We start from the raw sequence: 54,649 nt of genomic DNA, 5'->3' as shown, positions 1-54,649 counted from the left end.
TGCGCCCGACGACATGGTCGGCAGCGTCACGCTTCGGACGGAAGAGCCGATCGCGAAGGCCGATCTCCTGCAGGTCGTGCGCGACGTCCTGGCGCGCAACGGCTACGCCATGAAGTTGTCCGGCAATCTCTACCACATCGACAGACCCGAGGTCCTGGCGCGCGTGGCGTCCGAGGGGGAGACGGGATCGCGTTTCGTGCGCCTGCGCGGCGGGCGCGCGGCGGGCATCGTTCCCTTCGCGCGCCAGGCGTTGCCCGTCGAGGTGCAGGTTTCGACGACGGGGTCGCCGGACACCGTGCTCCTGCGCGGCCCCGTTTCACTGCTCGGCGCAGCTGAGGAATTCCTGAACGCGATCCCGGAAGCCGCTGTGCGGGACGACCGGGTCGCCATCGTCCCGGTGCGGACCGCCTCGCCCGAAAAGGCCGCCGCGCAAATCAACCTCATCTATCGCAACCGCACCGGGGCCGCGGGCGAGGAGGCGGTCACGGCAAGCCCGCTGCCCGAGCGGCAGGCGGTCCTCATCGTCGCCCGCGACGCGAGCTATATGGAAGGCGCGCGCCGTCTCCTCACGCAGGTGGATGCCGGCGGAGGCGACGATGTGACCATGCGGGTCATCGCGCTGCGCTACCTGCAGCCCCAGGACATCGCGCCCCAGCTTCAGGCTTTGTTCGCGGCCGGGCCGCAAGCCTCCAGTCCGCCCCGCGAGGCTGCGCCCGCGCAGGCGGGCGGCCGCGCCGCCGCGCGCTCCGGGGGGGCGGCGGCCGCCACCGTGGCGCGCTTCTCCCCTTCCGCGGCGCCCCTCGGCGACACCGAGGAGCCGACGGCGGCCAACGCGTCGGCCGTGACCTTCACCCCGCCTGCCCGCTCCCGCGACGCGGCCGGCTCCGCCACCGCGCTCGAGCCGGCCAGCCCACTGGGCGCCGCCGTCCCGTCCGTCCTGGACCAGCCCGTCCGGGTGGTCGCCGACCCGCGCAACAACACGCTGCTCGTGTCCTCGAGCTACGCCACCTTCAACCGGATGCGCGACATCGTTCGCAGGCTGGACGTGCCGCAGTCGCAGGTCGTGATCGAAGCCTCGATCATCGAGGTCCAGATCAACGACCAGTTGAGCCAGGGCGTCCAGTTTTTTCTGCAGGGCAACGGCATCCTGGTCAGGTCATCGAACGGCAACCTCAAGCCGGACGTGACCGGCGCTGGCGGCGTGATCGGCGTGACCGGCGAGCTGGGCGGGTATCAGATCGACGCGGTGATCAAGGCCCTGCGGGAAATCACGCGGGTTCGCGTGGTCTCCTCGCCCTATCTCTCCGTCGTCGACGGCAAGACGGCGAAGCTCGTCGTGGGCGACCAGATCCCCTACTCCTCGCGGACGCAGCAGTCGAGCGCCACAGGGACCCTGACCGTCACGGAGGAAGTCGAGACGAAGGACACCGGCGTCGTGCTCGAGGTGACGCCACGGATCAACGCCGACAACAGCGTGATCCTGTCGATCTCGCAGAGCGTCAGCAAGGCCCAGGATTCCGCCCTTCTGGGAAACAAGACGCCGGTCATTTCCACCCGCAACGTCCAATCGCAGATCGCGGTCCAGTCGGGACACACGGCCGTCCTCGGCGGCCTCCTGCAGGACAAGCTCGAACAGCAGGAAACCGGTGTCGCGGGCCTCAGTTCGGTCCCCTTGCTGGGGTCGCTGTTCAAGAGCTCGCAAGACCGCCCGTCCCGCGTGGAGCTCCTGCTGCTGATCACCCCCCGCGTCGCCCGGCGCTCGCACGAGCTCGACGACATCACCACGACCCTGCGCATGACCATGCAAGGACTGAGCAAGCGATGACCACCCACCGCGTGCTCGCATCTTTAGACATCCCGGGTGGCCGGCCGGCAGCGGGAGGCTAACACATGATCGATGCAGCCGATTCCCTCCGTGGCGCCATCGTCGCCCGGATCGTCGAAACGCCGGCGGCGGCCCCCGTGGCCGCGGCCCTCCAGGGGCTCTACCAGGGGGAGCGCGTCGAAGTCACCGACGACTCCGCCAAGCTCTCCGAAATGCAGGAAGAAATGGGCGAAGCGGTCGCCCATCGCCACGATCGTCACGAACTCAAGAAGCGGGAAGTGCGCGCCGGACAAGGAGCGTCGCTGGAATCCCTCGCCCGGATCGCCGACTATCTCGACAAGCTGCCCGACATGCCCGACGAGGCCAAGCTCAAGGAGCTGGTCGAGCGCATGGAGGAGTTCGCGGACCTTCTTGACCGGGGATCGTCGGCGGGAGGCGGGCCGAGCGTCGAGGACGTGCTGTCCGCCCTGCAGGAGTACGACCCCGATCCCACCCATCAATTCGCGGCTCTCGAGGCCCTGCGCCGCGAGGCCGAGAGCGATCCGGGGAAGTCCGCCCTCCAGGACCTCCTCGACGATGCCCGCCGCCGGTTCGACGAGCCTGAACTCCAGCGAGAGGTGCGCGCCGGGTTCGCCGCCGCCCAGCCCGCCCACGACGGCGCGCTTCGCCTGGAGCTGGATCCCGCCGGCGTGCGCGAAGCCTACCGCGCCATGTTGCGCGACACCCCGGACGCCGGCCGGCTTTTCGAAGCTCTGCGGAAGATGGACGGACTGCGCCGGATCGAGGACGTGATCGACCTGTTCATCGAGATCGCCGGCCGGGACATGCGCGCGGCGGAGCCCTCCGTCGACTCGCGCCATCTCCAGTCCACCCTCACGGAGCTCGGTCATCTCAAGCGCATGCGCACCGTTCTCGACGGGGCCGAAGGCCTTGTGCGAACCACCGCACGGTGCGTGCGTGGCGCGGACCTTCCCTCGGCTGCCGACGCCACCGCCGCCCTGCTGACCTTCGCAAGCAAGCCCGCGGTCAGCCGGGCCGATGTGCGCTCCCTGTTTCCCCCCCGTCTCGACGAACCGCTTGGGCTCGTGGTGTGGGGCAACGGGCTGCGCGATCTTCATGCGGCGCTGCCGGACGGGATACCGCCCGGCCCGGCGGCGCGGGCTCAGCAAACGGGCCAACTTCTCGCTTTTCTCGACGAACTCGTCGCAGCCGAAGAGGCCCGCCATGCCGCCTCTATCGGTTGAGAACCGCGCCATGTTCAGCTCGCCCGTGGCGGAGGTCATCGAAGGCTTCGCCGCCCAGATGGGGCTGCCCTCCGTTCGTTCCGGCAAAGGCGGCGTCGCGTTCGACTTCGAGTCCTCGGGACGCCTGGTCCTGACGGAGGAAGAGACGGGACGTCTCCTCATCTGTCTGAGCTGGCCCATTGGCCCGGGCGACGTTGCCGAACGTCTCCTGCGCCTCTCGGGACTCGATGAAACTCTGCTGATCCATGTCCATGCGGCGTGCGACGACCGCGGCAACGGAATGCTCGCGACGCGGCTGGGCGAAGGGCCGATGTCCCTGCCCGATCTGGTCGGGACGGTCGACCGCCTTTTGACCATGCGCCGATCCATCCGCTGATCCCTGGAGGTCCCATGTCGAACCTGCTGCCCGATGCCGTCGCCTTCCTTCCCGCCGCCAGGCCCGCCGTTGCGGCGTCGACAGCCATCTCTCCCGTGGCGGCCGAGCAGAGGGCGGACACGTTTCGCGCCGCGCTCGCCGAGCAGGGGCGCGCTCTGGCGCAGCTCGATCGATCCGCGGCGAATCCGGTCGCCCCTGCGTCCGCGGCGGTCGCGCCCGTCGACCAGGGGGCCCAAACCCCGGGGGACATGATCCTGAGCGGCCTGGAGCTCATGCGGACATCGTTCAACCGCCAGATGTCCCGGGTTGGCGCGACATTGTCGTCGGGACCCATGGATACGGGCACGATGCTCGCGGCTCAGGTCGAGATGATGAACTTCAGCATGATGGTGGACATCACCTCCAAGCTCATCGGCAAGTCGACCCAGTCCTTCGACCAGCTCATGAAAGGCCAGTGAACCTTGTCGCAGCGCATCCGCCCTTCCAGGTTCCTGGCCATCGCCGGACTGGCGCTCGCGCTGTGCGCCTGCGATGCCGATCTGTATTCGAGCCTGACCGAGGGGGAGGCCAACGAGATAGTGGCCGCGCTCTCCGTTCGCGGCATCCCCGCCTCCAAGCAGTCCCGCGGCAAGGAAGGCTTTACTGTCGCTGTCGACAGCAAGGACATGGTGCGCGCCATGGCGGTGCTGAAGGACACCGGCCTGCCGCGGCCCTCGCACGATTCGCTCGGGAAGGTCTTCCAGAAGAGCGGCATCATGTCATCGCCCTTCGAGGAGCGCGTGCGTTTCATCTACGCCCTGGCGGAGGAAGTCAGCAAAACGCTGAGCCAGATCGACGGCGTCGTCAGCGCCCGCGTGCACATCGTCCAGCCCGAAGCGCCCCAACTCGGCCAGGCGCCGAAGCCGTCCTCGGCGGCCGTCTTCATCAAGCACCAGCCCGGCATCGACCTCGACTATGCCGTGCCGCAGATTCGCCGGCTCGTCAGCAGCGCCATCGAGGGCCTGGACTATTCGGCCGTCACCGTGGTGCTCACCGCCGCGGCGGTCCAGACGCCGACCGAGACGGTGCGCGTGACGCAGGTTCTGCCGGGCCTCGCCGTGCAGGCCGGGACCGAGGAGCGCTTCTGGCTCTTCGCGGGGCTTGTGGCCGCGCTCTCCGCCATCCTTGCCGCCGGAACGTCCGCGCTTGTCGCGGTCCTGCGCCGGCGCAGCCCCGCCTCGCCGCCGGCGTCGGCGGGGACGGCTCCCCTGGTTGAGCCCTCATGACGCCCCGGCCCGACCCCGCGGCCGCGCTGTCCGCCCTCGTTCCGGCCTCCTGCCTCGCCGCGGCCTGCCTCGCGCCCGGCCGCGCCGCCGCCGCGCTGCGGGCCGGCGGCGGGCCTGCGGCGCGCCTCGCGGCCCTGGCGTCCGATACCCGCTTCGGCCGCCCGATCAGGCGGGCGGTCGCCATGAGCGATGCCGGTTTCGGGCTCGGAATCGACAAGGTGGACCTGTCGCTTCTGGCCGGGAGCCCGGAGGGAGCCGTCGTCCTGCGGTTCGTCTGCCAGGAGGGGCCGGGCGCCGCGACCGTGCGGCGACAGCTGGCGGCGGCCCTGCTCCATGAACGGCTCCGACGCCTCGTCTCGCGCGCCGATCGCGAGCGGGCCCGCGCCGTTCTGGGAGACGCGCTGTTCGTCGCCGCCTCGCACGGCGCGGCCCTCGCCCGGCGCACCGTCGGCCACGACTTCCTCTCGGGGATCGACGATCCCCTGGCGACATCGGACATCGACGAGGCCATGTCGCGCATGGATGGGCTGGGAGTCTGCGCAATGGCGGACATCGTCGCCGGTGTGGAGCCGGCGCTGACGCCACTCATGACGACGGGGAATGCCCTGGCGCGCCCGGTCCGGCCCGCATCCCATCCGGTGTGCGCCGCCGTCGCCCGCTTCATCGAAAGGACGTGCCCGCCATGGCCGGCCTCTACGAGCTGAAGCCCCTCGGTTTCGCACTGGCCTCCGGCGCCCATGTCCTGCGGGCCGACGAGGTCGCAGCGATCGACGCGGCGACAGGCATCGTCGCGGCCGCCCGGGAGCAGGCCCGCCGCATCGAGCAGGACGCGCTCGACGCCCACGCGGCGGAGCGCGAGCGCGGCTATCGGGAGGGCCGCGAGCAGGCCGACCGCGACGCCGTCGCGGCGCTGCTGGCCCAAAGCGCCCGTGTCGACGCCGCCATCGAGGCGCTCGAGGGCCGCCTCGTCGACATCGTGCGGGATTGCGTGCGCAAGCTGGTCGCGGACTTCGACGACGCGCAGCGCACCCGCGCCATCGTGGCGAGCGCGCTCTCGCGCATGCGCCGCGAGACCCGCGTGCAGGTTCGCGTCGGGGCGGACCTGCGCGACGCGGTGCGCGCGGCGGTCGCCGACCTCGCGCCCTCGTTCCCCCGCATCGAGCTGATCGAGGTGATCGACGACGGCGACCTGAGCGAGGACGCGATCCTGGTCGAATCGACGATCGGCCGGATCGAGGCGCGCTTTGGCGTGGAGACCGAAAGGCTGCTGGCGGCGATCGGCGGCATGGCGGGCGCGTCCGGGGAGGATACCGCGTGAGCGACGTCGAAGCCTTGGTCGCCGGCCGCCGCGAACAGGCCGCCGCCCGCCTGGCCGCCTCGCTGGACGCCGTCGCGGCGCGGGTCGGGCAGACCGCCCCCTTCCCTCTGCTGGGGCGGGTCATCAAGGTCGTGGGAACGATCATCCATGCCGCGGTGCCCGGGATCCAGGTGGGGGAGATCGTCGCGCTCTCGACGCCGGGCATACAAAGCACGCTGATGGCCGAATGCGTCGGCTTCATCGAGGACGAGGCCCTGCTCTCGCCGATCGGCGAGACGCAAGGCGTCTCGCCCCGCACCCAGGTGCGCCGGACGGGGCGCGTGCAGGCCGTCGCCGTCGGGGACGGGCTGCTTGGACGCGTCCTGGACGGCCTCGGGCGCATGATCGACGGCAAGGACGACCGCTTCGTGCCCGAGACGACGTACCCGGTCTACCAGTCCCCGCCAGATCCCATGCGCCGACGCGTGATCGACACCGTGCTGCCGCTCGGCGTGCGCGCCATCGACGGGATGCTGACCTGCGGCGAAGGGCAACGCATGGGCGTGTTCGCGGCCGCCGGCGGCGGCAAGTCGACCCTGCTTGCCATGCTCGTGAAGGGCGCCGAGGTCGACGTGACCGTGATGGCCCTGATCGGGGAGCGCGGCCGCGAGGTGCGCGAGTTCATCGAACACGACCTCGGGCCGGAGGGCATGAAGCGCGCCGTGCTGGTGGTGGCGACCTCCGACAAGAGCTCGATGGAGCGCGCGAAGGCGGCGTTCGTCGCCACCGCCATCGCCGAGTACTTCCGCGACCGGGGCCGCAAGGTGCTGTTCCTGATGGACTCGGTGACTCGCTTCGCCCGCGCCCTGCGCGAGATCGGGCTGGCGGCGGGCGAGCCGCCGACGCGCCGCGGCTTTCCTCCCTCGGTATTCGCCAACCTGCCCAAGCTCATGGAGCGCGTGGGCATGAACGAGGTGGGATCGATCACCGCGCTCTACACCGTGCTGGTGGAAGGCGACGACATGAACGAGCCCGTCGCTGACGAAACGCGCTCCATCCTGGACGGGCACATCGTCCTGTCGCGCAAGCTCGGGGCGGCCAGCCACTATCCGGCCATCGACGTCCTGCTCTCCAAGAGCCGCGTCATGGACAAGATCGTGAGCCCGGAGCATGCCGGCATGGCCCGCAAGATCGGCGCCTGGCTCGCCGCCTATGCCGACATCGAACTGCTCATCAAGGTCGGCGAATACAAGAAGGGCAGCGATCCCCGTTCGGACGAGGCCGTGGCCAAGGTGGACGCGATCAACGCGTTCCTGCGCCAGCGCACCACCGAGTTCCAGCCCTTCGACGAGGTCCTGGACGCGATGCGGAGGGTGACCGCATGATGCAGCAGCTCGCCGTGCTCCTGAAGGTCAAGCGCCTCAAGGAAGAGCAGGCCCAGCGCGCGTTGGCGGCCCGTCGGCGGGAGGCGGAGGAGGCCGCGAGGGCCTTCGCCGCGGCGCGGGACGCCGCCGAGACGAGTCGTCTCGCCCTGCCGGGGCGCGAGCACGCCGTCTACGTGCCGATGTTCGGGCGCACCGTCGCGCATGACGACCTCGATGAGGCTCGCGGCGCCGTGGCGGCGATCTTCCGGGAGCACCAGGAGCGCGTCGACGAGCGCGACGGCGCCGACCAGCGCCGCCATCGCACCGAGGCGGCCCTCCAGGAGGCCAGGCAGGCGCATCTCCTGGCCCAGCGCAAGCGCGACAAATACGTGAGCCTCGTGGACGACCTGAAGGTCCAACTGGAGGCGGAGGCCGAGAACAGCGAGGCCCTGGAAATCGAAGACCTGTTCAGCAAAGCCGGGGGACCCAGGCCATGACCCGCGCCGACACCGCCCTGTCCGGCCATTACGGGCAGGCTCCCGAGCAGGGCCGTCGCCCGCCGGAGCAGCCCGGCGTCGCGGCGGGCCGTCCGGCCAGGGACGATCCGGCTCGGCGCGAGAGGGGGGAGGCCTTCGCCGCCCGGGTCGGCGCCGCGGCCGAAGCCGGGGCATTGTCCGGCGGCCCACACTCCAGCGTCGGCGCGGTCCTGCTGTGCCAGGCCATGCCCTTCTCGCCCTTCGCCCCGCCGCAAGCCGGACGCCCGTCCACGGCGGCGCCCTCCCCCCTTGTCGCCCAGGTCCTGGCGGCCATCGACGCCGGCCTCGCCGGAGAGGCGCGCGACTGGCGCGCGGCCGCCCGAACTCTCCGCCTCGCCGTGGACGCCGGCGGGCCGGCTCCCCTGGCGATCACCCTCGCCGCCTCGCCGGACGCGGTCGACGTGACGGTGGATCCCGGCTCGTCGGGTTGGGCGGGGCTCGACATGCTGGCGGGCGACCTCGCAGGCCGGCTCGCCGACCGGCTGCATCGGCGCGTCCGCGTCTTCCGCACCGTGTCGGCCCTGTCCGGGCAAGGCGGTCATTCCGGCCAGGACAAGGCTCCATGACCGCCCCCGTCTTCCCTCGACTCGACCTGACGGCCGACTCCGTCGCGCTTCACAACGCGCTCGCCTCGCACGTGGCGGACGATGTTCGCCTGGCCGGCCGCCCCGTGCGGCTGCTCGACCTGGACGAGCCCGCCGCCGGCGCGTCCTGCGTCCAATTGCGGGACGGCCAGGGCGCGACGATCCTGCTCGCGGTCGACAGCTTCCCCTTTACCAGCCTCCTCGGGCTCGACCTGGAACAGGACGACCTTCCCGCGCTGCCCGAGCCCCTGCGGGCGGCCATCGAGTTCGGCCAGGCGGCATGGCTCGTCGAGCGCTTCCCCGGGCTTGCCGCCGCGCCATGGCGCATCGCCGCGCGTGGAGACTGGCGCGGCCTCGCGGCCGATCTGCGAAGGCCGCGGCTTTGGATGCATGTGGCGGAACCCGACGGCGCCACGTTCCGGATCGGCGCCGCGGCAGCCGACCTCGTCGCCATGCTGGACGAGTCGTCGCTCCAGCCCCGCGCCGTGTCCCGGCACATCGCCGAGGCCATGACCGAGCCGGTCTACTGGTCGATCGGCGGCATCGACCTTCCATTGCACGAGCTGCGGGCTCTCGCACCCGGCGACGTGATCGTCCTCCCGGCCGAGTCGCCGGCTTTGCTCCTGCGGCTGCGCGGACATCGCCTCCCCACCGCGGCGGACGGAACGCTCGGCGAGGTCCTCGCGCCGCGCAAGTCGCACTTCTTTTCGACGGGAACCATCGACGCCATGTCCGAGACCGCGAACCATCCACTGGCGGACCTTCCCGTCACCCTGCATTGCGACATCGGGCAGGCGACCCTGTCCGTCTCGGACATCGGAAGCCTCGCGCCGGGATCGATCGTGCCGCTGGCTCCCCCGGACATCGCGGAGCACGACGCCGTCGTCCTGCGGGCCGGCGATTTCGTGGTCGGGCACGGCACGCTCGTGCGGATCGACGACCGCCTTGCCGTGCGCATCGTGCGGATCGGGCGCTGACGGCCATGGTCGATCCGCTGAACCTCATCCTGGTGCTGGCGCTGGCCGCCTTGTTTCCGTTCCTCGCGGTCGTGGCCTCGTCGTTCGTCAAGCTGTCCGTGGTGTTTCTGCTCGTCCGCAACGCGCTCGGCGTGCAGCAGATTCCTCCGAACATGGCCCTCAACGCGCTGGCGATCATCCTGTCGGGCTACATCATGACCCCGGTGGCCGCGGAAACGATCACCATCCTCACGGCCACACCGCAGGACTTCGCCAGCATCGAAGGCCTGCGCGCCGCCTACGAGGGCGCCAGCCGTCCCCTCACCACCTTCCTCAACGCGCACGCGGCGCCACGCGAGAAGGCCTTCTTCCTGGAGGCGGCCCGCTCGCTCTGGCCGCCGGAACTCTCGGCCAAGCTCACGGGCGACAGTCTGGCGGTGGTGTTGCCGGCCTTCACGGTCTCACAGTTGAGGGAGGCGTTTCAGATCGGGTTTCTTCTCTACCTGCCCTTCATCGCGATCGACCTCATCGTCTCCAACGTGCTGCTCGCCATGGGGATGATGATGGTCAGCCCGCTCACCATCTCGCTGCCGTTCAAGCTCTTCCTGTTCGTGACTGTCGATGGCTGGTCCCGCCTGATCCTCGGGCTGGTCAAGACCTACGTCACCTGAGGCGCGGCGATGTCACCGCAGCTGGCTCTCCAGTACCTGTCCGAGTCGATGATGCTCGTCATGATCCTGTCGATGCCGCCGATCATCGTGGCGTCGGCCGTCGGCCTCATCGTCGGCCTGCTGCAAGCCTTGACGCAAATCCAGGAGCAGACGCTTCCCTTCGCCATCAAGCTGATCGCGGTCGGGGCCACCATCGCCGCCATGGCCGGCTTCTTCGGCTCGGAAATGGTCACCTTCACCACCAAGCTGTTCGACGGCTTTCCGGGCATGATGTGATGCTGGAGCCGGTGCGCGCCCTCCTGTCCCTCTTCGACCGCGAGTGGATGGCGTTCCTCATCACGCTGCCCCGGCTCTACGGCTTCCTGGCCGGCTCTCAGGTGTTCGCGCCGACCGCGGTGCCGCGGCTGGCGCGCACGGCCGTGGTGTTCGTGCTCGCCATCCCCGCCGCGCCCGTCCATTTCGAGGCGGCGGCCGCGCTGAAGGGGCATCCGTTCCTGCTGGCGGCGCACTTCGGAAAGGACTACGCGATCGGGCTGCTGCTCGGTTACCTGATCGGATGGATCGTCTGGACAGTGGGCGGCGCCGGCGCGCTGATCGACAACCAGCGCGGAGCCGCGATCGCCTCCAGCATCGACCCCCTTCTGGGGCAGGAGTCCTCGCCGCTGGGCCTCTTGTTCTCGCAGGCCTTCGTCACCTACATCATGGCGACGGGCGCCTTCCTCGGCATGCTCGGCGTCGCCTATGGCTCGTTCCGGCTTTGGCCGGCGGGCCGCGCGATGCCGATCCTCGGGCCCGAGACGCCGGCTCTCGTCCTGCAAATCTTCGACGCGGGCATGGCGATGATCCTGCTGCTGGCCGGCCCCATCGTCGCCGCCATGTTCATCGCCGAGTTCGCGCTCGCGCTCGTCAGCCGTTTCGCGCCGCAGATCCAGGTCTTCGTCGTGGCGATGCCGATCAAGTCCGGCATCGCCGCCCTGATGCTCGTCTTCTACTGCTCCTACCTGCTCCCCTTCGCCACCCGCAAGCTCATCGACCAGCAGGGAGCCATCGCCGGTTACTTCCGGCTCATCGACGCCCGCTCGCCGCCAGGACCGGCACGGTGAGCGAGGGCGGCGAGAAAACGGAGCTCCCGACCCCGAAGAAGGAGCGAGACGCCCGCGCGAAGGGCCAGGTGGCGCGCAGCCAGGAACTCGTGACCACGGCCTCCCTGCTCGGCGTCGTCGCGTATGTGTGGGTGACGTTCCCGGGCACCGTCACGACGATCGTCTCGATGCTGGACGCCGTGGCGGCGGACGGAGCCCAGGACTTCCACACCCGGGCCAACGTCGCGATCGAGGCGGTCGCCCGCGGGGCGGTCTCGATCCTGGCGCCGCTACTGCTGGTGACCATCGTGGTGGGCATCGCGGCCAACTATCTGCAGATCGGCAGCCTCTTCGCCCTGCAGGGCATCACCCCGTCCTTGTCCAAGATCAGCCCGGCCAGCGGCTTCAAGCGCATCTTCTCCAAGAAGCAGCTGGTCGAGATCCTCAAGGCGCTGCTCAAGATCGCCGCGCTCGCCGTCGTGGTGTTCGGCATCGTGCGTGAAGCGATGGGCGCCTATGTCGTCGGGCTTCCCTGCGGCATGCCTTGCCTCGCCGGGATTACGGCCGCCACCCTGGCGCAAATCCTCGCCTCGAGCGCCCTCGTCTTCATCGTCGTCGCCGTGGCCGACCTCGCCTGGCAGCGCTACTCCCACACCAAGGAGTTGATGATGACCAAGGACGAGGTGAAGCGGGAGTACAAGGAGAGCGAGGGCGATCCCCACGTCAAAGGTCACCGTCGCCAGCTCGCCTTCGAGCTCGTCATGGGCGATGGCGGACACGCGCAGAAGAAGCCGACCGCGCTGGTGGTCAACCCCACGCACATCGCCGTCGCGATCCTGTACGAGCCGCCGGACGTTCCACTGCCCCTCGTCATCGACCGCGCCCGAGGAGACCGCGCCGTGCGCCTGCGCGCGGCGGCGGAGGAGGCTGGCGTCCCGGTGTTCCGGCACGTGAAGCTGGCGCGCGGTCTCTACGCGGCCGCGACGCCGCAGGGCGAGGTCCCTGACGAGTGGTTGCAGGCCGTCGCCGAAATCCTGGCGTGGGTCGAACGCCACCGCGACCGGCTGTACCAGCAGCCGCTCGGGCATGGCGTGCTCGACATCGAGGATGGCGACCACAGGAGCGACCTCCGAAATTGAAGCCGAGGCCCGGAGTGCGTGGCGTTTGTCACGTTCAGCACAGGGCCGCATCTGCTTCGCCCCTAACGTGGAACGCACAGTCCGCGGATCACCACGGGGGGGGCCCATGACACACATCGACCAGCCATTGCGCCGTGCGGGCTATCATCCCGTCGGAGGCGCGGACTCGCAGCGCCTGGATGCGCCGTCGGCCTCCACGACATCGGAGGGCGGCCGCACGCGAGGAGGCGCCGAGGTCAGGGCTCGCTCCGGCGCGGTCAGCGGCGGCCGGGATTCGGCCGGCCCGGCGGGCGTCCGCACGGCGGAAGCCCGGTCCTCTCAGTCGGCCGACAAGACGGCCTGGCGCTCCGCACGTCCCAATCCCGGCGGAGGCCTGCCCATCATCCGTCGCCACGACGATGGCCGGGTGACGGTCATCAGGCACGCCCCGCCGATCCGCGAGGGCAACGTGGCGGGTGGCGGCGGAAAGGGCAACGCCCTTCCCGGCGTGCTGGAAGCCTGGGAAAAGGCCGGCGTCGGCGAGACGATGAAGGACGTCTATGGCGCCTCCATCGGCTCCCTGACGGCGGCCTGCTGGGCTTGCGGAATGAGCGCGGAAGAGTTCCGGCAGCTGGCCGCGACATCGGACATCGCCGGGATGATCGGCGTGAACGCCAGCGGCATCACTGTCGCACTCAAGTCCCTTGGGCAGGGCGGCGCGGGCTACAAGGCGATCGCGTTCGAAAACTTCGTCCGCGGGTGCCTGCGCGACACCGCGCTCAGCCGCATCGACGCCAGGGAGACAACCGGACCGGCGTTCACCGCCGAGCAGAAGGCCTTCGTCGATGACCTGCGCGCCAGATTGGCCGGCGGCGAGGGGGTGACGTTCGGCGATCTGCAGCGCCTCTCGGCCTTCGTCCCCGGCATCAAGAACCTTCACGTCACCGGCACGATCGTGAACGAGAGGGCGCATGGCCGCACGCTCGCGCCGCAGGAGTTCTTGTTCGACGCCGGGTCAACGCCGGAACTGGACGTGGCTCGCGCGATTCACGCTTCGGCGGCGCTGCCGCCTGTCTTCGAGTCCGTCAGGATCGACGTGCGCGGACGCGGCGAACTGACCTTCAGGGACGGCGGGATCCGCAACAACCTTCCCACCAGCGACAACACCGAGTTCCGCCCGAAACTGGGCGGCCTGCCCGACGGCCAGCGCAGCGTCGTGGACTTCGAGGACGAAAATCTCGATCGCATGCTCGCGGGCGACGCCACCATGCGCCCGAACGGCGCCAATGCGGAAAACCTCATCGCCGGAGCGAAGTTCGATCGCGGCATCTACCGCAAGAACCTCTTTCTCGCGGGCGATCCGCAAAGCGTCTTCCAAGTCGGGTTGAAGCTTCCCCACAAGGACTACTCCGGATTGGCGGGCACGCTGGCGCTCAGGATGGATTATGCCGACCAGCAGGCGCTCATCGCCATGGCGGAACAGGGCATGACCCGCCAGATGGAGCGCCAGCTGGCGCCGCGCACGACGACGTTGCCCAACCTCTCGGCGGCGTTGAACGCCCTCACCCGCGAGGAGCTGACAAACCTCGCCATGTCCGGAGACAAGGCCGCGCAGGAGATCGACGCATTTCGCGACTCCGTGTCCTCGATCCTGGACGAGATCGACGTTGCGGTCGCCGAACTCGGCGGCGCCGCTTCGCAAGCCGACCTGCGCAGGGAACTGCAGCCGGGGGGGCGGCTCTCCGGCCTCCTCGCCCAACTCGACCGCGCATCCGCCGGCGACCCCGAGCGCCTCGCCTACATCGCGCGGGAGGCCCATCGAGATTACCCGGACGGCGCCGGCGCCGCGCTCGGCGCGCTCGGCCGGGCGGGAGGCGCGTTCAACAGCCCCGCCATGGCGAGCATGGCGCGCATGAGCAACGACATCGCCGGCCAAGAACTCGCCTTCAAACTCCTGAAGGGCGACGGCCCGCTCATCAGGAAACTCTACAGGCAAGGCGACGGATCGGGCGGCAAGCTCCTGGCCAAGGTGGCCGTCGACTTGCGGGACGCCGTCACCGCCGATCAGGTCAAGCAGGCGCTGAGCTATGCGATCGACCATTTCGCGACCAAGTCCGACCGCACCGGCCGGCATCAGCATGCGGCGTTCGCCGCCAAGTTGAAGGACATGATCGCCAAAGCCGGGATTTGAGACACCGGCGAGCCCAAGTCAGGAGAGGACGATGAGCAGCACGGACATGGCGAACCTGATGGAAGACCTCTGGAAGCGCCTGGGCATGTCCGCGGTCCCCCTGGTGGGCGACGCGTGCACGCTTGCGCTCGGCGACGACGTCGAGGTGGAGATCGCGCTGGAGGGCGGCGTCGTGATGCTGACCTGCGACCTCGGCCCCCTTCCCGCCCATCCGGACTATGCGCTCGCCCTCATGCTGCTGAGGGCCAATGCGCCCGACGGCGACGGCCAGCTCTTTCGTGTCGGCGCGGACGTGGCGGGCCGACTGGTTCTCTGGGCCGCGCCTGCGCTCGGCATCATCGATGCCGAAGCGCTGGAGATGTTTCTGGACGAACTACCCGGCCGCGTCAGGTCGTTGCGCGCGGCCCTGGCCGGCGACGAACCCGAGATCGACATGTCGCCTGCTCCTGTCGACGCGGCGGAGGTCCTCGTCCGCATCTGAGGACGGGGCCCGCCTTCCCTTGCCGATTTGACTGGGAAGAAAACCCGATGGGCGCTGAGCCGGCGCCCACCGCGATCGCTTGTTCGAAGCGATGCGACGGCGGAGCGCGACGGTCGGCACCACGGGCTCCACTTGTCACGTTCGGCACAAGCGCGGCCGGGCAGCCATGGCATGGATTTATGCCTGGAAAGCCAGGGTCACCAGCGACCCGACTTACGAAATGCCGGCTGGTTCCGATCCGCGGCCATCGCGCGGACGCGACTGCATTGCCGATGCACGGAGTTGATCGTCATGATCTCAGTTCACTCGCCAAGCCGAAGCTCGATCGACGCGCTGCGGCCGGACAGCGCGACAGCGGCGCGCGCGGCGCCAACGCGCGACCCCGACGTCAAGGCCAGTCCGGCCATGCTGTCCGGCGCCGAGCTGATGCGGGAGATGGGCGGAGCGCCCAAGCCCAACGTCACTCTGTTCGGCCGCGTCCTGCACCAGAACTCCGTTCATTACGGCGGCGCCCTCGCCCATCTGGAAACCTATCAGGCCCTGGCCAAGCAGGTTGAGGGCCAGGCGCACGGCTCCCTCAGCGACAAGCAGCTGCGCGACATGAAGGACCAGCTCGCAGCCGTCCTCGTGCGCTGCGACGCCTACGTGACCCAGCACGAAGGCGATCCCGACAAGGCGGGCCGCGTCGGGACGATGCGCAACCTCGCTTCCATGGCCACGGCCGAGCTGGAGGCGCTCAACCGGCTCGGCCAGCTGCGAAACGCGGGAGGCAAGGGCCTCACCCACGAGGACGCGATGGCGATCGTCCGGGCCGGCGTTCGGGACGCGGCCGACTTCAACCCCGGCCTCAACGACGCCGCCGTCGATCCGGCCCGCTCCAGGGATGGCTTCGCCTCAGGCAAGGTCAACAGCGTTTCGCTGCTGGTCTATGGAGACGATACCCGGATCGTGAAGCCGTTGGCGTGCGGCAGCAAGAACCTGACGCTAGGCGAAGGGTTCAGCGGCTTCGACAAGTCCGACATGAAATACGGAGCCCGGAATTTCGCCACCGAGCGCATGGCCGAGCGCCTGGGCATCGGCGACACGATTCCGCGCTCGAACCTCGTCATCCATCACGGCCAGGCCGGCTTGGCCATGCGACTGGCCGGGGGGCAATCCCTCGTCCGCCACGACCGGGTCGTCGAAACCGATCCGGGTAGTATCGCCCGCTACGATAACGATCTGGCCCGTGGGCACCTCGATAACCTGAAGAGATGCAAGGCGGAGAAGAACGACGACGGGCAGTGGACCGTCCCGAAGACGAGGTTCGTCGCCCTGCCCTACACCGATCCAGAAGGCAGTCACCCCGCCCTGACCGCCAGTCTTCAGAAGGGTCTGCTCGACCTGCAGACGCTCGACTGCCTCATGGCGCAGATGGACCGCCAGCCGGAAAATCTCTTCATTCGGCTCGACGGCGACACGGCCCATGTCACCGGCATCGACAACGACATGTGCATGGGCAAGGACATGACGAGGCTGGGGGCGCCGGGAGACCTTGCCGCGACGGCCGGCGGTCCTCCCCCGCTCATGAGCCGGGAGATGCACGACCGGATCGCGAACCTGAGCGAGGATGACTTCGCAACCACGCTCGGCCCCGACTTCTCCGACGCCGAGGTGGCCGCGGCGAAGACCCGGCTGACCTTGCTCAAGGCCCATGCCGAGACCCTGCGGACATCCGGCTGCGTGGTCGACGATTTCGCTACGTGGAGGAGTTCGGAAGGGCAATCCGCGTCCGAATTCCTGATGGCCTCGGACACGTTGTCCTACGTCAAGCGGGACCAGACCACGATCGACAAGGCGACGAAGAACGGCAACGTCGTTCAGCCCGACCGCTCCAAGCATAACCTCGCCAGCGAGTAAGCCCATGCACAGCTCAGAAACGCACGCCATCGCTGCCGACCCCGAGAGCGAACCCGCCAGCGCCCTGCAGGAGGCGGTTTGGCTCGCGCTCGACCTCGGGATCGACATGCCGCCGGTTCCGGCGAAGTTCGCGCCGCGGCTCGCGACGGTCACTCCCGGCCTCGTCTTCGCGACCGCGCCCGAACTCGTCGCATGCCAGTCACCCGCCGCGATCGCGGCGGCGCTGGAGGGGGGCTGGCCCCGCCCCGGGCTCGCCTTCGGGCTGTTGCCGGTCGGCACGGGAGGGCGCTGGTTCTACACGCTCGCCAGTGAACGGGAGATGCTCCATATCAGCGTCCGCTTGTCCTTCCGCACCGGGCCGGAGAGCGAGGGCACGGCGGCGCAGGCGTCGCGCGCCCACGCGATGCTGGAGCGGCACCTAGCCGATCCCGCGGCGGCGGCCCGGGCGCTCAGCGACCAGCCCGGATTGGAGGGCGAGCCGCGCCGTGTGGTGGTCTTCTCCGACGAGGGCGAGGCCTGGCTCACCGAGCGCCATGCAAGCTTCACCGGCGGCGGCGGCCTGTCGAACTTCGTGGAGCGCTCGCTCTACTTCACCGAGACGCCGCAGGCCGAAGATTCGCGAGACACTCTGATCTTCGCCTGAGCAACGACGCTCCTCACCTCAGCCGCGGCGCTTGTCACAAGAGCCGCGGCGCTTCTCACCAGAGCGGCGGCGCTCCTCAGCCGCGCCGCGGCGCAGTGCCGCGCCGCTCCTGGCCTCGGCCAGGGATGCGCTTCATCGTCATGCGCCTGCGGGGGCCGGACACGGCCCGCCCCGTCGAGACACGTCGATCGCCGCATGCCGCGTCGCCTGGAGGGATGCGACGGCCTCGCTCAGATGCCGGACTGACCCAGGCCGCCATAGGCGCTGGCGGCATGGATGTCGAGGGCGGGATCGGCCTCCACGGACTTGCGCGCGCGCTCGGCGATCGTGAAGGCGGTGTCGTTCAGATAGGTCTCGAAGGCCTTGGCGCTGTCCTCGACCGCCGGGGCGTTTCGCTTGGCTTCGTCGGCCGCGATCCGTTCGGGCTTGTCCAGCGGCAGCGGATCCTGCGCGCCCCGGACGGTCTGGTGCAGCGGCAGGGGAATGCTGCTGGTCCTCTGGATACTGTCGGTCATGGCTGGTCTCCAGTGTCCTCGTCACGATCTCAGATACGGATGCGTTCCAGCGGCTGCACGTTCACGGACGGCGCCAGTTCCTGGAAGGACAGCACCGGCACGTGCGGAAACTCGCGCTCGATGATCTTGCGCATGAAGCGGCGAATATCCATCGGCGCGAGGATGACGGGAGCCGCGGCATGGCGGGTGGGCTCGCCGATGACGGCTCTGGCGCCGGCGATCAGCTGGCGGTGCACGTCGGGCGACAGCGCCAGATAGGATGCGCCACTGGTCTGGCGAACGGCGGCGCGCACGCTGTCCTCGACCTCCTTGGACAGGAGATAGGCGGGGATCACGTTCTGACCGCCCGAGAACTTGTGCGTGATGTAGCGCCCAAGCGCCCCGCGTACGTGCTCGGTGAGCAGCACCGGATCCTTCTCGCGCTGCCCCCACTCGACCAGAGCCTCGAGCACGGTGCGCATGTCGCGCACCGAGACGTCCTCGGCGACGAGGCGTTGCAGCACGTCGGCGATCGCGATCACGGGCAGCACCCGCGTCACCTCCTTCACGAGATCCGGGAAGGTCTTCTGCATCTGGTTCATCAGATACATGGCTTCCTGGATGCCGACGAAGGTCGAGGCGTGGCTCTTCAGCACGTGGGCCAAATGGAAGGTGATCACGCTCGAGGCCGTGAGCACCTGCAGCCCGGCCCGTTCGACAGACGGGAGGTGGCGCGCCGCGACCCAGAGGCTGGGCGTGTCGGGGAGGAAGGCGTCTCCCTGTTCGTAGGGAATGCCGAACATCTGCAGGTTGGCCGGCGTCTCGCGCACGATGAAGTACCCCGGGCGCACCTGTCCGACCGCCACGGGGATCTCGTTGACCAGCAGCCTGTACTGCCCGTCGGGCAGGTTCTCGTTGAGGCGCAGATGAATGCCCGGGAACGGGACGCCAAGGTCGAAGTAGAGCGCGCGACGCACCCGCGCCACCTCCCGGTCGAGCTTGTCCGGACGGATGGCGCTGCGCAGACTCGCCGCCACGTCGAGCAGCAGCGGCACGGTGAGCGCGAAGGTGACGGGCTCGACGGGCTCGCCCGGCCCGTCCGTGTCGTCTGCGTCCGGAAACGTCGGCCGGGCGTCGGGCATCATGGCCGGCGCGAAGGAGACGAGCTTCCGGCTAGCGTCGCCCGGGGCTCGCCCGGCCTTGCGCTGCAGGAGATAGGCGCCCCCTCCGCAGGCGACCGCCAGCCCCACGAAGACAAACGCGGGGAAGCCGGGAACGACGGCAAAGATGGCGAGGATGCCCGCGGTGACATAGAGCGCCCGCGGTTCCGAGACGAGCTGACGGGCGATGTCGCTGCCCAGGTCCGAGTTCTCGTCCGAGGCCACCCGCGTCACGATGAAGCCCGCCGTGATCGACACGAACAAGGCGGGGATCTGGGACACGAGGCCATCGCCGATCGTGAGCAGCGAGTAGAGTTGCAGGGCCTCTCCCGCCGGCAATCCACGCTGCAGGGTGCCGATGCTGATGCCGCCGATCATGTTCACCGCGATGATGATCAGTCCGGCGATGGCGTCGCCCTTCACGAACTTCATCGCGCCATCCATGGCGCCGTAGAGCTGGCTCTCCTTCTCCAGCTTGCCACGCCGTCGCTTGGCCTCGTCGAGATCGATCAGGCCTGCCCGCATGTCGGAGTCGATCGACATCTGCTTGCCGGGCATGGAGTCGAGCGAGAAGCGCGCCGACACCTCGGCCACGCGCTCGGACCCCTTTGTGATCACCATGAAATTGACGATCGTCAGGATCAGGAACACGACGAGACCGACGATCAGGTTGCCGCCCACGACGAAGCGGCCGAACGTCTCGACGATGTGCCCCGCGTCGCCCTGGATCAGGATCAGGCGGGTGGTCGTGATGGCCAGCGCCAGCCGGAACAGGGTCGTCAGCAGCAGGATCGAGGGGAACGACGAAAGCTGCAGGACGTCCTTGAGGTAGATCGCCACCATCAGAAGGATGGCGGCCAGGCACAGGTTGAAGCCGATCAGGACGTCGACCAGCGCGGTGGGCAGCGGCAGGATCATCATGAAGACGATGCAGACCAGCAGCACCGCCAGCAGCAGGTCGTTGCGCTTCGACAGGGCGTTGAGAAAGCGGACGACCATCCTCATACCGCCAGCCGCAGCCGCTGCTGGACCAGCAGCGCGGCCTCGTCCACGTCGGGTTTGAAGTCGTCGAGCCCCCGCAGGGCCGCCCTGGCCTCGTCCAGCAGGAGGAGCAGCGCCGCCGAAAGCAGCAGCGCGCCCCGGTCGGGCTCGGCGTCGCCCGCATCGCGGGCGCGGCGTTGTTTGTCGACCTCCTCCGCCAGGCGAGCCTGCGCCGCGTCGATCTCCCGCTGGCGTTGCCCGACATCCTCGAGCCGCGCCTCCCGCTGCTCCCCGGCCCCGCGTTCGAGGCCGCGCGTCAGCTGTTCGGTCGTGATCGTCGCAATCGTGCTGACAGCCAACTGCAGCAGCAGGGCGGGCAGGATGGAATTCAGCGTCGACAGCGTCGCCTGGTTCGCGGCGATCGTCGTGTCCAGGACTTGGATGGCGTCGGCGAGGACCGCGATGTCCCTCGCCAGGCCGTCGACCGTCCCCTGCGCGGCGTCGCGGTCCGCGACGAGGCCGGGACGCCTGCCTTGCGCCGCCGCGAGGTCCGCTTCCTGCTGGGCGAGCTGCGCCCTCAGGGCCGTGACCTGGGCTGCCGTCAGGCCGGGGCTCGTCAAAGCCTGTCTGGTCGACGCGACCGCCGCGGTGAGATCGCCGATGGTTGCGTCGAGAGATTGAAGGGCGGAGACCGCGCTCGCGAGAACCTGGTCGGCCGAGACTTTCTGGGCTTCGAGGAGGGTCTTCTCCTCGGCCTTCGCATCCCTGGTCGCCGTATCGGTCGCGATCTGCGCGCGCGTCGCCACGAGCGCCTGCAGCGTGGCCTGCGAGCTCTGGAACTGGCTCGACTCGCGAAGCGCCCGGGCCGATCCGCGGGCGTCGGCGGCGGCCGTGGCCGCCTTGTCGAGCGCCAGCATCACCTCGCCCACGGCCGCCGACAGATCGCCGGGGGCCGAGGGCCCGTCGAGGCCCAGCCCAAAGGCCGCAAGCCCCGCGAACAGGTCCGCGTAAAGCGGCGCCGCCAGCGTCGACGGGGACGCGGCCGGGCTCGACGCGGGAACGTCCGCGGCCGGGCTCGTGAACGGGACCGTAATCGCGGGGGACGTGGACGTGACGGTGACCATGCAAGCACTCCTTCAGCCACTGTGACGCCGATCGCCGCGCGTTTCTGTCACGCGCGTGACAGGGGCGCGCGGCCCAGAATTCCGCGATAGCGCTGCGCCTCCGCCACCATGGCCGGCTCGGCCCGCATGTCTTCCGCCGCCAGCGAAAAGAAACTGTCCAGGTGCGAACGAGCCGCGTCGCCGTCCCCTTGCCGCAACGCCAACTCGGCCAGGTGGAAAGCCGGGGCGCAGGCCTTCGGGTCGAGAATCTGCGCCATGCCGAAGCAGCGCGCCGCGTCGCCCGGGGCGCCATCGAGGCGCAGGCAGATTCCCAGCCCCAGCCAGTGCGCCGCCCGGCGCGGGGCGATGAAGCACAAGGTCCGGAACAAGGGGCCGGCCTTGTCGGCCCGGCCCACGGCCAGCCACCGGCGCGCGCCCGCGTAGAGGAGATCGACGGCCGCGTCCGGCAATGCGAGCGCCTCGCCGACGCCATCGCCGTTCCGCAGTCGGTCGAGCGCCGCCTCGCCGCCGAGTCCAAGGGCGACCACCGCCGCGCCCAGGAGTTCGGATGGCGACGATGGTTCGGCCGATGACTCGCCCGCGCTCATGCCTCAGCTGCCGCCGAGCCCGGCGAGCAAAGCCTGGGCCTCCCGGCCCGCCGCGCCTGCCTTCGCGTCGAACCGCACCGCCTCCTGAAGATCCTCCCGGGCCTCCGCCTCGTGGCCCAGGGCCAGGTAGGCCTTGGCCGAGGCGAGATAGCCGCGCGGGTCGGCGGGCGCGAGCACGATCGCCGCCGAGGCGGCCTGCAGCGCAAGCTCCGGCTCGGCGTTCAAGAGAGCGCAGTGCGACAGCGCGAGCTGGTGCGCCATGACCCCCGGGTCGCACAGCACGAGCGCGCAGGCGCTGCGAAAGGCCTCGGCGGCGGCGCCTTGCCGCAGCTGGCTGTCGATGAGGGCGAGCCCGGCGGCCAATTCGGCGCGGCCGAGACCGAGCGCGGTTGCCGCCGAGCTCGCGGACAGGTCGCCCAGCGCGGCCTGAACGGGCGCCGGCGGAAGGGTGTTCGCGTTCATGGAGTGGCGTTCCCTCGGTGCGGTGGAGCGGATCAGGGTTTGAGGATGAGCAGGTCTTCGTGGGAGGCGCCGGACTGCCGGCCCGCGCGCGTGGCCGTCTCCCGCCGCAGCACGGGGACCAGCGCTCTGGCGCGGTCGGCCACCCAGGCGATGTCGGCGGCGACGGCGGCCACCGGACGCGCCGGATCGAGAACGGCCTCCGCCCGCACGGCCCCCTGCGCATCGGTTCCGACCCAGGCGGGGCAGCCCAGCAGGTGCCGGTAGTTGTCGCGCAGCAAGGCCCGGACCTGGCGCTCGCGCTCCGCCGCCGCGGGGGACAGAGCGCCGATCCGCGCGCGCGCCAGCACGCGCCGCATGTCGCGCGTCGGCGCGAAGGCGACACCGACGCCATCGATCCGCAGGAGCGGGTTTTCGCCGGGTTCGCCCGGCAGCCCGAGATGGCTCCACAGGGCCGCCGTGAGCCGGGACAGGACGTCAGCCATGACCGGTCAGGCGCGCGTCAGCGATTGCATCAACTCGGTCTTGGCGTCCGCCATCTCCTTGAGGAAGTTGACGATCGCCTTCATGAAGTCCTCGAGCGCCTGCTCGATCTCCTTGGCTCGCTCGGCGCGCCCTTCGTGGGCCTGGGCGTTCGCGGCCATGCGCTTGGCTTGCGCTTCGTCCATCTTGGCCACCGACGAGGTGATGCCCTCCTGGGCCTTTCCGGCCTTTTCGGTGACGTCCTTCACGAGCTGCCCGAGCTGGGCCAGCTTCTCCGCCGACGTCATCGGCCGGGTTACGGCTTCGCCCGCCCCGCCGCCGGTGGTGACCCCGGCCTTGATGCTGCCCACCGTCCCCATGATGGAGGCCACCGCCGAGACCACCGAGGTCACCAGCGAGACGATCGCGGCGGTCAGCTCCTTCTGCGCCGCCTCCTCGATCTTGCCGGCCTCGGATTGCAGGGACGACTGGGCCATCTGGCGTGCGTTCATGCGGTCGTCGAGCGCGTTCCGGCGCTGGCTGGCCGCGAGCATGACCGCGAGGGCCGCGATGTCGAGCTTGCCGGCGCCGTCCGTCAGGAGCTGCAGCGCCTGCTTCACCTTCCCCGCCACTGCGCCGGGATCGGACGGAAGTTCCTGGTTCGCCCCCGTCGCGGCGCCGCTGTCGCTCAGGGGCGGGGTGTCGTCCGTGGTGACGCTCGGGCCGGCGCCCGTCTTGCCGGAAGGGTCGGCCGCGGGCCCAACCGGTTGAAAGTTATTGAGCTTGATCGGATTGTTGTGGGTGATCGAAACCATGGTCGGTGCTCCTCAGGCGGTGAGCTTGGCGTGGGAGAGGACCTCGCCACGGTCGTTCAGCTTGTCGGTCAGCGCGTCCATCATGCCGTTGAACGCATCCGCGGCGCGCATCAGCATTTGCAGGGCGAGGTCCAGCTGGTCCTCGATCCCCTGCAAGTCGGCCGAGTCCCGCTTGGCGCCGGCCTGCAGCTCCTTGGCTTCCTTGCGCTGCTCCGCGGCGGAGAAGCTGACCCCCGCCGCCGCCGCCGAGCCGACCGCATTGGCGGTTTCGACCACCTTGGTCACGGTGCTGCCAACCTGCTGGGCGACCCTCGCGATGCCGGCCGCGAAGCCCGCCAACTGAGACACGTCGAACTTGCCGCTGGCGATTCCGAGCGCCAGGCCGGTGATCGCCAGAGCCGCGCCGAAGGCGATGTCGCAGGCCATGACGGCGGTCTCGTCGCCGCCGCAGGCCTTCGCGATGTTGCCCAGAATGCCCGCGCCCGTGGCCATCTTCACGGCGTCGTTGATGACCGAGACGAGGCCCACGATGCCGCCGGCGATCATCAGCGCGCCGAGCGCCTGCGCGCCGGGAATCGCCGCCACGATGGCCCCGAGAAAGATGGAGAACGCCGCCGCGAGCGCCTGGAACGCGAGCTTGATCTTGTCCCAGATGCTCACGCTCTTGCTCTTCTCGTTCGCCTCGGCCTGCTTGGCGTCCGCCTCCTTCAGCTTGGCTTCCTTGTCCTTGATCGCGGACTGCTGCCGCTTCGTATCCATCTCGACCTTCCCGTTGGCCGAGTCGTCCTGTGCCTTCTTGAGCTTGGCGATGACTTCGGCCAGCTCGGAGTCGGAGGCCTCGGGAAGGCCCCCGAACATCGCGAGAAGGGCGGCGAGTTCCGGGGACTTGCCGCCCTTGGAAGTCGAGTCCACCGGGGGCGCGTCCGTTGCCGTCGTTCCCGCGACTCCGGAGGACGTCGTGCCTTTCGTCTGGCCGGTGCCTTCGGAGTCTTCGATGCCACCGGTCGTATAGGAACGGTTGACGGACAAGGAGGACGGGTCGCGCGTGATGCTGCCGGACATGGTTGTCTCCCGCAAATAGCCGTTGAATCAGTTTGCCGAAGCCGCGGTCGCCGACCGGGCGCACAGCCGCGCGAGTTCCGCCGCGCGCGCGGCCGTCGCCTCGCCCGACGGGCCGGAGGCATGGATTCCGGCCAGCGTGAAGGCCTCGGCGGCCTTGTCCGCCTCTCCCGCCTTCATCAGGCACTCGCCCAGCCGCAGATAGGCTTCTGCGTTCAGCGCATCGAGCGCTAGGCAGCGCAACAGCGCGCCGACCGCCTGCTCGTACCGCCCTTGCAGGGAGAGGATCGTGCCCAGCGCCAGCAGCGCCTTTTCGTCGAGCGGCTCGAGCATCGTGACCAGCTCGATGATCTTCGCCGCGCCGGCGAGGTCCCCGGCCGCCGCCATCCCCGCGCCCTTGGCGAGCAGCCGATGCCGCTGATCGGCCGGGATCTCGAAGATGTCGGCCAGGGACAGGCCCTTGCCCAGAAGCTCGATGATGCTTTTCGTGCGCGCATCGAAGACGTCGCTGTCGAGCAGCGACTGGAACGTCGGGCCCATCGCCGTGAGCGCCTTCACGAGTTCGTCTTTCGAAACGGGCGGGCCCGCGGCCTTGTCGAGAATGGACATGTCGATCTCCCTGCGTGGGGAGACACTAGGCGGGCGGCCGCAACGCCGTTGTGCCGTTCATGACAGCCCCGCGCGGCCGGCGGGAGGACCGCCGCGCAGGTAGATGGCGACCGCCTCCCCGCTCGCGCCTGGCCCGCCCGTCTCGTGCAGCGCCCGCGCGCGCAGGTAGCGCCGCAGCCTCTGGCGGTCGGTGAGCCGGTAGTCGCCGAAGCGCTCCAGGGGATCGGTCCTGTCGAGGTCCGCCAGCGCGGCGAGGACGCCCGGCCAGTCGGCGTGGAGGAAGCGCAGCACGGCGACCGCCAGCAGCGCCTGGGGGGAGCCGTCGCCCGCCGCCCGCAGGGCCTCGGCGAGCGCGGCGGCGCGCGCCGTCTCGCCATGGCGCGCGAGGATGAAGATCGAGAGCAGCACGAACTCGCGCGAACGGCCGGAGAGACCCACGTTCAGCCCCGCAGGAGCGCGGCGAGCGCGGTTCGGATTTCCTCGTCCAGCGCGACGTCGGCGTTCAGGACCCCTACGGCCCGCTCGAGGAGGCCGGGGTCGGCGGAGGAGGAAGCGAGCGCCGAGAACTCGGCCGCCGCCTCGCTTCGCGTCCGCGACAGAACGGCAGGCTCCAGCAGGGCGGCGTCGAGGGAGGCGGGCTCCAGCAGGTCGCACAGGCGCTCGTCGAGGGTGGGACGGCGCAACACCTCGTCGAGCGGACGCGCCTGCGGCAGGAAGGCCGGCGCGGCCGGCGCCTGGGCCGGCAGGTGGACTTCCTGCGCCGGCGTCCGCCGCGAGATCCGGTCGATGCCGACGTCGAGCGGGCGCGGGCCGGGCGCGTCAAGCGACATTGCGGCCAATGCTCTGGAGCATGTCGTTCATCTTCGAGAGCACGGTGTTGGCCAGCTCGAAATGCCGGTTCGATTCCTTGTCCGCCGAATTGACGGCGTTCATCTTGGTCTGCGCGTGCTGGTTGATGATCGAGATGGTGCTGGACAGCGAATTGCCGAACTGGCTCCACTGCGAATTGGTCATCCAGGGTAGCGCAAAGCCAAGACGAGAAACCGTTCCTGCTTGACTTGTATCGCCGTTCTGCGCCGAGACGGTTGAGTGTCCGGTAACGGGACGCGTGATGCCATAGATTTCCTCGATCGGACTGCCGTTCAAGCCGCTGCTTGGCCCGCCAGAATACGTGTTCGCCGACTTGACGTTGCCGTCGAACATGAGGGACAGCGCCGTCAATTGGAATGACGACATGGCAACTTGTTGATTTGCTCCGAACCATGAATACTTGGTAGCCGTCTTGTCTTCCGGTTTTGTGTCTTTGGGCAGGAGCGACTCGTAACCGAGAACCTGGTTCACGTTGGTCTGCATCGTCGTATAGAGCTGCACGAGAGCATTGATCTGCCGCAGCTCCTCGGTGTCCGCCTTGGTCAGCGACTGCCCGATGATGTTGCTCTGCAACTGGAACGCGAAAATCATCGTGGCGAGATCTGTCTTCGCTTCGGCGCCGGTGATCTTGTTCTTTCGGTCCGCCGCCTTGGCGATCGCATCCTCCGCCTGCCACAAGGCCTTGGCGGTATCCCAGAACGTCTGGTGAGCTTCGGAGATCTTAGTCACGTCCGACCAGGCGACGACCAGGTTACCCCTGACGGGACCATGACCAGAGATCGCGTCGGGCTGCTTGGCGAAGGAGGCGAGGCGCTGCGCCCTCTTCTTGAGGTCGTCGGTCGCAGCGTTGAGCGTCTTGAGGTCGACCAGCGTGGAACTCGAACCGGTCGCCTTGATCTGCTCCTCCAGAATGTCGAGCTGGGCGATGAAGGGCTTGACGAGGGCTTCTTTCGTGGTTGTCGGTCCGAACGTGGTGACGAGGCCGGACGGCAGCGTGTCGGGAAACATATCCCTGATCTTCCCTCTCACGCCGTTGATTTGGGACTCGGCCGTTCCCGACGGCCATATCGTGTATCCGATAGCCTCGAGTTTCTCCCTTCCGACGGTCGAGTCCATCAGGATCTGGAGATCCGCGGGCGGCATCGCCTCGACCAGTTGCTTGGTGAGGGAGTCGAGGGCCTGCACGCGCTTGCCGTCCGCGGAGAGCAGGAAATTCGCGCCGAGCACGGTCACCACCGCGCCCATCTTGTTGCCGGCCTGCGTGTAGAGATAAAGCGCCTGTTCGTTGCTCGTGAAGGCCGCCGCCCCGTTCGCGGAGCTCTGGCCCTGGAACTGGGCGAGGGAGACGGGCGCTTCGCGCGCCGTCGTGCTGCGCGCCTCGGCCCGGATCGGAACGCCCCCGGCGCTCAAACGCCAATAGGCGCCTTGCCACGGCTTGCCGATATAGACATAGGCGGGCGCGCCCGGAAGCTGGACGGATGCGTAATGCTCGATGAAGGCCTTCTGGCTGCCTTTCGACCAGGTTTGAAAATCCGCCTCGGCGACATCCGCGAGCGGCTTGAATGTCCACTCAACCGAACTGACACCGGAATTGACCGAGTAGGTGACGTAGGCGCCGGAGGAGACGCCCTGCCCGACGGTGAGCATGTTGGCTTGGCCGGACGTGTCGAAATAGGCCCTTTGATCACTGCCGCTCCACGACAAGAAGACCGAAGGATCCAGCTGCCGCGGCGACGTGGCGAACCCGTCCGGATACAAGCTGGCGTTCGTGGCGCCGGAGAGGGCTCCCGCCACGAACGGCGCCTCGGGCGGGCTGGCGCCCGTTCCCGTAAAGGTGACGTAGTAACGCCACAAAGCCCAGCTACTGTTGCCCTCGCGCAGCTTTCCGTACAGCAGGACGAAGCTGACCTGGTCGGCCCCGTCCATAGCCTGAAACTCGGCCCGCGACATGTTGAGGGGATCGGGGCGCCCCCACTGTCCCGACTTGACCTGGACGCTCAGGTTAGGGGCGCTGTCGGACCAATTGCTCAGCCGGACGGTGCGGTATCCGCTCGGGTGAGTGGTGTCGACCAGCACGGCGCATTTGTTGTCTAAGGGCAGCGTCACCCAGCCGGGAAGCGTCGGCCGCTGGCCGTTCGCGATCAACCACTGGATCTGCTGCGTCGCGGGCCACGCGCTGAACTGCGCGTAGGTCGGCAGGTCCGCCGCCGCGCTCTGGGCCGCGCTCTGGACGGCCGGCGCGCTGACCGCCGGCGGCGTCGAACCGATCGTCGTCATCTCGATCCTTCCTTGCGGCGTGACGCCGTCACAATCGAATCCTGAAGCGGCCGGCGAGATCGAGGTCCGTGGCCGGCGCCCGCCTGTCCTTTTCCTCGCGCCGCGCCCCGGCCGGCAGGGCCCCGACGCGGGCGGCCAGCCGGTCCGCCGCTTCAGCGAGGACATGCAGGTCGCGCGCGCTCGCCATCTCTGCGACGATGCGCAGGCAAGCCGGGTCGTTGCGGACCCGCTCCTCGCGCAGGATCGCGGCCAGCCGCGCCGCGATCTCCTCGAGAACCGCCGACACATCGGGGGCGGGCCAGCGCTCCCGGGCCGCGAGCCAGGCCTCCACGAGGGCCACAGACGTCGCGCCGTCCGCCAGGCCGGCGACCGTCGGCGGCGCCGGCGGCTCAGGCCAGGGCGTCGAGGCGACAACTGGCGTCTCCGGCAGGCTCACGCAGGCCTCCTGATGGCATCCCCTTCCATCTCCTCTAGTCCGTCGACCGCGCCCGCCCTGTGCCGTTCGTGACACTCCCGCGCGCCCGAGGCGCATAAGGATCGGGAGTTCCGGACCACGGCAGGGGCGCCGCATGCAGCCAGCAACCACACGTCGACAATCCCGCGATGCGTCGTGCGTCGTCGGCGGCGGCACGGTTGAATCGCTGGCCGGGCCCGCGGCCCTGCGCGCCGCGCACGGCGCGGCGGGGGACGCGGCCATCGCCGCGCTCTCGGCCGGAGACGTCCGGCGGGCCAAGCGCATCCTGGCGCAGGCGGCGCGCCGCGCGAGGGCCGAGCCCGGAGGGCGGGAGTCGCTGCTCGCCTTTCAGCGCCTGCTCCTCCTCGTCAATCTCGCCTGAGAAGGGATCGACGACCATGCTGTCGCCCAATGCCGATTTGCAGACCCGTCCGGCGCTCGACACGGACGAGGCGCGGCTGCTGGTGGAAACCGGCTTCCTGGCCTTGTCGCGCGGCAAAGTCGGCGAGGCGGAAGCGATCTTCCACGCCGTGCTCGCGGCGCGTCCCGGCGAAGAGGCCGGCCATCTGGGCCTCGCCCAGCTGGCGCTTCTGCTCGGCGATACGGAGCGGGCCCTTCGGGCGCTGTCCGAAGCTCCCGACACCGCCGCGGTGCTCGCGTTCAGGGGCATGGCCCTGGCGCGCCGGGGCGACGCCGCCGGCGCGCGATCGCTGCTCGCGAGGGCGGCCGCGGATCCCGACGTCGGCGCGCTGGCCCGCGCCGTCCTGGACTCGCTATGAGCGGCGTCGAAGCCGGGGGTGGCGGCGCGGAGCCCGCCCGTCTCGTATTCAAGATCCTGTCGGGGCCGCAGATCGGCGCCGAGCTCCGTCTCGACCCCGGGACCTACCTGCTGGGATCGGGCCCCGAGGATGACCTCCATATCTCCGATGTCAGCGTGGCGGCCGGTCATGCGCGCATTCGCTGGTCCGACGGGCGCATCGAGGTCATGGCGGGCGCGGGTTCGCTGCATTCCGCGCGCGGCGTCGAGGTGCGCCCCGGCGAGGGCGAATGGCGCGAACTCGAGGCGCTCGACGTGGTCGTCGTCGGCACGACGCGCTTCGCCCTGGGGCCCGTCACCGCGAACTGGACAAGCCTGGGAGAGACGGCCGGTCTCGACGGCAGACCTTCGGCCCGCGCCGCCTCCGCGGGCGCGAAAGGACCGCGCTGGCGCTGGCCGGTCGTGGCCGCCGCCGCCTTCGCCATCGGCGCGGCCGCGAGCGCGGTGCTCTTGCGGGACGCGCTCGGGCCGGCGGCGCTGCAGGCCCGCGACGCCAGCCGGGACCTCGCCATCGTGCGGGAAGCCCTCGATGCCTATGACTTCGGGCGCGCCATCGCGACGCGTCAGGAGGCGGACGGCGCGGTCATCGCAGCGGGCTATGTCGAGCTGCCCGCCGAGCGCCGCGCGCTCGTCGACGCCGTGGGACGGACCGGCGTGCCGGCCCGCCTGAGGGTCTGGGTGCGCGAGACGATCCGCGCCGACCTCGCCGCCCTTATCCAGGCGGAACGGCAGCCCCTCTCCTTCACGCTGTCGCGAAACGGTGAAGCAGCGCTCTCCGGCGTGTTGCTCGACGCCTCCGCGCTGGAGCGCTTCGTCGCGCTCGCGCGCGACACCGTGCCGGGCCTGAGCAGCGTGCGCAGCGAGGGCGTGCACACCGCACGCTCCCTGCTTCCGAAGGTCGAAGACCTGGCGCGCCAGTCGCGCATCGGCCGCACCGTCCTGTTCAGGCTCGACGGGACCGCGCTGATCGAGGCGACCGGCTTCGTGACGACGGAGCAGGTCGATGGCTGGACAGGGTTCCTGCAGGCCTATGCCACGCGTTTCGCGCCGCTGATTCCGCTGCGCTCCTACGTCTCCGCGCAGCCCGCCCCGGGCGAACCGGCGGGCTCCGGCTCGCGGGCTGTGGGTGAGAGGGCGCTCGACGCCGAACGGCTCATCAAGGGCGGCTACCGGGCCGACGACATCTTGCCGCCGGCGGGATCGGGGCAACCGGCCATCGTCCTCGGACGCCTCCCCGGTTCGCCCTCCCCGCCCCCGGCCGACCCTGCTCCGGCGACCGCGCAGCCGGCCCAGCCGGCCGCGCGCACGGTGAGGCAGATTTGGCCGGCGGCCGCCTCGCCCCCGACGCCCGCGCAGGACGGCGCGCCGGCGGCCGGCGGAGGCACGGTCAGACCCATCGCGCCGGCCGCGACGTCGCCCGCCGCTCCCGCCCAGGGCAACAGCCCCGCGGCCGCGTCGTCCCTCACCGCCGGCTCGTCGCCAGGCTCGTTCGAGGGGCTGGCCGAGGCCGCCCTGCGCCAGCAGCTCGCCGACCCCGTCGCGAATCCGCAGATGGCGCGGCGCCTTCGCTCCGTCGCCGCCCCTCTCCTCGCCCGGGCGCGCGAGGACGCGCCGCGCGAACCCTGTTGGCCCGGGGCCAGAATTACGGCCGACGAAGCCGCGCGCATCGCCTTGCACCTCGATCTCCTCAGCGTCAGCCGCGTCCTGTCGACAGGACAGTTCACGGCCACCGACCAGGGACTTCTGGCCGAGGCCGCGCTGAGCCCGGTGCGACTCGGGCGATGCCTTGCATCGCCGGCCTCGCGCGATGCCGCGCCCGACAGCGAGCGGTCCGTCTACGTCGCGGAGGCGTTGAGCACGGCCGCCATCGCCGAGCATGTGCTGAGGGATTTCGCGCGCACGCGGTTTCCCGTCACCGGTGTCGGCCTTGCGGGCGCGCCGTTCCTGTTCGGCCCGGACGGGCAGCGCTGGCGCCTCGGCAACCGCGTCTCCGCCGATCTGCGGATCGCGGCGATCGGCGAACTGGGAGTGCTGCTGCAGGGAGACGGCGGGTGGCAAGTCATGCTGTACGACGCGTCGCTGGAGTGGAAGCTTGAACTGTGAATCGCGCCGAGGCCCGCCGCCGCGGTCATTCCAGGGAGCCGCGTCGCCATGACGGCGCCGAGGCCTGTCCTTCGCCTGCTGATCGTTGACGACCATCCGCTCGTGCGCATCGGACTGCGAGCGGCGATCATGGCCGCATTTCCCCAGGCGGTGCTCGAGGAGGCCCAGTCCATCGCCGAGGCGCTTGCCTGCCTGCGCGCCGCCGACATCGACCTCATTCTGCTCGATCTGGCGCTTCCCGACAGCCGCGGGCATGAAGGGCTTGCGGTCCTGCGGGCCGCGGCGCCCGGACTGCCCGTCGTCGTCCTCACGGGCGCCGCCGACGATGACGTCCGGGGCGCGTGCCTTGCCGCAGGCGCGAGCGCCGTCGTCTTCAAGAGCAACGGCCCTCGGGAGGTGATCGAGGCGATCGGCCGGCTCGTCGACGCGGCGCCCATGGACGGCGCAACCCGGCCCGGCCTGACGCCCCGCGAGACCGACATCCTCATCCTGTGCGCCAAGGGCCTGCAGAACAAGCAGATCGGGCGAAGCCTCGGGATCAGCGAGAATACCGTGCGTGCGCACCTGGCCAGCGTCTTTCGGCGGTTCGGCCTGGCCAGCCGTGGGGACGTGCAGGCGCTCCTGGAGAGAACCGGCGTCCTCTGAAACGGCCCACTCGAGCCCGAAGCCGACGGGACCCAGCTTTCAACGGCCAGGCCGCCCATTCAGGCGCCCGCATTCTCCGGAAGGTTGCGCATGCTGGCCAACGCGGCGGCCAGTTCTCCCGAACTGATCGGCTTGCGAAGAACAATGATGTCGCTGTCCGGCTCGGGCGCGAGCGGATCGCCTGTCACGACCAGGGCCGGGATGGGCCGCCCGAATCGTGCACGCATGCGGGCGATGAGAGACATCCCGTCCACAGCGCCGGGCAGCCGCAGGTCGGTGACGATGATATCCGGCGCCGGGCCGGCGCGAACGACGGCCTTCAGCGCCGCGTCGCTGTCCTGCGCCTCGATGGTGCGGTAGCCCCAGCCCTCGAGAATGTCGACCAGGACGGCCCGCGCGGTGGGATGGTCTTCCACTACCAGGACGACGACCCCCTCCTCATGAACCGGGGGGCCGGCCTGACGCTTGCGATCCAGACGCTCCTCGCTGGACGGGATCGTTCCCCCCACGGCAAGGTCGACGGTGATGGCGAACATCGAGCCCCGTCCCGGCCAGGACCGCACCTCGATGGGCGCACCGATGATCTCGGCCATGCCGCGAGCGATCGTCAGGCCGAGCCCGTGCCCGCGCCGCGCCTGCCGCCCGGGATTCGAGAGCTGACGGAACGGTTCGAAGATCGTCGGGATGTCGTCGGCATGGATCCCCGGCCCCGTGTCCCACACCTGGAGCGACAGGCGGTTCCCCCGCGGGCGCGCGCCGATGAGCACGCGGCCATGTTGCGTGTGCCGGACCGCGTTGCCGACGAAATTGCGCAGGATCTGGGTGAGCAGAACCGGGTCCGTCCGCACCGCCCTGCGCGTTCCCACGACGCAAAAGTCGAGCGACTTCGCGGCCGCGTCCGCGGCGAACTCCAGCGAGACCTGCCTGAGAATGTCGTCCATGCGGACGATGCCCATGTGGGGAGCATAGCCGCCCACACCCGCCCGAGCGGCTTCGAGCATCCGGTCGAGCAAGTCCCGGATCGCGTCCGCCGACTGCACGATCGAGGCGATGCGTGCGCGTCGGTGTTCCATATCCGCGCCCTCCAGCGTGTCGAGCAGTAGGCGCATGGCATAGAGGGGCTGGCGCAGATCGTGCCCGGCTGCCAGCAGGAAGCGGGTTTTTTCCTGGCTCGAGCGCTCGGCCCGATCGCGCGCCTCCGCGATCTCAGAGACGAGACGACGCTCATGGTCGCGAAGCCGGATCAGGTCGCGGAAAGTGCCGTTCTGCAACTGCGAGTAGCCAAGGTGAGTCAGCAGAAAGGCGAGGCCCAGGATGGCCATCGCCTGCTCCGCCGCCTGCGGGCGGAGTGCGAACCAGACGATGACAGGGCCCATGGCGGAGATCGCGAAGGCCGCGTACACCGCTCGCAGCGCGGACAGAGACGCGAGGGAGCCGGCGGTCAGCCCCGTCAACATCATGATCGCGAACGCCGTCAGAAGCGAATTGCCGAGGCTGACGACGTGCCAGCCGAACAGTCCGAACAGGCAACCCGAAAACAGGCTGGCGAGCGTAAAGCCTGCCTTCCAGAACAAGGGCCCAAACCTGTCGGCCGCAAGCCGATAGGCCACGAGCATGCCGGCCCGCGCCGCCGTTACGACGAGAAGCGAGGCAAGCCACGGTCCAGTCCAGCCGAGATCGGCATGGACACTCTCCACCACGCAGAGGGCCGTGACGCCGACGATGACGACAGCCGCGAGGACCACCGGAATCTGGCGCGCCATCAGGGCCGTCAGTTCCCGAATTTCGGCGTCCCGATCCGCGCCATAAAGTTCGCCCGAACCGTTCGCCATCCAAATCCCTCGTGCACCGAGGCCAGTCTGCTCTTCCGGGCGCATGGCCGATGTCACGCGCGTGACAGTTCCGCCTTCCGCCGGAGGCCAACAGGGTTCTGGCCCCCGCCGACTGACCCGCCAAGCGCGAACCGACCCCGCTTCAGGTTCCCCAGGCGCGTGAGCCGGCGCGCTGGCTGGATCTTGATTTTCGCGCCGGGAGCGGGTCTTTCGCGGGTCCATGTAGCCACGAGCGCGAAGGAGGATCCGTGAGCGTCGGATTGTTGGCGTTGCTGGACGATGTCGCCGCCCTCGCGAAGGTCGCGGCGGCTTCACTCGACGACGTGGGCGCGCAGGCCATGAAGGCCGGCACGAAGGCGGCGGGCGTGGTCATCGACGATGCGGCCGTCACGCCGCGCTACGTCGTGGGCTTCGCGGCGGCGCGCGAACTGCCGATCGTCGGCAAGATCGCGGTGGGCTCGCTGCGCAACAAGCTCCTGATCCTGCTACCGGCCGCGCTCGGGTTGAGCCTGCTGGCCCCCTGGGCGATCACGCCGCTCTTGATGCTCGGCGGCCTGTTCCTGGCCTATGAAGGCGCCGAGAAGCTCTACGAGGCCCTGTTTCCCGGCGCCGCCCATCGCCACGAGGACGAGGCGCAGCCTCACCGGGCCAGCGATCCTGCCGCCTTCGAGAACGACAAGGTCGCGGGAGCGGTGCGGACGGATTTCATCCTGTCCGCCGAAATCATGGCCATCACGCTCGCCGCCGTGCCCGAGGCGGGTCTGTGGGGCCAGGCGGTCGTGCTCGCGGTGGTGGGCACGGGCATCACCTTGCTCGTCTACGGGGCGGTGGCGGTGATCGTGAAGGCCGACGATGTCGGCGTCGCTCTCGCCCGCGCCGGTTCGGACTCGGCGTCCGGAGCCGTCGTCCGCGGCCTCGGACGCGGACTGGTCAAGGGAATGCCCCTGCTCCTCGCCACGCTCGCCGGGCTGGGAACGGCCGCGATGATCTGGGTCGGCGGCGGCATCATCGTGCATGGACTGGAGGTCTTCGGCGCGCCCTGGCTCGCCCACCTCATCCACGACGCCGCGGTAAAGGCGGGCCAGGCCGCGCCGGCGCTCGGCGGCCTCGTCGAATGGTTCGTCTCGGCGCTCGGCGCGGGCGCCGTGGGGCTGGCGATCGGCATCGTGTCGATCCCGATCGTCGGGCGGGTCGTCGCGCCCCTGTGGCGGCTCGCGCGCGGCGTCCTGGGACGCTAGTCTCCGGGTTCGGACAGAGCGGGCGGGAGGCGCGCCAACATGTCGCGACGCATGCAGATCCTGTTGTTGGCGCTCGTCGCCGTGCTCGTCATCGGACAGATGATGCTCGGCGCGCCGCGGACGCCGAGCGTCCGGGAGATGTGGGAGCGCGTGTCGCGTTGAGCCGCGGCGCCGCCGGGCGCATTCGCGAGGCGGGCCGTCGCGACGTTACGGGCCGAAAAGCCGGCCTTTTTCTGTGACGGAGATGGTGGCCAGCGCCGCGAGGCCGAGCACGAGGTGGGCGGTGCTGAGCGGAATGACGGTGCCGTCGAACGCCTGGCCCGTGATCGAGCCGATCGAGGCGGCGAGCAGCGTGGTCAGCGACCCGATGATCGACGAGGCCGTGCCGGCGATCTTGCCCTGAGGCTCCATCGCGATGGCGTTGAAGTTGGCGAAGACCAGTCCGACGAAGAACAGGGCCATCGCCAGCAGGCCGATGAACGGCGGGAAGGACAGGACGCCCGCCCGCGCCGCGATGCTCATGGTCAGCGCGATCAGCGTGAAGGCCATCACCGCGGTGTGCGAGATCCGCTTCATGCCGAGCCGCCCGACGAAACGCGCGTTCAGGAACGACGACAGCGACATCATGATCGCGATGCCCGCGAAAGCCACCGGAAACCAGGGCCCCAGCCCGTACACTTCGCCGAAGATCTGCTGCGCCGAGAGCAGCAGCGAAAACATCGCCCCGAACATCAGCCCGCCGGCGAGGCTGTAGCCGACCGTCAGCCGGTTTCCGAGCACGTGCACGAACGCCTCGAAGACGCTGCGGGGGTTGATCGGGCGCCGCCGATCCGCCGGCAGCGTCTCCGGCAGGCGCAGGAAGGACCACGTGCCGACGATGACACCGTAGATCGCCAGGAATCCGAAAATGGCGCGCCAGGGCGCGACGAGCACGATGATCTGGCCGATGGACGGCGCCAGCACCGGGACCGCCATGAACACCATCATCGACAGCGACATCACGCTCGCCATGCGGCGGCCGTTGTAGCAGTCGCGGACGACCGAGGTGGTGATGACGCGCGGCACGGCCGAGGCCAGGCCCTGCATGAATCGTGCGACCAGCAGCAGGACGAAGCTCGGCGCCATCGCGCAGATCGCGGCAGTGGCGATGTAGACGACGATTCCGAACATCAGCACGGGCTTGCGACCGAAGCGGTCCGACACCGAGCCGATGACGAACTGGCCGAGACCGAAGCCGACCATGTAGGTCGACAGGACGAGTTGCCGATCGTTGTCGCGCGTCAGGCCGAGCCCATGGCCGATTTCGGGAAGCGCCGGAAGCATGATGTCGAGCGCCAGCGCGTTGAGCGCCATGAGCCCGGCGATCATCGTCACGAACTCGAGGAAGCCCATCGGCGCATGACCGATTTGGGCCGCGGCGGGTTGTGGGGTGGCGGCCGGTTCATGCATGGCGGGGGTGGGCTCCAAGACGGGGGTTATGGCCTGCCTCGGTCCGAAGGACAACCTCGCGGACGGACGGGCTCGCATGCGCCGCCGCCGAAGCCTTGCGACGGCGAGCCGGAACTCTAACTCGATGGCAGGAGAACCGCCCATGCGGAGCAGCACCACGAGCGCACGGCGGATGAGCAGGCTCGACCTGTTTATCCGCAGGATGACGGCTCAACGGGCCGCCATCGAGCATGCCGTCGAGGTGATCCGCGACATGCCGGGTTCGATCCTGGAAGTAGGACTGGGAAAGGGCCGTACGTTCGACCACTTGCGCCTGTGTTGTCCCGACCGCCGCATCTGGGTGTTCGACCGGCACGTCGCGGCCCATCGAGACGCCATTCCGGATCGCGAAACCCTGTTCCTGGGTGAATTCGCCGAGACCGTCCCGGCCGCCTACGAAAAGCTCGGGCAGACGGCGGCGCTCGTTCACGCCGATTTCGGCTCGGACGATCCGCGCACCACGCGCGAACTCGCGCTGTGGCTGGGACCGTGGCTCGCCAGGTTCACCGTGTCGAACGGGCTCGTCCTCAGCGACCAGCCATTGGAGGCCGAGGGCCTCGAGCCCGTCGCGCTGCCGCCCGGCGTGGAACCTGGAAGCTATTTCGCCTATCGGCGTCGAGTGGCCCCCTAGCGCCGGGGCACGGAACCCGTCGTGACGTCGTCGTCTCCCGCCATCGCGGCGCTGGAGGTGGTCACGTCGATGCGCTGGCGGAGCACGGCCGTTCCGGCCGGAGGTTCTGCCATCGGGCGAAACTTGGCGCCCGCGCCCGGCGCATTGGCGCCGATGGCCGGCATGCCGGACTCGGCATGGACCGCGCCGTCGGGGCAAGCCAGCGCGAGGGACGCCGTCGTCAAGAGAAGGCAGGCGGCCAACGCGGCACGATCGATCGCGGCCATGTCGAATTCCTTCGCATTCGGTGCGCCGCCCCGGAAGGTCGGGGCGGCGCCGATGGAATCAACGCCGCCGCTCGCGCTTCGTTCCGGGTCAGTCCTCCTCGTCTTCATCGTCGTCGAGCGGGACGAGGAAATAGACGGTCGAGACGTCCTCGTCGCCCTCGACCTCCTCGGTGTCCTCGTCCTCGTCGTCTTCATCGTCGAAGGCGGAATCCTCGAATTCCGCGATCTCGTCCTCGGTGGACGGCCGGATCGTGAGCGCGGCGTTGCCGTCCCACAGAGGCTGGCCGCTGCTGGTAAGGCTGGCGAGATCCTCCTGGAAATCCTCCTGCTCCAGCAATTCGCGCGTTCCGGCTTCGGTGGCGTCGACGACCGCGACGGGCTTTCCGCCGATTTCGATGGTGAACATGGGAGGCCTCTTGTTTGGGACCGGGGTCAACGCTTCGGGATGGAACGGGATGCACCGCCGGGCCGGCACGTCTAGCGCGCGCCGCGATCCCCGCCAAGCGGTTCGGACGCCGTCACGCGTGCGGCGAGGCCGGGCGTTTGCGCAACAAGCCCAGCCCGGTGAAATAGAGCGCGCTCGCCAGCAGCGCGACATTGGTCAGGCCGTCGGGCTTCAGGTCCTCGGCGATGGTCATGAAGCCGGCCGCCATCCACACCACGCACATGACCAGCGTGACAGGCTTGAACTGCTTGACGCGGAACGGATGCACGAAGACGAGCGGTAGCGCCTGGCCCACCGCCGCCGCCGCGATCACGGCCGTCGCGATCCACGGCGAGGGCTGGTAGATGATGAGGTAGAAGACGACCACGTTCCAGACGGCCGGGAAGCCGGCGAACCAGTTGTCGGGCGTCTTCATCCTCAGGTCCGAGAAATACAGCGCCGCCGAGACGACGATGGCCACCGCCCAGGTCAGCGCGAAGCCGCGTTCCCAGATGCCCGAATAGACGAGGATCGCCGCGGGGACGAAGACATAGGTCGTGAAGTCGATGACCAGATCGAGCACGTCGCCGGAGATGTTCGGCAGACGGTCGCGCACGTGCAGCGCCCGCGCGATGGTGCCGTCGATGCCGTCGACGATCAGCGCCACGCCCAGCCACGCGAACGAATGGGCCAGGTTCTTCTCGACCGCCGCGAGCAGGGCCAGCAGCGCCAGCGCGCCCCCCGAGGCGGTGAAGAAATGGACGCAATAGGCCGGCAACCTCTCGGCGAAGGGCCGCTTGGCGCGCAGGTCTTCGTCGCTGTCCGTCGTCAAGCGTTGCACCGGTGAACGAGGCCGTGGAACCCGGCTGGGATCGGGGTCATCGGGAGAGGGGATGACCCGACCGATAAAACATCAACAGCCAGCGAATGGCCAGTGCCGGGCGGAATTTGCGGTGGAAGAACAGTCGCCCACGCGCATTTCAGGCGCGCAGCACGCGCGTCAGGGCGTCCAAGCCCGCCTCCCCCGCCGCCACGGCGAAGCCCGCGGCGATCAGCCCCGCCCCGATGAGTCGCGGCATCCAGACGCCCGAGCTCGTCTTCTCGAGCGTCATCAGCACGGCGAAGACGGCCATCCAGACGATGTTCATCGTCCCCGCCGCCAGCATCAGCGCCATCATCGCCCAGCAGCAGCCGACGCACCGGACGCCCTGCCCGACGCCGAGGCGGAACACGCCGGTTCGGCCCGCCCGCGCCGCCGCGGCGTCGAGCGGGTGCCGGCAGAAGCTGAGGCAGGCGAGCTTGTAGTCGCTGAACTGGTAGAGGCCCGCCGCCCCCATCGCCAGGCCGGCGAGCGCGGCGGCGACGCGCGGCGGCGGGGCGAGCCAGGCGAGCGCCAGTCCGCCGCCCACCTGGAGCGCCGCCGCCGCGAGCGCGACGGGGGTCCAGACGGCGAGATAGCCGGCGATCAGCACGAGCGGCGACGCGGGGCGCGGGCCGAAACCGCCCCCCGCCGCCTCTTCGGCGTAGGACAGCGCCATGGGCGCGGCGGTGGGCAGCATCATGGCCATCGTCATCGCCACCCAGAACCCGGCGGCGACCGCGTAGTCGGCGGCGAGCCCGGCGAGGTCGGCTCCGCGCTCCAGCCCCACCGGGCGGCAGACCGCCTGCCAGAGTGCGTCGGCGCCCCATCCGGCGCGGCCCGCCTCCAGCGCGAGCGCCGTCCAGCCGGCCAGCGTCAGGGCGGCGATCGCCAGCGCGGCGACGCGTTCGGCCCGTCGGGGCGGGCTTGCGGGAGGGTTGGTCGTGCTTGCCGTCATGTCGTCCGGATCGCGCCCGATCGCGCCTGCACTTAGCACCCGACCGGATCAGCGCCCACCACTTTTGCGAGAACCGACGGCGCGGCGCGACGGTCTTGTCGCACGCGGGGCCCTGCCCCACCTTGACGCAGGTCATCGCGCAGCAGCATGGATCGGCGAGAGATCGTCGCGGCAACCGGGGTTTTTGGCGTGGATTCGACCGATATTGCGATCGTGGGGGGCGGAGCGGTCGGGCTTTCGGCCGGAATCGCGCTCGCCCGGCAGGGCTGGCGCGTGGTTCTGGCCTCGCGCGGGCCGGTGCGGCGGGACGGGCGGACCATCGCCCTGATGGACGGTTCGGTGCGCTTCCTGGAGGAGATCGGGGCCTGGGAGGCGCTGGCGCCCCATGCCGCGCCGCTGGCGAGCCTGACCATCGTCGACGACACGGGCGGGCTGTTCCGGGGTCCGCCGGTGACGTTTCACGCCGGCGAGCTGGGTCTCGACGCCTTCGGGCAGAACGTCGAAAACGGGACGCTGGTCGAATCGATCGCCCGGGTCGCGGCCGCGACGCCCGGACTGGAGCTGCGCGACGCGCTGATGACCGGCCTGTCGACCGACGGCACACACGCAGCGGTTGCGCTCGATACCGGCGAGACCCTGCGCGCCGGACTGGTCGTCGGGGCGGACGGGCGGGCCTCCCCGGTGCGGGTGGCGGCCGGCATCGGCAGCCGCCCGTGGACGTACGAGCAGTCGGCGGTGACCGCCATCCTGGCCCATGACAAGTCCCACCACGACACCTCGACCGAGTTCCACACGCGCGCCGGACCGTTCACCCTGGTGCCCCTGCAGGGCAAGCGTAGCAGCTTGGTATGGCTCACGAATCCGGCGCGGGCCGAGGAGCTGGCGGGGCTCGACCCGGAGGCTTTCGCGCTCGCGGCGGAGCAGCAGGCGCACTCGATGCTGGGGGCGATGAGGCTCGACGGCCCGCGCGGCGTGGTGCCGATGTCGGGCCTCTCCGTCGACCGTTTCACCGCCCGCCGGACCGCCATCGTCGGCGAGGCGGCGCACGTGTTCCCGCCGATCGGCGCGCAGGGGCTCAACCTGGGATTGCGCGACGCGACGGATCTGGCGCGCGCGCTGGGGCCGGCCGGGGGCGATCCCGGGGCTCCGGAGAGGCTGGCCCGCTACGAGCGGGCGCGGGGACCGGACGTCCGCAAGCTGACGGCGGCGGTCGATCTCCTCAACCGCTCGTTGCTGGCCGGGCTGATGCCCGTCGATGCGTTGCGGGGGGCGGGACTGCTCGCTTTGGCCTCCATCGGGCCGCTGCGGCGGATCGTGATGCGGCAGGGTTTGGGCGCGGGGCGCTGACCCCGGCTTCGGAAACCGCCCCCTCGATCGAAAGTTCGCCGGCCGTTTCAACGCGGAATCCGCGCCGTGATTGCGCCGGGATCGGAACGTCGGTTGGGGCTGTTCAACGGAATACACGCGGCGCGGGCAAGCGCGCGCCGCCGCCCGTTATCCGGGCAAACCGCGCCTTATCCTCGTTGCACCCGAGAGATCACCCGCGGCCCGTTTGACCGTCTGCGCTCGATTGCAGATGGACCTTGGCTTCTTGTCTGCCGTCCCAGTGCCTAACTAAGAATATGCGGTTCTGTTGGTTCGCACGATAGATATAAGGTCGCCGTTCCCTGTTTGCTATCTTGCTGATCTTGGGAAAAATTGCAGCCAAATGGGCGATCTTATACCAAGTGGGCATCTGCGCGCCCCACAGGTAAAAGCAACCGATCCTGTGTTGCTTTACTGCCTCAAGTTCTGCCGGAAGCTTGTGGAACTTAGCATCGTGACTGAGTACAATCCATCCCCTCCGCCCCACTAGCGCGAGCCATTCATCGTCCGCCATGTTTTCGGAAAACCGCTCCTTGTAGTGCGATTCAACCTTAAATGGCGGTTTCATTCCCTCGACTTGTTCGGGGAAGTGACGACCAAAGCATCTGTCAAAATAGAGAGTTATTGAACCCACGTGTTTGGCTGCCTAAGGTCAATGCCTTCGAACTCTAAAGCGCTCTGCACAACCCATTCTGGCAGAGCATAATCATCTGCAATTTCGAAAACCGTATCGCCAGCCAGCCATCGAGCCTTTAGTGCCCACGTGGGAACGCCTTCCACGGAGGGCGCACCAAACGCAAACCTGGGATCGATAACAACGGGCGATTTCTTGCCGCCCAAGTGCCATCTGAGAGCCAGCCCTTCGGCGTATTCAAATTGTTCTAGCCGACCTACTATTTCTTCCCAAGCTAGCTGACCGCCTCGGTTTGCGGCCACTACACGGCCGCTGGCAGCGCCCGGTTCGAATTCCTTGTAGTCCAGCCATAGATCGCGACCGTTCAATTTGAAGCGGTGCTCGGCAAATGGGAACGTGCTGTTCAGCTTTTCGCTGGCGTAAGCTCGCGCGGCGGCAATATCTTTGAGGCTGACCCCCGCTTTACGAGCTGCCGCTACAACAGCAACTTCTATTAACTGCATGTATGACAGGGCTGCGCCCAACTGCCGCTCGGGGAGCGCTTTTCGCGCACCTTTAGCGTGCCATTCCGCCACCGTTTTCCGTGAGATTTGAGCATAGCGAGCCGCATCACCCACCTGATAGGCGGGGATGTGAAGACGCTGCCTCCAAAGCTCCTTTTGGGCTACAGACACCATCACGCGGGCCTGTTCTTACCCTTGGCGATAAACTGGTTCATGTTTGAGCCGCTTCCCCATGAAACCGAAAATAGGACGTACGGCACGAGCCTTGTCTTCAATGCCTAAACCAGAGCTTTTGTTCTACCTAAATTCAAACTCCCTAAAGTAGCGACGAAGCCGCTGCTTGCAGCAGTGTTGCTAGATGCCCTTCATGACCGGTGATTCCTTACCGCCATGCAGGTGTGGCGCACCTCAATTACTAGCCAAAGAAGCGTGGTTTGCAAAGTACATAATCGCCAACAAAAAAGGGCCGGTCGAGACCGGCCCTCTGACTTGCGCCAGCATCGCCGAGAGCCCCGCCGCCGGGGCTGCCCCGGCGGCGGCGGCTTCGGCTTCGGCTTACTTCGGCAGCTTGTCGTCGATGCCCTTCACGTAGAAGGCCATGCCCAGCACCTGCTCGTCCGAGAGCGCGCCCTGGCCCTTGCACGGCACTTCCTTGCCGTCCTGGTCGAACACCGGGCACTTGAACGGGTTGAGCTTGCCGGACTTGATGGCCTCCTGGGTGTCCATGGCGGCCTTCTTCACGTCGTCGGGCATGTTGGTGTAGGGGGCCATGTTGACCATGTTGGCCGCGAAGCCGCCCCAGGTGTCCTCGGACTTCCAGGTCTTGTCGAGCACCGCCTTGACGCGGGCGATGTAGTAGTCGTTCCAGTTGTCGACGATCGAGGTCAGCGTCGCCTTGGGGGCGAAGCGGATCATGTCGGAGGCCTGGCCGAAGGCCAGCTTGCCGCGCGCCTCGGCCTGCTGCAGCGGGGCCGGGCTGTCGGTGTGCTGGGTGATGATGTCGGCGCCCTGGTCGAGCAGCGCCTTGGCGGCGTCGGCTTCCTTGCCCGGGTCGAACCAGGTGTTGGCCCACACGATCTTGACCTTGACGGCCGGGTTCACCGACTGCGCGCCGAGCATGAAGGCGTTGATGCCGGACACCACTTCCGGGATCGGGAACGAGGCGACGTAGCCGATCGTGTTGGTCTTCGTCATCTTGCCGGCGATGACGCCCTGCACGTAGCGGCCCTCGTGGAACTTGGCCGAGTAGGTGGCGACGTTCTTGTCGCGCTTGTAGCCGGTGGCGTGCTCGAACATGACGTTCGGGTACTTCTTCGCCACCTTCAGCGTCGGCTCCATGAAGCCGAACGAGGTGGTGAAGATCAGCTTGTGGCCGCTGCGCGCGAGCTGCTCGATGGGCCGCTCGGCGTCCGCCTCGGGGACGTTCTCGAGGAAGGTGGTCTCGACCTTGTCGCCCAGCGCCTTCTCCACGGCCAGCCGGCCCTGATTGTGCTGGTAGCTATAGCCGAAGTCGCCGACCGGCCCGACATAGATGAAGCCGACCTTCAGCTTCTCCTGGGCGGACGCCGCCCCGGTGAGCGCGGCGGCGAACGCGATCGCTCCCGCTGCCTTGATGAGATGACGCATCCTGTTCTCCACTCTCGGGACTGTGGCCTGTCCGCGCGGCTGGCCGGCGCCCGATCCGGCCTTGCCGCGAAATCTAGTTCATCCGGTTCCGCCGCGAAATCGGCGTTTTACCCCAGCGGTTTGTTTTCACATGCATTTTGCGTGCTAGCCTAGCGGTCCGGCACGAAGGGCGCGCCCAGCGAGCCCGGAGCGCCGGTCGCCTTGCGCTCGCCCACCGACATCACCACCAGCGCCAGGATGGTCGCCACGTAGGGAAAGGCGGAGAGCGCCTGCGAGGGAAAGCCGATCGAGGCTGCCTGCAAATGCAGCTGCAGCACCGTCGCGCCGCCGAACAGATAGGCGCCGAACAGCACGCGCAGCGGCTTCCACGAGGCGAACACCACCAGCGCCAGCGCGATCCAGCCGCGGCCGGCCGTCATGCCGGGCGACCAGAACGGCGTGTAGACGAGCGACAGATAGGCCCCCGCCAGCCCGGCGCAGGCCCCGCCGAACAGGATGGCGTAAAGCCGCACGCGCAGCACCGGCAGGCCGAGCGCGTGGCCCGAGACGTGGTTCTCGCCGATCGAGCGCAGCGTCAGGCCGGCCCGGCTTCGGCCGAGGAACCACAAGATGCCGAGCGCCAGCGCCAGCGACACGTAGACGAACGGGCTCTCCCCGAACAGCAGCCGCCCGACGCCCGGCAGGTCGGTGAGGCCGGGAATGTAGACGGGCGGGATGGCGTCGCGGTTGGTGCCCACGAAGCCCGCGCCGATCAGCCCCGACAGGCCGAGCCCCATGATGGTGAGGGCAAGCCCGGAGGCGACCTGATTGGTGGCGAGCCCCAGCACCAGCAGGGCGAACACGGCCGACAGCGCGAGGCCCGCGAGCACCGCCGCGCCGACGCCGACCAGCGAGGAGCCCGACAGCGTCGCCGCCGCGAAGCCGCAGGCGGCGCCGACCGCCATCATGCCCTCGATGCCGAGGTTGAGCACGCCGGCCTTCTCGACCACGAGCTCGCCGAGGGCGGCGATCAGCAGCGGCGTCGCGGCGGTGATGACGGTGAGGAGGATGGCCTCGGTGACGCCCATGCTCAGGCCCTCGCCGTCGTCACGACGCGCACGCGGTAGGAGACCAGCGCGTCGGCAGCCAATACGCACATCAGCAGGATCCCCTGGAAGGTTCGCGTCAGGTCGAGCGGCAGCTTCAGCGCGATCTGCGCGCTCTCCCCGCCGATGACGGTGAGCGCCACCACCAGCGCGCCGAAGAGCATGCCGACGGGGTGCAGCCGGCCGAGGAACGCCACCGTGATGGCGGTGAAGCCGTAGCCCACCGAGATGCCGGGCTTGAGCTGGCCGATCTGCCCGGTGACCTCGACGATGCCGGCGAGCCCGGCCATCGCGCCGGAGATGCAGAACGCAGCGACCACCAGCCGGTCCGGGTTGAAGCCGGCGAAGCGCGCCGCCTTGGGCGACTCGCCCGATACCCTCACCCCGAAGCCGAACAGCGTGCGCTGCACGACGAACCACGCGACCAGCACCGCGATGGGGCCGAACAGCAGCCCGGCGTGGAGCCGGCCGCCCTCGGCCAAATAGGGCAGCATGGCGTCGAAGTTCACCGTCTGCGGGAAGTTGAAGCCTTTGGGGTCGCGCCACGGCCCGCGCACCAGATAGTCGAGCGTCAGGTCGGCGACATAGACCAGCATCAGGCTGGTCAGGATTTCGCTGACGCCGAAGGCGACCCGCAGCAGCGCCGGGATCAAGGCGTAGAGCAGCCCGCCCAGCGCGCCCATCAGCAGCGCCGCCGGCAGCACCCACGGCCCGGCGTCCGTGCCGGCGGTGACGAGCGGCAGGATGCTTCCGACCAGCGCGCCCATGACGAACTGGCCCTCGGCGCCGATGTTCCACAAATTGGCGCGGAAGCAGAACGACAGGCCGATGGCGATGAGCAGCAGCGGCGTCGCCTTGACGGCGATCTCCTGCAGGGCCCAGCCCTCCGTCAGCGGCTGGATGAAGTAGACGTCGAGCGCGGCGGCGGGCGAGCGGCCCATCAGCGCGATCACGACGCCGCCGATCAGGATGGAGGCGACCAGCGCCGCCACGGGCGCGAGGATGCGCGCCGCCGCCGGCACGTCCCGGCGCGGCACGAGTTCAAGCCGCATGCGCGTGTCCTTCCCCGCTACCGGCCATCAGGAGCCCGATCTGCTCGCGCCCGATCTCGCGGGCGGGATGGGCGGCCGACAGCCTTCCGTCGTGGATGACGGCGATGCGGTCCGCGATGGCGAAGATTTCGTCGAGGTCCTGGCTGATGACGACCACCGCCGCGCCGCGCGCCGCGAGGTCGATCAGCGCCTGGCGGATGGTGGCCGCCGCGCCGGCGTCCACCCCCCAGGTCGGCTGGTTGACGACCAGCACGCCGGGCTCGCGCAGGATCTCGCGGCCGACCACGAATTTCTGGAGGTTGCCGCCCGACAGCGTGCCCGCCATCGGGTCCGCGCCGCCCTTGCGCACGTCGAACGCCTTGATCACGGCGGCGGCGAGCTGGCGGGCCATCGCGCCGTTGACGAGCCCGCGCCGCGCCACGCCGCTGGTGGCGTGCAGCGAGAGCACGATGTTCTCCGACAGCGTGAAGCGCGGCGCGGCGGCGTGGCCGTTGCGCTCCTCCGGCACGAAGGCCGCGTTGCGCCGCCGTCGCCGGTCGATGCCCATCCGCCCGACCGGCTGGCCGTCGATGCGCACCGCCTCCTGGGTTTCGGCCTCGACCTCGCCCGACATGGCCGCGAACAGCTCGGACTGGCCGTTGCCCGCGACGCCCGCGATGCCGACGATCTCGCCGCCGCGCACGGCGAGCGACACGCCGGCGAGCGGAATGCCGTGCGCCTCGGTCGGCGCCAGCGACAGGTCGCGCAGCTCGAAGCGCACCGGCCCGGCGGCGTGCGCCGGCGCGGGCCGCACCTCCACTACCTCGCTGCCGACCATCAGGCTCGCCAGCCGCGACACGCTCTCGACGCGCGGGTCGCACGCCGCCACCACCTTGCCGGCGCGCATCACGGTGGCGCGCTGGCACAGGCGCTTCACCTCCTCCAGCCGGTGGGTGATGTAGAGCAGGCCGCAGCCGCCCGCCGCCAGCCTGTCCAGCGTCACGAACAGCGTGTCCGCCTCCTGCGGCGTCAGCACGGATGTCGGCTCGTCGAGGATCAGCAGGCGCGGCTCGCGCAGCAGCGCGCGGACGATCTCGATGCGCTGGCGCTCGCCGGCGGAGAGCGTCCACACCGGCCGGCCCGGGTCGAGCGCCAGGCCGTAGCGCGCGCCGACCTCGGCGATGCGCTTGTCGAGATCGCGCAGGCTTTCGCCGCGCGGCAGGGCGACGGCGATGTTCTCCGCCACCGTCAAATTCTCGAACAGCGAGAAATGCTGGAACACCATGCCGATGCCGAGGTCGGCGGCGTCTTCCGGGTTGTCCAGCGTGACGCGGCGGCCCTGCCAGATAATCTCGCCCTCGTTGGGCTGCAGCAGCCCGAACAGGATCTTCACCAGCGTCGACTTGCCCGCGCCGTTCTCGCCCAGCAACGCGTGGATCTCGCCCGGACGGACGTCCAGGTCGACATGGTCGTTCGCCGTCAGGTCGCCGAAGCGCTTGACGATGCCGCGCAGCGCCACCAGCGGCGCGTCGCCGGCCGGCGATCCGCCGGCCTCTTCCCTTGTCATGATGCGGTCCCCTCGCCTGCCCCGGTCCCGCCCCGGCCGTTTTCGGCCTAGGGCGCGTTCGGCGCACCACATCGCGCGAAACATTCCGCGCGCCGCGATGATGTCGCAATTCCATCGCTCGCCAAAGCGCAGAGTTTCGGCTTAAACGCTCGCAAATTGCGTGCAGTTGCTCACGGAAGCAGCACGGTCGCGCCCGTGGTGGCGCGGCTCTCCAGTTGACGGTGAGCCTCGGCGGCGTCCTTCAGCTTCATCTTCTGGCCGACCTTGATCTTCACCGCGCCGGACGCCACCACCGCGAACAGGTCTCGCGCCATGGCGGCGAGGCTCTTGCGGTCGCTCGCGTAGCCGGCCAGCGTCGGGCGCGTCATGAACAGCGAGCCCTTCTGCGACAAGAGCAGCGGGCTGAACCCCTCGATCGGCCCCGACGCGTTGCCGAAGGTGACGAACATCCCGCGCGGGCGCAGGCAATCGAGCGAACCCGGGAAGGTCGCTTTGCCGACGCCGTCATAGACCACGTCGCACTTCTTGCCGCCGGTGATCTCGGCGACGCGCTTCACCCAGTCCTCCTCGCGGTAGAGGATGACGTGGTCGCAGCCGTTGCGCTTGGCGAGGCGCGCCTTGTCCTTGTCGCCCACCGTGCCGATCACCGTCGCGCCGAGGTGCTTGGCCCACTGGCAGGCGATGAGCCCGACGCCGCCGGCTGCGGCGTGGAACAGGATGGTGTCGCCGGCCTTCACCTTGAACGTCTGGCGCAGCAGGTACTGCGCGGTGAGGCCCTTGAGCATCATCGCCGCGGCGGTCTCGTAAGAAATCGACTCGGGCAGCTTGACGGTCAGCTCGGCCGCGATGTTGCGCTCCTCGGCGTAGGCGCCCATGCCGGCGGCGGTGGCCACGCGGTCGCCCTTGCGGAAGCCGGTGACGCCGGGGCCGACGGCGATGACGTCGCCGGCCGTCTCGCCGCCCGGGGTGAAGGGCGTCGGCGAGGCGTACAGGCCGGTGCGCTGGTAGACCTCGATGAAGTTGAGGCCGATGGCGCGCGTCTTGACGCGGATCTGGCCGGGGCCAGGCGGCGGCAGCTCGAAATCCTCGTAGACGAGGGCGTCCGGCCCTCCCACCTTGTGAACGCGGATGCCCTTGACCATGTCTCTCGCCCCTTCGCTGGGAATCCGGGGCATTCTAGAAGCCCGCGCGGGCGCGGCAACCGGCATGGCGCGCATGACGGTGGGAACAAAAATTATACAATTATTTCTTGTATTATCGCGCACGGCTCCCTAGATTCCGCGCATCCGCCTTCAGGCCTGCTTTCATGACCGAGTCGCTCCCTCGCCGGCGCACGGAACCCACCTTCGCCGAACTGTTCACGCCCAAGCTCGTCACGGTGCTGAGGGAGGGTTACGGGGCCGCCGCGCTGCGCGCCGACGCCATCGCCGGCGTCACCGTCGCGATGGTGGCGCTGCCGCTCTCGATGGCGATCGCCAAGGCGAGCGGCATGTCGCCGGACCGGGGCCTGTTCACCGCCATCGTCGGCGGCATCATCATCTCGGCGCTGGGCGGCAGCCGCTTCCAGATCGGCGGGCCGGCCGGCGCGTTCATCGTGCTGGTCGCGTCGGTGATCGAGCGGCACGGGCTCGACGGCTTCGCGCTCGCCACGCTGATCATGGGCGCGGTGCTGATGGCCGTCGGCTTCCTGAGGCTCGGCACCTACATCAAGTACATTCCCCACCCGGTGACGGTGGGCTTCACCAGCGGCATCGCCGTCATCATCTTCGCCAGCCAGCTCAGCGACCTGTTCGGCCTGCGGCTGGCCGGGCGCGAGCCGGCCGCCTTCATCCCCAAGCTGGAGGCGCTGTGGGCGGCGCGCGACACGGTGGCGCCGGGCGCGCTCCTCGTCACCGCCGCCTCGCTCGCCGTCATCCTGGTGCTGCGCAAGCTGCGGCCGCACTGGCCGGGCTTCCTCGTCGCCATCTTCGTCGCCGCGCTGCTGTCGCTGGCGCTGTCGCGCGCCGGCCTGCCGGTGGAGACCATCGGCACGCGCTACGGCGGCATCCCGAGCACGCTGCCGATGCCCACCCTGCCCACCTTCTCGCTGGAGAAGTTCGGCGCCGTGCTTCCGGACGCGCTCGCCATGGCGCTGCTCGGCGGCATCGAGTCGCTGCTGTCGGCGGTCGTCGCGGACGGCATGACGGGCCGCCGCCACCGCTCCAATTGCGAGCTGGTGGCGCAGGGCGTGGCCAATATCGGCTCGGCGCTGGTCGGCGGCGTGTGCGCCACCGGCACCATCGCGCGCACCGCCACCAACGTGCGCGCCGGCGCGCGCGGCCCGGTGGCCGGCATCCTGCACTCGCTCGTGCTGCTGCTGCTGATGCTCGTCGCCGCGCCGCTCGCGGCCTATATCCCGCTCGCCGCGCTCGCCGCCGTGCTCGCCGTGGTGTCGTGGAACATGGCCGAGAAGGCGGAGTTCGCCGCCATCCTGCGCCGCTCGCGCGGCGATTCCGCCGTGCTGCTCGCCACCTTCCTGCTGACCGTGTTCCGCGACCTCACCGAGGGCATCGCCGTCGGCGTGGTGCTGGGCGCGATGGTGTTCATGCACCGCATGGCCGAGCTGGTCGAGGTGCAGACGCACCAGCGCCTGTTCGACGAGGACCAGGCCGACAGCGTCGACAGCCGCGGCGACTACAAGGGCGTCGCGGGCGACGAGCGCGTCGTCTACCGCATCAGCGGCCCCTTCTTCTTCGGGGCGGCGCACGAGGTGTCGGCCGTGCTGGAGCGCATCGGCCAGATGCCGAAGGACTTCGTGATCGACATGTCGGGCGTGCCGTTCGTCGACTCGACGGGGGCGGAGTCGCTGGCGAGCTTCGTGCGCAAGGCGGCGCGCTCGGGCACGGCCGTCACCATCGCCGGCGCGCCGGCCGGCGTGCGCCGCGTGCTGTTCGAGCACGGGCTGAAGCCGCCGCTCGTCGCCTACGCCGTCGACGCCGCCCGGCCGGCCGAGGCCGTCGCCTGACAGGTCAGTTGCGGAACCACGGCGTCTCGGTCGCCGTGCAATTGGTCGCCGGCCGCGACGCCTGCGCGCGGCGCAGCAGCGGCGCGGGCTCGGCGAGCCCCGCCACCTCGCGCACGATCTTGTTGCGGATGGCGACGGCGAACTGCTCGCGCGTGCGCACCGGCTCCATGAACGCGCCCGGCCCGCCGATGACGCAGTCGCGGTAATATTCGTCGAGGAAGGCGGTGTCCCACGGGCCCGCCCCGCCCCGGTTGAGCATGATCGGCAGGCCGTTGATGACGACGCCTTGCGCCAGCGCCTCGTCGCGCGCCTGCGTCACCGGCCGCCCCTGGTTGTTGGCGCCGTCGCCGGAAATGTCGATGACGCTGCGAATCGCCTCGTAGTCGCCGTCGCGCAGCAGGCGCATGCCGGTGTCGATCGCCCCCGAGATCGAAGTGCGCGGGCCGCGATGCGGCGCGCCCTGGGCCAGCTTGGCCGCGAACTCCATGGCGCCCTCGCCGCCTTCCATCACCGTCCACGGCACGACGACGTACTGGATCGACGACGCCGCCCACTCGACATAGGTGACCGCGACGCGGCCGATCATGCCGTTGCGGATGGCCTGGTGGACCTGCGGGTCGCGGAAAGCCTGCACGAAGCCCTCGCGCTGCAGCGCCTGCTCCTCGGGGTCCATCGAGTTGGAGATGTCGACCGCCAGCACCAGCGCCACGTCGACGGGCTGGCCGGCGGCGGCGGGCGGCGCGGCCAGGAGCAGCGCGGCGGCAAACGGCGCGGCGAGCGCGCGGAGCGCCGCTTGCGCGGGAGAGCGGAACGCGAGCATGGGGACCTCCGTCGCGAACACGCAGACTGAGGCACCTGACGCGGCCGTGCAATCACAAGACCGTGCGCGCGAGATCCCGCGGGCAAGTCCGGACGCGGAAGGGCGCGCGCCTTCGCAAGGCGCACGCCCAATCAGTCCGCCAGGCGACGGCCCCGCTCGCGCCGGGCCGTCGATCGACCGAAGAGCGGGTCAGACCCGCCGCGTTCCCGCGCCCGGCACGCCGGGCGAGCCGCCGGGCAGCGGCGTCGCCGGCCTGGCTTCGGCGGGCTTGGAGTCTCCCGGCTTCGACTCGCCGGGCTTCCTATCGGAAGGCTTGCCCGCCGGGCCCGCCTCGCCGGTGAGGCCGGCGCTCTGCGCCACCTCACGCGCGCCGTCGGTGACGCTGGTGCGCGCCTTCTCGGCGACGGCCTTGACGCGGTCGGTCATGTCCTCCGCCGCGTGGCGGGCCGTGTCGGCCAGCCGGTCGGGCGTCAGGCCCTGCTGGCGCGCTTCTTCCTGGATGTCGTGGGCCGTGCGGCTCACGACGTCCTTGGCGCGCTCGTAGCCCTGCGCGGCGGCTTCCGTCGCCGCGTCCTTCAGCTGGTCCGCCGTGTCGCCGACCCAGCGATTCTCGACGCGCGTGCGCGGCAGCGCCGCGCCGATGCCCGCGCCGATGGCGAGGCCGACGGCCGCCACCATCAGCGGCTGCTCGTGGGCGAGCCGCGTCAGGTTGTTGCGCATGTCGTCGATCAGGCCGCCGCCATAGCCCGACGACGCCCGATAGCCGCCGCGCCCGCCGGCGACATAGCCGCGCGACCCGGACCGCGACGACGACGACGACGACGACGAGCCCATGCCGGGAATATACTCGCGCACCGTCTCGGCGACGGAGCCGACGCTGTCGCGCACGGAGCGGACGGCGGAGCTTGCCGTGTCGCTGGCGCTGGAGACGAGGCCGCTCGCCGTGTCGCGGGCGGAGCGGGCCATGTCGCTGGCGTAGTCGCCGGCCTGGCTCGCGGCGTCGCCGACGCGCGAGGTCAGCGAGTCCTCGTCCTCATGGCCGCGCCCGAACCGCTCCTCGTCCTCGCGGCTATAGCCGCCGTGGCTCGGCCGGCCGCGCCGCTCCCACTCGTCGTCGGAGAGGCCCCGGCTCGCCGCCTGCGCACCGCCCATCGCCATCATGGCGAGGCCGGCGCCGATCAGCACGGTCGGCATCGGGTTGTCGCGGATCGACGCGCCCAGGTTCTCGACGAACCCGGCCACGTTGGTGCGCGAGCCGGATAGCAGCTCGTCGAGAAGCTGGCCCGGCGACAGGCGCTCGCGCAGCTCCTCCAGGGTTTCCGACAGTTGCGCCCGGTTCGCCTCGGCTTCGCGCTCGATGTCACGCGACGACCGGCCGGACGACGTATCGCCGTTGCTCATTGAACCTGCTCCTTCGCCACTGCGGCGTCTCGATTGAGGGAATGGATCGTGCGCTCGGGGGTCAGCTGCTCGACCGAGAGGTTCGAGAGGCCCTTACGCACGACGATGTAACCGACGATCCCGACCACCACCGCCACGGCGAACGTCGCCCAGACCTCGGGCATGCCGAACCACACGAGGAGCAGCACGATCCCTTGCAGGAACAGGATGCCCGCCGCGATCAGCAGCACCGCGCCGGCGATGATCATGCCCGCCGACGACACGAGGTCGCCGATCTTCTCGCTCATCTCCGCCTTGGCGAGCCTGACTTCCGTCCTGAACAGGTTGGTGACCTGGCTCAGGACGTCGGCGAACAGGTCGGGAAGCGATTGGCCTGTCCGTTCGTCAGACATTGCGGCTTCCCCCTCCGCTGCCGCCGGCCGGACCGCCCTTGGGGCCGCCCGGGTTCACGGACGCGCCCGTCTGGTTGGAGGCCTGGCCGGGCTGGCCGGTCTGCCCCTGCAGCCCCGCGCCGGAGATCGAGCCGGGGCTCGAGGACGTGTTGGGAGTTCCGCCGGAAGAACCGCCGCCGGGAGACCGGGACGCGCCGCCCGGCTCGCTCGACCGGTTCGGCGAGCCGCCGGTTCCCGAGCTGCCCTGCGTGGATGCGCCCGAAGCCCCGGAGCCGGAGCCCGCGGATCCCGCGCCGGAGCCCGGCCGGTTCGCGGACGAGCCGCCGGGGCTCGCGGACGAACCGCCGCCAGCCGAGCCGCCCATCCCGGAGGACGAACCGCCGGAGGACGAACCGCCCATGCCGGACGACGAGCCGCCCATCCCGGGCCGCGACGAGCCGGACGAACCGCCCATGCCCGGACGCGAACCGCCGGACGACATGCCGGACGAACCGCTCATCCCCGGACGACCGCCTCCGCTCATGCCGGGACGACCGCCTCCGCTCATGCCGGAACCACCGCCGCCGCTCATGCCGGCGCGCTGGCCGCCGCCCTGGCCGCCCATGGGACGACCGCCGGACGAGCCGCGCCCCATGCCGGAGCCGCTGGAGGCCTGGCGGCCGCCCTGGTAGGCGCCCTGCCGCTCGGCCGAGGCCTTCAGCAGCCGCGAGAGGAAGAAGCCGGCGACGACCGACCCCGCCACGAAGGCGGTCGGTTCGCGGCGGGCGAACTCGTTCAGACGGCGCATCATGTCGCCAACACTCCGGTCTCGGACGTTGCGGGCCAGGTCGTCGACGCTGCGCGCCATGGTGCCGATCTGGTTGGCCATGTAGGGAGACGTGTCGCGCAGCTCGCCCGCCGCCGCGTCGGCGGCGCGGGAGAAGGCCTGGAGATAATCGGCGCTGCGGCTCTTCTGGCTCCCGACGAGATCCTCGGCCCGCTCGCGCAGGCCGGACACGGCCTCGCCCGCGGCCGTGCGCGCCCGGTCGGCCAGGTCGCCGGCCATCTCGGATGCGCTGGACGCCGCCTGCGAGGCGG

Annotated in this window: 58 protein-coding genes (2 of these 58 only partly in view); 28 read left to right on the top strand and 30 right to left on the bottom strand. The window is 69.7% G+C overall.

The annotated features are described in order from the left end of the window. From NK718_RS13525 to NK718_RS13435, 19 genes are all read left to right on the top strand, one after another. Positions 1 to 1,825: the 3' portion of a secretin GspD/PilQ domain-containing protein gene (locus NK718_RS13525; protein ID WP_254743213.1), read on the top strand. The gene continues 359 nt to the left of window position 1, outside the view; only the last 1,825 of its 2,184 coding nucleotides appear in the window; its start codon lies off the left edge, out of view; the stop codon is at positions 1,823 to 1,825. A gap of 65 nt (positions 1,826 to 1,890) precedes the next feature. Then, positions 1,891 to 3,069, top strand: coding sequence for an HrpJ domain-containing protein (locus tag NK718_RS13520; protein WP_254743210.1), 1,179 nt, complete (start codon positions 1,891 to 1,893; stop codon positions 3,067 to 3,069). Between the two features lie 10 nt (positions 3,070 to 3,079). After that, complete coding sequence (locus tag NK718_RS13515) at positions 3,080 to 3,445, top strand: type III secretion system chaperone family protein (RefSeq protein ID WP_254743207.1); 366 nt, start codon at positions 3,080 to 3,082, stop codon at positions 3,443 to 3,445. A gap of 14 nt (positions 3,446 to 3,459) precedes the next feature. Next, positions 3,460 to 3,903 carry a type III secretion system inner rod subunit SctI gene (gene sctI / locus NK718_RS13510; RefSeq protein WP_254743204.1) on the top strand — a complete coding sequence of 148 codons (444 nt, stop codon included), beginning with the start codon at positions 3,460 to 3,462 and terminating at the stop codon, positions 3,901 to 3,903. Positions 3,904 to 3,906: 3 nt separating this feature from the next. Next, the gene (sctJ, locus tag NK718_RS13505) at positions 3,907 to 4,710 is read left to right on the top strand and encodes a type III secretion system inner membrane ring lipoprotein SctJ (RefSeq protein WP_254743201.1); all 804 of its coding nucleotides are present in this window, start codon (positions 3,907 to 3,909) and stop codon (positions 4,708 to 4,710) included. Next, positions 4,707 to 5,414 (top strand): hypothetical protein, encoded by a 708-nt coding sequence (locus NK718_RS13500; protein WP_254743198.1) that lies wholly within the window; start codon positions 4,707 to 4,709, stop codon positions 5,412 to 5,414. The genes sctJ and NK718_RS13500 overlap by 4 nt, the downstream gene beginning before the upstream one ends. Continuing rightward, entirely contained in the window at positions 5,393 to 6,028 is a 636-nt protein-coding gene (gene sctL / locus NK718_RS13495; RefSeq protein WP_254743195.1) for a type III secretion system stator protein SctL, read from the top strand. The genes NK718_RS13500 and sctL overlap by 22 nt, the downstream gene beginning before the upstream one ends. Further along, positions 6,025 to 7,392, top strand: coding sequence for a type III secretion system ATPase SctN (sctN, locus tag NK718_RS13490; RefSeq protein WP_371877284.1), 1,368 nt, complete (start codon positions 6,025 to 6,027; stop codon positions 7,390 to 7,392). The genes sctL and sctN overlap by 4 nt, the downstream gene beginning before the upstream one ends. Next, entirely contained in the window at positions 7,389 to 7,868 is a 480-nt protein-coding gene (gene sctO / locus NK718_RS13485; RefSeq protein ID WP_254743192.1) for a type III secretion system stalk subunit SctO, read from the top strand. Before sctN ends, sctO begins: the two co-directional genes overlap by 4 nt. Beyond that, positions 7,865 to 8,473: a hypothetical protein gene (locus NK718_RS13480; protein ID WP_254743189.1), complete on the top strand. Its 609-nt coding sequence runs from the start codon at positions 7,865 to 7,867 to the stop codon at positions 8,471 to 8,473. Before sctO ends, NK718_RS13480 begins: the two co-directional genes overlap by 4 nt. Beyond that, positions 8,470 to 9,468 carry a FliM/FliN family flagellar motor switch protein gene (locus tag NK718_RS13475; RefSeq protein WP_254743186.1) on the top strand — a complete coding sequence of 333 codons (999 nt, stop codon included), beginning with the start codon at positions 8,470 to 8,472 and terminating at the stop codon, positions 9,466 to 9,468. The genes NK718_RS13480 and NK718_RS13475 overlap by 4 nt, the downstream gene beginning before the upstream one ends. Before the next feature lie 5 nt (positions 9,469 to 9,473). Next, positions 9,474 to 10,118, top strand: a complete 645-nt coding sequence (sctR, locus tag NK718_RS13470; protein ID WP_305883673.1) for a type III secretion system export apparatus subunit SctR — start codon at positions 9,474 to 9,476, stop codon at positions 10,116 to 10,118. A gap of 9 nt (positions 10,119 to 10,127) precedes the next feature. Continuing rightward, positions 10,128 to 10,394: a type III secretion system export apparatus subunit SctS gene (sctS, locus tag NK718_RS13465; protein ID WP_254743184.1), complete on the top strand. Its 267-nt coding sequence runs from the start codon at positions 10,128 to 10,130 to the stop codon at positions 10,392 to 10,394. Next, positions 10,394 to 11,221: a type III secretion system export apparatus subunit SctT gene (gene sctT, locus NK718_RS13460; protein WP_254743181.1), complete on the top strand. Its 828-nt coding sequence runs from the start codon at positions 10,394 to 10,396 to the stop codon at positions 11,219 to 11,221. The genes sctS and sctT overlap by 1 nt, the downstream gene beginning before the upstream one ends. After that, a complete protein-coding gene (gene sctU / locus NK718_RS13455) occupies positions 11,218 to 12,339 on the top strand; it encodes a type III secretion system export apparatus subunit SctU (protein ID WP_254743178.1) in 1,122 nt (373 codons plus the stop codon). Before sctT ends, sctU begins: the two co-directional genes overlap by 4 nt. Before the next feature lie 106 nt (positions 12,340 to 12,445). Further along, positions 12,446 to 14,509 (top strand): patatin-like phospholipase family protein, encoded by a 2,064-nt coding sequence (locus NK718_RS13450; RefSeq protein WP_254743175.1) that lies wholly within the window; start codon positions 12,446 to 12,448, stop codon positions 14,507 to 14,509. Positions 14,510 to 14,540: 31 nt separating this feature from the next. Further along, on the top strand, positions 14,541 to 14,990 hold the full coding sequence (locus tag NK718_RS13445; protein WP_254743172.1) for a CesT family type III secretion system chaperone: 450 nt from the start codon (positions 14,541 to 14,543) through the stop codon (positions 14,988 to 14,990). Positions 14,991 to 15,272: 282 nt separating this feature from the next. Continuing rightward, positions 15,273 to 16,889, top strand: a complete 1,617-nt coding sequence (locus NK718_RS13440) for a hypothetical protein (protein WP_254743169.1) — start codon at positions 15,273 to 15,275, stop codon at positions 16,887 to 16,889. 4 nt (positions 16,890 to 16,893) lie between these two features. Continuing rightward, positions 16,894 to 17,532, top strand: coding sequence for a hypothetical protein (locus NK718_RS13435; RefSeq protein WP_254743167.1), 639 nt, complete (start codon positions 16,894 to 16,896; stop codon positions 17,530 to 17,532). Between the two features lie 230 nt (positions 17,533 to 17,762). Here NK718_RS13435 and NK718_RS13430 read toward each other — a convergent pair whose 3' ends face one another. From NK718_RS13430 to NK718_RS13370, 13 genes are read right to left on the bottom strand one after another with little or no spacing between them, the layout of a single operon-like run. Continuing rightward, positions 17,763 to 18,047 carry a hypothetical protein gene (locus NK718_RS13430; RefSeq protein ID WP_254743164.1) on the bottom strand — a complete coding sequence of 95 codons (285 nt, stop codon included), beginning with the start codon at positions 18,045 to 18,047 and terminating at the stop codon, positions 17,763 to 17,765. A gap of 29 nt (positions 18,048 to 18,076) precedes the next feature. Next, a complete protein-coding gene (gene sctV, locus NK718_RS13425) occupies positions 18,077 to 20,185 on the bottom strand; it encodes a type III secretion system export apparatus subunit SctV (RefSeq protein ID WP_305883672.1) in 2,109 nt (702 codons plus the stop codon). Between the two features lie 2 nt (positions 20,186 to 20,187). Continuing rightward, positions 20,188 to 21,291 (bottom strand): coiled-coil domain-containing protein, encoded by a 1,104-nt coding sequence (locus tag NK718_RS13420; protein WP_254743159.1) that lies wholly within the window; start codon positions 21,289 to 21,291, stop codon positions 20,188 to 20,190. Positions 21,292 to 21,338: 47 nt separating this feature from the next. Beyond that, positions 21,339 to 21,878 (bottom strand): hypothetical protein, encoded by a 540-nt coding sequence (locus NK718_RS13415; RefSeq protein ID WP_254743156.1) that lies wholly within the window; start codon positions 21,876 to 21,878, stop codon positions 21,339 to 21,341. A gap of 3 nt (positions 21,879 to 21,881) precedes the next feature. Further along, entirely contained in the window at positions 21,882 to 22,340 is a 459-nt protein-coding gene (locus NK718_RS13410; RefSeq protein WP_254743153.1) for a hypothetical protein, read from the bottom strand. 32 nt (positions 22,341 to 22,372) lie between these two features. Further along, positions 22,373 to 22,822 carry a CesT family type III secretion system chaperone gene (locus NK718_RS13405; RefSeq protein WP_254743150.1) on the bottom strand — a complete coding sequence of 150 codons (450 nt, stop codon included), beginning with the start codon at positions 22,820 to 22,822 and terminating at the stop codon, positions 22,373 to 22,375. Between the two features lie 6 nt (positions 22,823 to 22,828). Beyond that, on the bottom strand, positions 22,829 to 23,614 hold the full coding sequence (locus tag NK718_RS13400; RefSeq protein WP_254743147.1) for a hypothetical protein: 786 nt from the start codon (positions 23,612 to 23,614) through the stop codon (positions 22,829 to 22,831). Between the two features lie 12 nt (positions 23,615 to 23,626). Continuing rightward, positions 23,627 to 24,676 carry a hypothetical protein gene (locus NK718_RS13395; protein WP_254743145.1) on the bottom strand — a complete coding sequence of 350 codons (1,050 nt, stop codon included), beginning with the start codon at positions 24,674 to 24,676 and terminating at the stop codon, positions 23,627 to 23,629. 27 nt (positions 24,677 to 24,703) lie between these two features. Continuing rightward, positions 24,704 to 25,282, bottom strand: coding sequence for a tetratricopeptide repeat protein (locus NK718_RS13390; RefSeq protein WP_254743143.1), 579 nt, complete (start codon positions 25,280 to 25,282; stop codon positions 24,704 to 24,706). Between the two features lie 57 nt (positions 25,283 to 25,339). Next, entirely contained in the window at positions 25,340 to 25,720 is a 381-nt protein-coding gene (locus NK718_RS13385; RefSeq protein WP_254743141.1) for a hypothetical protein, read from the bottom strand. A gap of 2 nt (positions 25,721 to 25,722) precedes the next feature. Then, on the bottom strand, positions 25,723 to 26,112 hold the full coding sequence (sctX, locus tag NK718_RS13380) for a type III secretion apparatus assembly protein SctX (protein ID WP_254743138.1): 390 nt from the start codon (positions 26,110 to 26,112) through the stop codon (positions 25,723 to 25,725). Then, positions 26,102 to 28,429: a hypothetical protein gene (locus NK718_RS13375; protein WP_254743135.1), complete on the bottom strand. Its 2,328-nt coding sequence runs from the start codon at positions 28,427 to 28,429 to the stop codon at positions 26,102 to 26,104. Before NK718_RS13375 ends, sctX begins: the two co-directional genes overlap by 11 nt. A gap of 28 nt (positions 28,430 to 28,457) precedes the next feature. After that, a complete protein-coding gene (locus NK718_RS13370; RefSeq protein ID WP_254743131.1) occupies positions 28,458 to 28,865 on the bottom strand; it encodes a hypothetical protein in 408 nt (135 codons plus the stop codon). Positions 28,866 to 28,998: 133 nt separating this feature from the next. Here NK718_RS13370 and NK718_RS13365 point away from each other — a divergent pair, with 133 nt between their 5' ends. The 4 genes from NK718_RS13365 to NK718_RS13350 are packed head-to-tail and all read left to right on the top strand — an operon-like array spanning position 28,999 to position 32,448. Next, on the top strand, positions 28,999 to 29,265 hold the full coding sequence (locus NK718_RS13365) for a hypothetical protein (RefSeq protein ID WP_254743128.1): 267 nt from the start codon (positions 28,999 to 29,001) through the stop codon (positions 29,263 to 29,265). A gap of 16 nt (positions 29,266 to 29,281) precedes the next feature. After that, positions 29,282 to 29,662: a tetratricopeptide repeat protein gene (locus tag NK718_RS13360; protein WP_254743125.1), complete on the top strand. Its 381-nt coding sequence runs from the start codon at positions 29,282 to 29,284 to the stop codon at positions 29,660 to 29,662. Continuing rightward, positions 29,659 to 31,803, top strand: a complete 2,145-nt coding sequence (locus NK718_RS13355) for an FHA domain-containing protein (protein ID WP_254743123.1) — start codon at positions 29,659 to 29,661, stop codon at positions 31,801 to 31,803. The genes NK718_RS13360 and NK718_RS13355 overlap by 4 nt, the downstream gene beginning before the upstream one ends. 48 nt (positions 31,804 to 31,851) lie before the next feature. Continuing rightward, the gene (locus tag NK718_RS13350) at positions 31,852 to 32,448 is read left to right on the top strand and encodes a response regulator (RefSeq protein ID WP_254743120.1); all 597 of its coding nucleotides are present in this window, start codon (positions 31,852 to 31,854) and stop codon (positions 32,446 to 32,448) included. A gap of 59 nt (positions 32,449 to 32,507) precedes the next feature. Here the strand turns inward: NK718_RS13350 and NK718_RS13345 are convergent, their stop codons facing one another. Then, positions 32,508 to 34,280 (bottom strand): ATP-binding protein, encoded by a 1,773-nt coding sequence (locus NK718_RS13345; RefSeq protein ID WP_254743117.1) that lies wholly within the window; start codon positions 34,278 to 34,280, stop codon positions 32,508 to 32,510. A 248-nt stretch (positions 34,281 to 34,528) separates the two neighbouring features. Between NK718_RS13345 and NK718_RS13340 the strand changes: the two genes are divergently transcribed. Next, entirely contained in the window at positions 34,529 to 35,518 is a 990-nt protein-coding gene (locus NK718_RS13340; protein WP_254743114.1) for a DUF808 domain-containing protein, read from the top strand. Between the two features lie 39 nt (positions 35,519 to 35,557). Then, complete coding sequence (locus tag NK718_RS21980) at positions 35,558 to 35,680, top strand: hypothetical protein (protein WP_256515613.1); 123 nt, start codon at positions 35,558 to 35,560, stop codon at positions 35,678 to 35,680. Positions 35,681 to 35,725: 45 nt separating this feature from the next. Here the strand turns inward: NK718_RS21980 and NK718_RS13335 are convergent, their stop codons facing one another. After that, positions 35,726 to 36,910: a multidrug effflux MFS transporter gene (locus tag NK718_RS13335; protein ID WP_254743111.1), complete on the bottom strand. Its 1,185-nt coding sequence runs from the start codon at positions 36,908 to 36,910 to the stop codon at positions 35,726 to 35,728. A 199-nt stretch (positions 36,911 to 37,109) separates the two neighbouring features. Here NK718_RS13335 and NK718_RS13330 point away from each other — a divergent pair, with 199 nt between their 5' ends. Continuing rightward, positions 37,110 to 37,637 carry a class I SAM-dependent methyltransferase gene (locus NK718_RS13330; RefSeq protein ID WP_254743108.1) on the top strand — a complete coding sequence of 176 codons (528 nt, stop codon included), beginning with the start codon at positions 37,110 to 37,112 and terminating at the stop codon, positions 37,635 to 37,637. Here NK718_RS13330 and NK718_RS13325 read toward each other — a convergent pair. The 4 genes from NK718_RS13325 to NK718_RS13310 form a co-directional block, all read right to left on the bottom strand. Beyond that, positions 37,634 to 37,903 carry a hypothetical protein gene (locus NK718_RS13325; RefSeq protein ID WP_254743105.1) on the bottom strand — a complete coding sequence of 90 codons (270 nt, stop codon included), beginning with the start codon at positions 37,901 to 37,903 and terminating at the stop codon, positions 37,634 to 37,636. The two genes, NK718_RS13330 and NK718_RS13325, sit on opposite strands and share 4 nt — an antisense overlap. 88 nt (positions 37,904 to 37,991) lie before the next feature. After that, complete coding sequence (locus tag NK718_RS13320; RefSeq protein ID WP_254743102.1) at positions 37,992 to 38,309, bottom strand: hypothetical protein; 318 nt, start codon at positions 38,307 to 38,309, stop codon at positions 37,992 to 37,994. 112 nt (positions 38,310 to 38,421) lie between these two features. Next, positions 38,422 to 39,159 carry a CDP-alcohol phosphatidyltransferase family protein gene (locus NK718_RS13315; protein ID WP_254743099.1) on the bottom strand — a complete coding sequence of 246 codons (738 nt, stop codon included), beginning with the start codon at positions 39,157 to 39,159 and terminating at the stop codon, positions 38,422 to 38,424. Between the two features lie 148 nt (positions 39,160 to 39,307). Then, positions 39,308 to 40,144, bottom strand: coding sequence for a DUF2182 domain-containing protein (locus NK718_RS13310; protein WP_254743096.1), 837 nt, complete (start codon positions 40,142 to 40,144; stop codon positions 39,308 to 39,310). Positions 40,145 to 40,333: 189 nt separating this feature from the next. Here NK718_RS13310 and NK718_RS13305 point away from each other — a divergent pair, with 189 nt between their 5' ends. Continuing rightward, a complete protein-coding gene (locus NK718_RS13305) occupies positions 40,334 to 41,491 on the top strand; it encodes a UbiH/UbiF family hydroxylase (protein ID WP_254743093.1) in 1,158 nt (385 codons plus the stop codon). Between the two features lie 190 nt (positions 41,492 to 41,681). On the opposite strand, the gene NK718_RS13300 is transcribed toward NK718_RS13305, so the two are convergent. The 7 genes from NK718_RS13300 to NK718_RS13270 all read right to left on the bottom strand — a co-directional run bounded on the left by NK718_RS13300 (position 41,682) and on the right by NK718_RS13270 (position 49,097). Then, complete coding sequence (locus NK718_RS13300) at positions 41,682 to 42,143, bottom strand: PIN-like domain-containing protein (protein WP_371877282.1); 462 nt, start codon at positions 42,141 to 42,143, stop codon at positions 41,682 to 41,684. Next, a complete protein-coding gene (locus NK718_RS13295) occupies positions 42,131 to 42,823 on the bottom strand; it encodes a DUF433 domain-containing protein (protein ID WP_254743089.1) in 693 nt (230 codons plus the stop codon). The genes NK718_RS13300 and NK718_RS13295 overlap by 13 nt, the downstream gene beginning before the upstream one ends. A 378-nt stretch (positions 42,824 to 43,201) precedes the next feature. Then, positions 43,202 to 44,272: a BMP family ABC transporter substrate-binding protein gene (locus NK718_RS13290; protein ID WP_254743087.1), complete on the bottom strand. Its 1,071-nt coding sequence runs from the start codon at positions 44,270 to 44,272 to the stop codon at positions 43,202 to 43,204. Between the two features lie 149 nt (positions 44,273 to 44,421). Further along, positions 44,422 to 45,339, bottom strand: a complete 918-nt coding sequence (locus NK718_RS13285) for an ABC transporter permease (protein ID WP_254743084.1) — start codon at positions 45,337 to 45,339, stop codon at positions 44,422 to 44,424. Positions 45,340 to 45,341: 2 nt separating this feature from the next. Further along, positions 45,342 to 46,409 carry an ABC transporter permease gene (locus NK718_RS13280; RefSeq protein WP_254743081.1) on the bottom strand — a complete coding sequence of 356 codons (1,068 nt, stop codon included), beginning with the start codon at positions 46,407 to 46,409 and terminating at the stop codon, positions 45,342 to 45,344. Beyond that, positions 46,399 to 47,955, bottom strand: a complete 1,557-nt coding sequence (locus NK718_RS13275; RefSeq protein ID WP_254743078.1) for an ABC transporter ATP-binding protein — start codon at positions 47,953 to 47,955, stop codon at positions 46,399 to 46,401. The genes NK718_RS13280 and NK718_RS13275 overlap by 11 nt, the downstream gene beginning before the upstream one ends. 170 nt (positions 47,956 to 48,125) lie before the next feature. Beyond that, complete coding sequence (locus NK718_RS13270) at positions 48,126 to 49,097, bottom strand: quinone oxidoreductase family protein (RefSeq protein WP_254743075.1); 972 nt, start codon at positions 49,095 to 49,097, stop codon at positions 48,126 to 48,128. A 164-nt stretch (positions 49,098 to 49,261) separates the two neighbouring features. On the opposite strand from NK718_RS13270, the gene NK718_RS13265 reads away from it, so the two are divergent. Beyond that, positions 49,262 to 50,959, top strand: coding sequence for a SulP family inorganic anion transporter (locus NK718_RS13265; protein WP_254743073.1), 1,698 nt, complete (start codon positions 49,262 to 49,264; stop codon positions 50,957 to 50,959). A gap of 4 nt (positions 50,960 to 50,963) precedes the next feature. Here NK718_RS13265 and NK718_RS13260 read toward each other — a convergent pair whose 3' ends face one another. The 4 genes from NK718_RS13260 to NK718_RS13245 all read right to left on the bottom strand — a co-directional run. Next, positions 50,964 to 51,779 (bottom strand): DUF1194 domain-containing protein, encoded by an 816-nt coding sequence (locus tag NK718_RS13260; protein WP_254743070.1) that lies wholly within the window; start codon positions 51,777 to 51,779, stop codon positions 50,964 to 50,966. Positions 51,780 to 51,968: 189 nt separating this feature from the next. Continuing rightward, positions 51,969 to 53,180: a DUF3618 domain-containing protein gene (locus NK718_RS13255; protein WP_254743066.1), complete on the bottom strand. Its 1,212-nt coding sequence runs from the start codon at positions 53,178 to 53,180 to the stop codon at positions 51,969 to 51,971. After that, on the bottom strand, positions 53,177 to 53,572 hold the full coding sequence (locus tag NK718_RS13250) for a phage holin family protein (RefSeq protein WP_254743063.1): 396 nt from the start codon (positions 53,570 to 53,572) through the stop codon (positions 53,177 to 53,179). Before NK718_RS13250 ends, NK718_RS13255 begins: the two co-directional genes overlap by 4 nt. Then, positions 53,565 to 54,649 carry the 3' portion of a hypothetical protein gene (locus NK718_RS13245; protein ID WP_254743060.1) on the bottom strand. The gene runs 85 nt beyond the window's last position, so the window shows 1,085 of its 1,170 coding nt (coding positions 86-1,170); its start codon lies off the right edge, out of view; the stop codon is at positions 53,565 to 53,567. Before NK718_RS13245 ends, NK718_RS13250 begins: the two co-directional genes overlap by 8 nt.

The organism is Alsobacter ponti, from assembly GCF_024294805.1.
In the GTDB taxonomy this organism is placed as follows: Bacteria; Pseudomonadota; Alphaproteobacteria; order Rhizobiales; family Beijerinckiaceae; genus Alsobacter; species Alsobacter ponti.
Note: the sequence above shows the minus strand (reverse complement) of the source record. Positions and strands in the feature narration are given on the sequence as shown.

Excerpts from the sequence above, each read along its gene's own strand:
- NK718_RS13520 (WP_254743210.1), top strand. The coding sequence starts at position 1,891 with ATGATCGATGCAGCCGATTCCCTCCGTGGCGCCATCGTCGCCCGGATC.
- NK718_RS13515 (WP_254743207.1), top strand. The coding sequence starts at position 3,080 with ATGTTCAGCTCGCCCGTGGCGGAGGTCATCGAAGGCTTCGCCGCCCAG.
- sctI (WP_254743204.1), top strand. The coding sequence starts at position 3,460 with ATGTCGAACCTGCTGCCCGATGCCGTCGCCTTCCTTCCCGCCGCCAGG.
- NK718_RS13500 (WP_254743198.1), top strand. The coding sequence starts at position 4,707 with ATGACGCCCCGGCCCGACCCCGCGGCCGCGCTGTCCGCCCTCGTTCCG.
- sctL (WP_254743195.1), top strand. The coding sequence starts at position 5,393 with ATGGCCGGCCTCTACGAGCTGAAGCCCCTCGGTTTCGCACTGGCCTCC.
- sctO (WP_254743192.1), top strand. The coding sequence starts at position 7,389 with ATGATGCAGCAGCTCGCCGTGCTCCTGAAGGTCAAGCGCCTCAAGGAA.
- NK718_RS13480 (WP_254743189.1), top strand. The coding sequence starts at position 7,865 with ATGACCCGCGCCGACACCGCCCTGTCCGGCCATTACGGGCAGGCTCCC.
- NK718_RS13475 (WP_254743186.1), top strand. The coding sequence starts at position 8,470 with ATGACCGCCCCCGTCTTCCCTCGACTCGACCTGACGGCCGACTCCGTC.
- sctR (WP_305883673.1), top strand. The coding sequence starts at position 9,474 with ATGGTCGATCCGCTGAACCTCATCCTGGTGCTGGCGCTGGCCGCCTTG.
- sctS (WP_254743184.1), top strand. The coding sequence starts at position 10,128 with ATGTCACCGCAGCTGGCTCTCCAGTACCTGTCCGAGTCGATGATGCTC.
- sctT (WP_254743181.1), top strand. The coding sequence starts at position 10,394 with ATGCTGGAGCCGGTGCGCGCCCTCCTGTCCCTCTTCGACCGCGAGTGG.
- NK718_RS13450 (WP_254743175.1), top strand. The coding sequence starts at position 12,446 with ATGACACACATCGACCAGCCATTGCGCCGTGCGGGCTATCATCCCGTC.
- NK718_RS13445 (WP_254743172.1), top strand. The coding sequence starts at position 14,541 with ATGAGCAGCACGGACATGGCGAACCTGATGGAAGACCTCTGGAAGCGC.
- NK718_RS13435 (WP_254743167.1), top strand. The coding sequence starts at position 16,894 with ATGCACAGCTCAGAAACGCACGCCATCGCTGCCGACCCCGAGAGCGAA.
- NK718_RS13430 (WP_254743164.1), bottom strand. The coding sequence starts at position 18,047 with ATGACCGACAGTATCCAGAGGACCAGCAGCATTCCCCTGCCGCTGCAC.
- sctV (WP_305883672.1), bottom strand. The coding sequence starts at position 20,185 with ATGGTCGTCCGCTTTCTCAACGCCCTGTCGAAGCGCAACGACCTGCTG.
- NK718_RS13420 (WP_254743159.1), bottom strand. The coding sequence starts at position 21,291 with ATGGTCACCGTCACGTCCACGTCCCCCGCGATTACGGTCCCGTTCACG.
- NK718_RS13415 (WP_254743156.1), bottom strand. The coding sequence starts at position 21,878 with ATGAGCGCGGGCGAGTCATCGGCCGAACCATCGTCGCCATCCGAACTC.
- NK718_RS13410 (WP_254743153.1), bottom strand. The coding sequence starts at position 22,340 with ATGAACGCGAACACCCTTCCGCCGGCGCCCGTTCAGGCCGCGCTGGGC.
- NK718_RS13405 (WP_254743150.1), bottom strand. The coding sequence starts at position 22,822 with ATGGCTGACGTCCTGTCCCGGCTCACGGCGGCCCTGTGGAGCCATCTC.
- NK718_RS13400 (WP_254743147.1), bottom strand. The coding sequence starts at position 23,614 with ATGGTTTCGATCACCCACAACAATCCGATCAAGCTCAATAACTTTCAA.
- NK718_RS13395 (WP_254743145.1), bottom strand. The coding sequence starts at position 24,676 with ATGTCCGGCAGCATCACGCGCGACCCGTCCTCCTTGTCCGTCAACCGT.
- NK718_RS13390 (WP_254743143.1), bottom strand. The coding sequence starts at position 25,282 with ATGTCCATTCTCGACAAGGCCGCGGGCCCGCCCGTTTCGAAAGACGAA.
- sctX (WP_254743138.1), bottom strand. The coding sequence starts at position 26,112 with ATGTCGCTTGACGCGCCCGGCCCGCGCCCGCTCGACGTCGGCATCGAC.
- NK718_RS13375 (WP_254743135.1), bottom strand. The coding sequence starts at position 28,429 with ATGACGACGATCGGTTCGACGCCGCCGGCGGTCAGCGCGCCGGCCGTC.
- NK718_RS13365 (WP_254743128.1), top strand. The coding sequence starts at position 28,999 with ATGCAGCCAGCAACCACACGTCGACAATCCCGCGATGCGTCGTGCGTC.
- NK718_RS13360 (WP_254743125.1), top strand. The coding sequence starts at position 29,282 with ATGCTGTCGCCCAATGCCGATTTGCAGACCCGTCCGGCGCTCGACACG.
- NK718_RS13355 (WP_254743123.1), top strand. The coding sequence starts at position 29,659 with ATGAGCGGCGTCGAAGCCGGGGGTGGCGGCGCGGAGCCCGCCCGTCTC.
- NK718_RS13350 (WP_254743120.1), top strand. The coding sequence starts at position 31,852 with ATGACGGCGCCGAGGCCTGTCCTTCGCCTGCTGATCGTTGACGACCAT.
- NK718_RS13345 (WP_254743117.1), bottom strand. The coding sequence starts at position 34,280 with ATGGCGAACGGTTCGGGCGAACTTTATGGCGCGGATCGGGACGCCGAA.
- NK718_RS21980 (WP_256515613.1), top strand. The coding sequence starts at position 35,558 with ATGTCGCGACGCATGCAGATCCTGTTGTTGGCGCTCGTCGCCGTGCTC.
- NK718_RS13335 (WP_254743111.1), bottom strand. The coding sequence starts at position 36,910 with ATGGGCTTCCTCGAGTTCGTGACGATGATCGCCGGGCTCATGGCGCTC.
- NK718_RS13330 (WP_254743108.1), top strand. The coding sequence starts at position 37,110 with ATGCGGAGCAGCACCACGAGCGCACGGCGGATGAGCAGGCTCGACCTG.
- NK718_RS13325 (WP_254743105.1), bottom strand. The coding sequence starts at position 37,903 with ATGGCCGCGATCGATCGTGCCGCGTTGGCCGCCTGCCTTCTCTTGACG.
- NK718_RS13320 (WP_254743102.1), bottom strand. The coding sequence starts at position 38,309 with ATGTTCACCATCGAAATCGGCGGAAAGCCCGTCGCGGTCGTCGACGCC.
- NK718_RS13310 (WP_254743096.1), bottom strand. The coding sequence starts at position 40,144 with ATGACGGCAAGCACGACCAACCCTCCCGCAAGCCCGCCCCGACGGGCC.
- NK718_RS13290 (WP_254743087.1), bottom strand. The coding sequence starts at position 44,272 with ATGCGTCATCTCATCAAGGCAGCGGGAGCGATCGCGTTCGCCGCCGCG.
- NK718_RS13285 (WP_254743084.1), bottom strand. The coding sequence starts at position 45,339 with ATGGGCGTCACCGAGGCCATCCTCCTCACCGTCATCACCGCCGCGACG.
- NK718_RS13280 (WP_254743081.1), bottom strand. The coding sequence starts at position 46,409 with ATGCGGCTTGAACTCGTGCCGCGCCGGGACGTGCCGGCGGCGGCGCGC.
- NK718_RS13275 (WP_254743078.1), bottom strand. The coding sequence starts at position 47,955 with ATGACAAGGGAAGAGGCCGGCGGATCGCCGGCCGGCGACGCGCCGCTG.
- NK718_RS13270 (WP_254743075.1), bottom strand. The coding sequence starts at position 49,097 with ATGGTCAAGGGCATCCGCGTTCACAAGGTGGGAGGGCCGGACGCCCTC.
- NK718_RS13265 (WP_254743073.1), top strand. The coding sequence starts at position 49,262 with ATGACCGAGTCGCTCCCTCGCCGGCGCACGGAACCCACCTTCGCCGAA.
- NK718_RS13260 (WP_254743070.1), bottom strand. The coding sequence starts at position 51,779 with ATGCTCGCGTTCCGCTCTCCCGCGCAAGCGGCGCTCCGCGCGCTCGCC.
- NK718_RS13255 (WP_254743066.1), bottom strand. The coding sequence starts at position 53,180 with ATGAGCAACGGCGATACGTCGTCCGGCCGGTCGTCGCGTGACATCGAG.
- NK718_RS13250 (WP_254743063.1), bottom strand. The coding sequence starts at position 53,572 with ATGTCTGACGAACGGACAGGCCAATCGCTTCCCGACCTGTTCGCCGAC.